Source organism: Ferrimonas senticii DSM 18821, from assembly GCF_000422665.1.
Taxonomy (GTDB): Bacteria; Pseudomonadota; Gammaproteobacteria; order Enterobacterales; family Shewanellaceae; genus Ferrimonas; species Ferrimonas senticii.
Map to the genome: position 1 here is coordinate 385,589 of NZ_KE383898.1, position 49,370 is coordinate 434,958.

The window sequence follows — 49,370 nt, forward strand, 5'->3', positions numbered from 1 at the left end:
CGATTGGTCACCTGAACTACAAGGTGATGGAGATTTTGGACGCCGGTGAAACCAGTGAGTTTGGCCACCCAGTTCCGGTAAAAGTGAACATGAAGCCGGTCGCCGGTAAGGCGATTTTGGTATCCGGTCACGACTTGATCGATCTGCAGCTGATTCTGGAACAGACCAAAGATAAGGGCATCAACGTCTACACCCACGGTGAGATGCTGCCAGCCCACGCTTACCCAGAACTGGGTCACAAGTACCCACATCTGGTGGGTAACTACGGCAGCGCGTGGCAGAACCAGCAGAAAGAGTTTGCTAACTTCCCTGGCGCCATCGTGATGACCTCCAACTGCCTGATCAACCCAGAAGTGAAAGGCTACGCCGATCGCATCTACACCCGCTCTATCGTCGGCTGGCCGGGAGTGAAGCACATCATCGGTGACGATTTCGCTGAAGTGATTGCCAAAGCGTTGGAGTGTGACGGCTTTAAGTACGATGAGATCCCGCACTACACCACCACCGGTTTTGCTCGTAACGCCCTGATGGCAGCGGCTCCGGCGGTAATCGAGCAGGTGAAAGCGGGTAACATCAGCCACTTCCTGCTGGTTGGCGGCTGTGATGGTGATAAGAAAGAGCGTTCCTACTTCACCGATATCGTTGCTCAAGCGCCAAAAGATACTCTGATCCTGACGCTGGCCTGCGGCAAGTTTAAGTTCAACGATCTGGACTTAGGCGAGATCAACGGCATCCCGCGCTTCTTGGATGTTGGCCAGTGTAACGACACTTACTCGGCGATTCAGTTGGCATTGGCACTGGCGAAAGAGTTCGACTGTGGCGTTAACGATCTGCCGCTGTCACTAGTGCTGTCGTGGTTCGAGCAAAAAGCGATTGCGGTGCTGCTGACCCTGCTGGCTCTGGGGATTAAAGATATCCGTGTTGGCCCAACCGCACCGGCATTCTTAACCGACAACCTGCTGACTGCCCTGAACGAGATGACTGGCCTGCGCTTGATCACCACCGTCGAGCAAGATTTGGCTGACATTCTGGGTAAATAAACCCCAGCTAATTGAATTAACGGTCAGCCTTTGCTGGCCGTTGTTATTTCGAGACGATTTCGAGATTTCCCCATGCATTTAACCTGTACCGCTGTGATTGATGAAACCAGCAGCATCCGCAGTTTCCGTTTTCGCGCCGAACAACCGCTGGAATTTATCGCTGGCCAGTTCGCTACCGTCTTGGTGCCATTGGGCGATCGCACCAGTGCCCGCGCTTACAGCTTTAGCTCCAAGCCGAGCGACAGCGAGTTGCAACTGACCATTAAGCGGGTTGACGGTGGCCGGGTGTCTAACCACTTGCTGGATAACTTTAACGTCGGTGATCAGCTTGAGGTACTGCCGCAAGCAGCGGGTGAGTTTCACCGCGACAGTGCCGGCACGGCGCCATGGCTATTGCTTGGTGCCGGCTGCGGCATTACCCCGCTGTACTCGATGCTGCGCGACCGTCTGAGCGATGAGCCCGAGGCGGATATCGTGATGATGGTGTCGGCCAAAACCGCCGATGAGGCGCTGTTTGCCGCGCCGCTAGCAGAATTAGCGGCCAAGCACCCGAATTTTCAACTGAAGTGGCTGCTGTCGGCTAGCGGCGAGCGCTTAAGCCAAGCGGCGATTGCCAAATTTGCCGCGAAGATGACCCAGCGCAGCGTGATGATCTGTGGCCCGCAAACCTATATGGATGCCGCCGAAGCCTACGCCCATGCTTTGAACGCCGCCAAAGTGCAGTGCGAGGCGTTTACTCAAGTGAAAAACCAGTTGGCGGATCTGCCCGCCGCTGGCAAACAGTCAATGCACCTTGCTATCGATGGTATTGAGCTGCCGATTTTGCCTAACCAATCGGTACTCGATAGCCTCGAAGCAGGGGGCATTCCAGTGTTGGCCGCTTGCCGTGCCGGTGTTTGCGGTACCTGTAAATGCAAAGGCGAGAAGGGCAAGTTTGAAACCACCTCAACCATCGGCTTAACCGAAGATGAGATTGAGGAGGGTTATTTCTTAGCTTGTGCCTCTACCGTAACGGCCAGCATGGAAGTCGAGATCGACGATTAAGTTGGCGTATGGCCAAGTTGAGGTTGTGATTTTAGCTTTAGCACAAGCGCTCACCGTGGTGGGCGCTTTTGCTTTTGTAGACCAACATAATGACTTAGGCTTTGGGCTAGTCTGTGGAGGTATCGATGCGGAGGCACAGCGATGCAGATTGTTCAGGTTGATGATCACAATATCGAGGTTTACCTAAACCTTGCCCAAGGCTACGAAGCGGAGTTCTCCAAAATTGTTCAGAAAAAGCCGCAGGCGGATGGCCGCTTTGCGCTTGATACTGAACTGGGTGGCAACGTCGCCGGCTATCTGCTGTATGTCGATGGCGTTCCAGCGGGGCATACCGCCATTGCCAGCCATGGCGATGGCCAATTTGAAGTGTGTGATTTTTACGTGGTGCCCTATTTTCGCCAGAACCGCTTAGGCCAGACTTTTGCCGCGGCAATTTTTGCGATGCACGGCGGCCGTTGGCAGATCAAACAAGTCGCAGGGGCAGACCGAGCCATCGCCTTTTGGCAGGCGACCATTGGCGATTATACTGGCGGCCATTTTAAGCAGGATATTTATCAAGATCCGCAGTGGGGTACAGTCACCCGCCAATGCTTTAACCATCTTGATTTCACTAGGGCGTATTGACGTTTGGTGTTCGGAATTTGGTCGAGGATAGCAGCTGTCAATCGAGGATTGCGATTGAAGGCATAGTGGCTCTACGTCGAAATCGTATGACGAAGAGTGACAGCTGCTAGTCCGGCCCTGCAAGGCGCCCTTCAGTGAGCACTGAACAGCAAAATTTACCAACCAAGATCAATTTGCTTTCAAAAGTAGCTGATAATGGGCGCAAAAATACATAGCAAAGGTCAACACGCCCTAACAAATGAACAACTATTTCGACAGCCCTTTTGCCGGTAAACCGCTGGCAGAGCAGGTAACCAACCCGAATATCATCGTTGGTAAACACAGCTATTACTCCGGTTACTACCATCAACACAGCTTTGACGATTGCGCCCGTTATCTGATGCCGGATCGCGATGATGTCGATAAGTTGATCATCGGCAGTTACTGTTCCATCGGCTCTGGGGCGGTATTTATGATGGCCGGTAACCAAGGTCATCAACACCAGTGGGCCAGTACTTTTCCGTTCTTCTATCAACAGCATCCGGCGTTTGCTGGCGCCCAAGATGGGTTTGTTCGTGCTGGTAATACCGTGATTGGCAACGACGTTTGGATCGGCTCTGAGGCGATGATCATGAGCGGCGTCACCGTCGGTGATGGTGCCATCATCGCCAGTCGGGCGGTGGTTACCAAAGATGTGCCGCCTTACGCAATTGTCGGCAGCAATCCGGCCAAGCTGATCCGCTATCGGTTTGCTGAGGAACAGATCGCCAAACTGTTGGAAATGCAGTGGTGGCATTGGTCGGATGCAGAGCTCTCGGCGGCGATGCCGTTGCTGTGCTCCGCCGATATTGATGGCCTCTATCACTTTTGGCTTAATCAACGCTAAGCGGTTGCGCAAACCCTAGCCGAATAGTTCAAAGTACTGGCTTATCGTCTGTTTTTTCGCTGGCCATCGGATATGCTGAGGTCAGCCTTTATTAAAATTAGGATTTAAGTTCATGACCATCGCCAAAATCGGCATTGTTACCGTTAGCGATCGCGCCAGTGCTGGCGTTTACGAAGATATCTCCGGCAAGGCGATCATCGAGACTCTGAATGAATACCTGACTTCCGAGTGGGAGCCAGTGTACCAGGTGATCCCAGATGAGCAGGACGTGATTGAAGCGACCCTGATCAAGATGGCCGATGAACTGAACTGCTCACTGATCGTTACCACCGGCGGTACCGGCCCGGCTAAGCGCGACGTCACCCCAGAAGCTACCGAAGCCGTATGCGACCGGATGATGCCGGGCTTTGGTGAACTGATGCGCGCTGAGTCGTTGAAGTTCGTGCCAACTGCGATTTTGTCCCGCCAAACTGCCGGTCTGCGCGGTGATAGCCTGATCGTCAACCTGCCGGGCAAGCCAAAGTCGATTCGTGAATGTCTGGATGCGGTGTTCCCTGCAATTCCTTACTGCATCGACTTGATGGAAGGGCCATTCCTAGAGTGCAACGAGGACGTCATCAAGCCGTTCCGCCCGAAAGCGAAATAAATCGTCGTAGTACCAACAAACGCCCACTGCAATCAGTGGGCGTTTTTGCAGCGGTCGTTTGCGCAACCGACAAATTACTGATCGTCGTCGCAGCGCTGCCGTCGATGGAGCTCTATGTTGTTAAGACAACACAACCAAGAAGGTACCTACCATGGAATCGATGCTGCTGCGCTGGCTTCAACAAGATCCTGATCCAGCCACTCGCGCCGAGCTGCAGGCGCTGATTGATAACGCCGACAGCGCTGAACTGCAGCGCCGTTTTAGCCAGCGATTGGCGTTTGGTACTGCCGGTTTACGAGGCGTCGTCGGCGCAGGCCCAAATCGGATGAATCGGCTGGTGATCCAACAAACCGCCAGTGGCTTAGGCCAATACCTATTAAGCCAATTTGCCGATGCCAAACGTCGCGGGGTGGTGATTGGCTATGATGGTCGGCCGGATTCAAAAACCTTTGCCGAGGACAGCGCTCGCGCCTTGATGGCACTGGGGATTAAGGTGCAATTAACCGATACCGTGGCGCCAACGCCGCTGGTGGCTTTTGGGGTGTTGCAGCTTAATGCGGTCGCTGGGATTGTGGTCACCGCCAGTCACAATCCGCCGGAATATAATGGTTTTAAGGTCTATTGGGAGAATGGCGCGCAGATCATCCCGCCCCACGATGCTGGCATCGCCGCCGCCATTGAGGTTGCCGCTGGCGCGGAACTGCCGCTGTTAGCGTTGGAGCAAGGCCAGCAGCAGGGGCTGCTGCATTATCTGGGCGGGTCGTTTTATCAAGAATATCAGCACCGTTTGTTGGCCAGTTCGCTGTTGGCGAGCGACGCCGAACCGCAGCCGCTGGTTATCGCTTACAGCGCCATGCATGGAGTCGGTGCTCGGAGCGTTGAAGCGGTGATGGCTCAAGCCGGTTTCCAGCAACTGCACAGCGTTGCCGCCCAGCGTGAGCCAGACGGCCAGTTCCCCACCGTTAAATTCCCCAACCCAGAAGAGCCGGGAGCGATGGATTTGGTGATCGCCGAGGCGCAGAAGGTCGGGGCACTGCTGGCCTGTGCCAATGATCCCGATGCCGACCGGTTTGCGGTGGCGGTGCGCACCGAGCAAGGCGACTATCGCATGCTCAGTGGCGATCAAGTCGGGGCGCTGCTAGGGGATTATCTGCTTGGGCGCAGTCAGGCTCAGTCGGCGTTGGTTGGTAACACCATCGTATCGTCGTCACTGCTGGGTAAAATTGCCGCTGGCTATGGGGCCAAGCATTATCAAACCCTGACTGGCTTTAAGTGGCTCAGTAACGTTGGTCAATCCCTTGAAAATGACCAGCAGCGTTTCCTGTTCGCCTACGAAGAGGCGTTGGGGTATACCGTTGGCTCCACGGTGTGGGACAAAGATGGCATTTCGGCGATGTTGGCGTTTTGCCAAATGACCGCTCAATTGCAGGCTCAAGGACTGACTCTGTGGGATAAATTGGCCAGCCTCTATCGCCAGCATGGTTTGCACCTTAATCAACAGCGCAGCTTCGCCTTGGATGCTAATGCCGCCCCAATTGGTGATAAGTTACGGCAACAGCCATTAACTGAAATCGCTGCGGCCAAGGTGGTGCGTCATGATGATCTTAAAGCGCAGCAAACCACCTTTGCTGATGGCCGAACCGAGGCGATAGCGCTGCCCGCCAGCGATGTGTTGATTTATCACCTAGATAATGGCGCTCGGGTCGTTGTTCGGCCATCCGGCACCGAACCGAAATTGAAGTGCTATCTGGAAGTGGTGGTTGAGTTGGCGCATGAGGAAACGCTGGCGCGAGCCGAGCAGCGCGGTGAAACCATCATGGCGGAGATCGCCGCGGCGATGGCCAAGCTTATTGCAGAGAGTTGATTGCCGCGGGCTGATAGCTTGTTGGGGGGATCGTATTGATTGACGGCAGCCATTGGCTGCCGTCTTTTTTAGGGATGTTACAGCCGTTGGCAGTAGACGTCCGGTTGATTAAAGCGCTGATATAAGGCTTCGCCCTTGGCGGTCCACAACAGCCAGTTTTGTCCTTGGTAACGGGCACCGGAGGCGCTGGGACGAATAAACCCCAATTTAGTGATGCCATTGGTTTTCAGTGCCACCAGCGGCAGAACGGTATCGTTGTAAAACTGCGCTATTAATTGCTCATTGGCGCATTGATAGGTTTGGACTAAATCGGCCTTGGCCGCGCCGGTGGCCACCTGCAATTCGCTGATCCGCGATTGATAGCTGTATTGCACGCAGCTGCTGATGTCGTCTGCTTTCCAGCAGTCATCACGACCTTTAAGCCAGCCCCGTTGATAAGGTTTGATGGTATCGCCTTGTTGGCGCAGCGCTTGTCGATACAGTTGGTTTAGCCGCACATCCAGTTGTTGCAGATCTGGCGTTTGACAGATCAGCTGCTCAACTTGACTGCTGGCTTTGGCGCAATCAAACGCCGGTGCCGCCAAAGCCGGTGTTACGGCCGTCATCAACAGCATTGAGAGAAACAAACGCATCAGCAAACCTCGATAAAAACCAACAAGTTTTTATTGTAAGTCAGGCAATTCGATTTGGGGAATGATCCCTGTGCTGATACGACCAACTGCCGCTAAGATAGGGGGCGAATACAACGACAACAACAAGCAAAGGAACCTATGAACCATTACTATTCAATCGGTCAGCCCGGTCAACCGTGGGGTGAGAGTGAGCGTCAAGCGTGGTTGGCACAATGCCAAATTAAACGTAGCTACCAGCAGTTAGTCGTGCCGCGCATTGAGGCATTGGCCGAGCGTTTTGAGCTAAGCCAATACGGTGCGCTCTCTTATGACCCACAACGCTACCCGTTGTACGCCATCAAGAGTCGAGATTGGCACAGCGATAAGCCAAAGGTACTGATCACCGGTGGTGTGCACGGCTATGAAACCAGTGGTGTGATGGGTGCGCTGAGCTTTTTAGAACAGCAAGGCGAACGTTACGCCGAGCAGTTTGATCTGCTGGTGCTGCCGTGCATTAGCCCATGGGGTTTTGAAACCATCAATCGTTGGAATCCCAACTGCGTTGATCCTAACCGCTCTTTCAAAGTGGACAGCGCCAGCGAAGAAGCGGCGGCGGTGGTTAAGTTGCTGGCCGAGCTGAACGTCAGTTTCTTAGCTCATTTTGATCTGCACGAAACCACCGACAGCGACAAAACTGAGTTCCGTCCAGCGCTGGCGGCGCGCGATGGCGGTGAGTTCCATATTGAACAGGAAGCGATCCCTGACGGTTTCTACAACGTCGATGATTCCGAGCGGGCGACGCCAGCGTTCCAAAAAGCGATCATTGATGCAGTACGGCAAGTGACCCACATCGCCCCTGCCGATGGCAACGGCCAGATCATCGGTGCTGATGTGGTTCAGGAAGGAGTGATTGAATACCCGAAGCGGTCGCTGTTTCTCTGTGGTGGCCTAACCGATGCGCCATTTGTTACCACCACCGAGGTGTACCCGGATAGCCCGAAAGCGACGCCAGAGCAGTGCAATGCCGCTCAAGTTGCGGCCGTATGCGGTGGTTTAGATTATCTGTTGCAACGCTAAGTCGTATTACTGGTCGCGATCGATAACACAGCGATTGCGACCTTGTTGCTTGGCTCGATAGAGCGCCAGATCGGCTCGATGTAGCTCATCTTCAAAGTCGTTAGTTGGCTGGCATTGGCGAATGCCGGCACTAAAGGTGATGATCAGCGTCGGTAGGCTTTCCAGTAACCGATGGTCGGCCAACTGGTGTAGCAATCGCTGCAAAATGTCGTGGGCTGCTTCAGCATCGACATTATCCATCAACAGCAGAAACTCCTCGCCGCCCCAACGCAGCAGCCGGTCTTGCTGACGTAGGCGTTGACTTAAAAAGTGAGCGAACTTCTGCAATACCTGATCGCCGATGGCATGGCCATGATGGTCGTTGATCGACTTAAAGTGGTCGATGTCGATCATTACCAGCGTGCCGCGATAGTGTGGCTGTTTTGCGAGCACGCAATCGGTTAGCCAGCGGCGATTATGCAATCCGGTAAGAAAGTCTTGATAGGCGCCATTTTTTAGTGCGGCAACATCGGCTGATGCTCTTTGTTGGCGGCGCTGTTTGCCAACAATTAACATCAGCCACACCGCCACGGCCAAAGTAAAACCAATGGCTCGTTGGCGGTTTAATGGCGTTTTCGGGGTAGCAAACACCACCGTCCATTTGCTGTCGAATACCGCCAGCGGTAGCGTGATGTTGCTGTCATCGACAACCCCTTGTTGATAGACCTGATACTGCTGCGCAATATCTGGGTGGTCGCCATAGATGGCAAAATTGCCGCGATAGCGACTAGCCAGTTGCGGCGCTACCTCATCGATAAAACTGTCGAGAGAAATAACGGCACTGGAAAGCCCCCAACAGTGGCCGTCAAGATCGAAGATTGGTCGGCGGATAATAAACGCTAGCTGGCCACTCTGAATCAGTTTGACTGGCCCAACAATAATAATTTTGCTGCGATTTAAAGCACGAGTGACGCCAATTTTGCGCTTATCATCGGCCAAGATGTCGTGACCAATAGCACCTTCGTTGCCAGCCAAAGGAGCGATAAATTGCACCACGCCGTTAGGCGCCAAAGCGATCGAGTCGATGGCTGGGTAGTTGCGCAGCAGTCGAGCGGCATAGCTGTCCATGCTTTGCCAATTAAAATCGTTCAGCTTTAGATAGTTACCAAAGGTCTCTGTGCCGAGCACCACGGTATTGAAGCGGTCATCAACGATGGTTTGAAAATCGTTGGTGATGCTGCGGTAGTGCTGTTGGTTGAGGCGCTGTTGAATGCTGTTGTGTTTAGTTATCACTAACTCAGCAACCAGCAATAGGCCGCCAAGCAGGCACAAGGCAATAATGTTAGAACGAAGCGTCAATGGCATTGGATTGCAGAGCAATGAAGATAAAACCAGCCGTAATCACTGCCGCAAGGTGATGACGAAGGCTGAGGATGTGGCTGGATTTACAATGGTGCGATAGTTAAGCCTAATGATATCACGAAATGGATACTGCAAATTGCAGTAGTCTGTCGCGACTTAAGCTTATCGGCGGTAGGGTTTCGGGTTGTAAGGTGCTGATCTTCAACCGGCAAAGATCAGCACGCTTGCATGGCTGCGGGTATTAGCCATGGTTTTGTTGAGCTTAGTGGTAATCCGGCCACAGCTCTTTTTGGGTACCGCTAATGAGTTCACCTAGGTGCTCTGGGGCTGGGGTGCCGCCAAGCAGTGCATCGGTGGCCAGCATCTGGATCAGGATAATCAGGCCACTGATCAGCAGCGCTTTCCAGTAAGGGCAATCCACCATCAAACTGATGGCAAAGGCACCGGCAAACACACTGGCAAGCCAAGCCAGTTGGGTCTCTTCGATAAACCGAAAGGCCATATCCTGCAGCGCCAGCACCGCCGCCAGCGCAATGACCGCACCGATGACACTGGGGTTGCCGGTGCGCAGTACCCGAGCACCGACATAGATTGGAGCCAAGCCGATAATCAATGAGGCGGCCAAAAAAATCATCAGTTGCAGCAACATCGCTAAGTCCCTAAAGCTGAAGTTGAAGTGGCCTATTTACCCACAAATTTTCCTTTTTTGCCAGCGGCTTAGCGTAACCAGACCGGCACCTTAGCCCGTTGCCAATACCACACCCGAGTTAGCCCTAGCAGACTGCGTTGGCGCAGGCGGCTTAGGATCAGATAAAGGTAAGGTACCAGCAGTAAACTGGTGATGGTTGAAAAGCCAAGGCCACCGATGATCGCCACTGCCATTGGCGTGTAGCTGGGGCCACCACCGGCGATGCGAGTATCCCCCAGTGCCAATGGCAGCAACCCTAAGATGGTGGTGGTGACGGTCATTAGTACCGGCCGTAAGCGGCTGCTGGCGGCATCGACGATCGCTTGCGGCAGCTCGACCAGTGGCGGTTGCCGTTGATTGATTTGATCGACCAAGACAATGCCGTTATTGACCACCACTCCCATCAACACCAGGATGCCGATCATCGCCATCACGCTGATGCTGTGGCCGGTAAACAGGAAGGTCCAAAAGACTCCGGTGACCGCAAACAAGATGGAGCTGATCACCGCCGTTGGTAGCAGCAGCGATTCAAACAATGCTGCCATCACGATGTAGATCATCACCACCGCCAACAGCATGTTGGTGACCATCAACGCTTGGCTTTGATCTTGATAATCAAAGCCACCGGCAAAGCTGTAGCTGTAACCCGGGGGCCAGTTAATGGCATCGAAGGCTTGGGTAATGTCGTTGCGCAGTTCATTAAAATCTCGGTCATCGACGTTGCCACCAATGGCCACCGAGGTTTGGCGATTAAAATGACGGATCTCCTCCAGCCTTGGCTGCTGATGGATGCTGGCCACTTGCGCGAGGGTGATCACCTTGCCATCGACCTTAGCCAGCGGCAGTTGGCTTAAACGCTGTAGCGATTGTTGCCACGATTTGGGCCACTGCAAGCGAATCGCCATCTCGCCACTGGCATCGTGACGAAAGGAGCGCAGCCGCTCGCCCCGCAACGCGGTAGCGACCGTGGCGGCAGATTGCTGCAACGACAATCCCAGCTGTGCCAACCGTTGCCGATTAAAGCGCACGATCAGCTCTTGCTGGCCGCCGGCCAGTTCGCTGCGAACGTCACTTAAGCCCTCAATCTGTTCCAGCAATGGCATCACTTGTTGAGCCAAGGCCAACAGCTGTTCGGTGGAGCGACCGCGCAGATGCAAGCGCATGCCTTTATCGTCACCGCCATTCCAGCCAAATTGCGGCGTGGCGAAGGCGTATTTGGGGAAACCATCGGCAATCAACTGCTTTAGTTCCGGCAATGGCATTGGCAACTCATCCTTCATCAGTAGGGTGGTTTGCAGATCGTCGTTGGCGTAGTAGCTGTAGATGCTGTTAAAGCCAAACTGCTGCTGGTTGTCATACAGGTATTGCTCCATCTGCTCCAGCATCGCCTTGGTGTATTCCAATGAATGACGGCCATCGAGTTGATAGTTGATGAACAGTCGCTCCTGACTGCCTTGATCGTCGTCGCCGCCGGTTACCTGCGATAGTGGGATGGCGGTCGAGGCGAGGATCAGCAAGGCAAACAGGCCACTGAGTTTCGGGTGCGCCAAGATCCAGCTCAGCAGGCGGCGGTAACGGGGGCTTTCAAACCGCTGAGCCTGTTGACCTAAGTGACCAAAGCGGTATAGCAGCAGCGGCAGTAGGGTACGGGAGATAACCAAACTGGCCAGCAGTGAGATGCAGATGGCGATAGCGACATGTTCAAGGAATACCGTCAGTTCGACCTTAACCCCAAAAATATTGGGCATAAACACGATGGCGGTGGTTAAGGTGCCGGCCAGCACCGCCAAACCGACGCCATCAACGCCCTGGATCACTGCTTGTTGGCGCGGTTCTGGTGGCTGTTGCAGGACACTTTCGCTGACCACTACGGCGTTATCAATCAGCATCCCAACCGCCAGCAGTAGCCCCATCATCGATAGGATATTGAGGCTGTAGCCAAGCAGGTACATCAGTCCCAAGGTGATGGCGATCGACAGCGGTACCGACACCACGATGATGGCGGTAGTCAGGGGATTGCGGATAAACAGCAGCAGCACCGCAAATGACAACAGCGCACCGATGCCCCCGGCTTGGGCTAGCTCATTGAGCGAGTTGCGCACGCTTTGGGCTTGGTCGTCCATCACAAACAGTTCGATGCCATCAAACTGGGCGCTGGCACGGACTTTATCGATGACCGGCAGCACCCGATCGGCAACTTCAACCAGATTAGCGCCGGACTCTTTAAACAGATCCAAGCCGACCGCGTAGCTGCGATCCAGATGGCGACCTTCCAGCTGTTCGGGCTGGGCGTAGCGTACCGTGGCGATATCCCCAAGCCGCAGATTGGGGGCCAACACCAGCTGTTGGATCTGCGCTAAGTCGCGGTATTCATTTTGCTGCGACACCTGCCATAGGGCGTTATCGGTGCGCAGATCTCCGGCACTGCGGCTGAAGTTTTGCCGCTGCAGCAGATTAGTAAGCCAGCCTTGGTCGATGCCGCGGGCGCTGAGCTGCTGCGGATCCAGTTCAATTTGGATCTGCATCGGTTCGACCCCATAAAGGGTAACCCGCGAGATCCCCTCTAACCGTTCCAATGGCCGTTTTAGCTGTTTATCGAGCAAGTCAAAGGCGGCGGAGAGATCTCGAGCCGACGACAGTCGCAGGGTCATGATCGGCATATCCGAGCTGGAAAACTGCCAGATCAGCACCCGTTCAACGTCCGCCGGTAACAGATGCCGCACTGAATCAACCCGCTCTCGCACTTCGACCACTTTATTGCCGATCGCTTCCTCCCACGCAAAGTCCATGCGGATCCACGATTCCTCTTGATTAGAACCGGAACGCATGGTTTTGACCCCACTTAAGGTCGCCAGCGCTTCTTCCAATACCGAGGTGATCTCCCGTTCGACCTCCCGTGGTGAACCACCTTGATAGGGCACCTGCACGGTGATCTGCGGGATCTCGAAACCGGGGAACATCTCCAGCGGCAGCAACCGAACCGCCGCGCCGCCAAGCAACAGCAGCGCGATAAAGCACATGGTGATGGTTACCGGGCGCCGTAGCGCCCACGCGGTTAAGCCATTGGCCTTGCGGTGGCGAGTTGGCTTAGTCATGGGCCACCTCCGCCGACGGTTTGGAGGTCGAGTTGCTCCCGACACTGGCCAGCAGCACCGGCAGCACCACTAAGGTCAGCAGGGTGGCGATCCCAAGCCCGGCAATTACGGTAACGGCTAATGGTGCGCGCAGTTCGGCGCCGCCACCGAAGCCCACCAGCATCGGTAATAACCCAAGGATGGTGGTGATGGTGGTCATCAGAATTGGCCGTAGTCGGGTTCGACCCGCTTCAACGATTGCGCGGTGCCGATCCATGCCGCTGTGGCGATGTTGATTGACTCTATCCACCAGCACAATGGCGTTATTGACGACGATGCCGCAGAGCATGATCAGGCCAATCAACGCCAATACTGACAGTGGATTGCCGGACAGATACAGCCCCAATACGCTGCCGGCCAGGGCCATAGGGATTGAGATCAAAATCAGCAGCGGTTGCACAAAGGATTCAAACTGGCTGGCCATCACGATGTAGACCAGAAATACCGCCAACAGCAGGGCAATGGTTAGTGACTGATTGGATTGTTCCATCTCTTGATTTTGGCCAGCAAATTCAACGGTGATCCCCGCTGGTAGTGGCAGCGGTGCCAATAATCGGCGCGCTTCGGCAACGGCGTCGCTAAGGCTACCGTTGGCGACGCCACTGCTGATCACCGCCACCCGTTGCTGATCAATGCGGGTAATGGCCGCCGGGCCCACCGCTTGCTCGATATCGGCGACCGCCGATAAGGCAATGGGGCGGGCGCTGCCGGGATTGATGATCAAGGCGCCGATATCGGCCAAATCATCCCGTTGCTGGGCTTGGGCGCGAACTCGAATGTCGATTTTTCGGTCGGCTAAGGTGTAGCGCGAGGCGAGACTGCCGCCAACTAAGGTGGCGATCTGCTCGGCCACTTGCGGTGCATCCATTCCCAGGGCCGCTAACCGAGCGTGATCAAAGCGGATGGTCAATTCCGGTTGACCCGCTCGCAGGCTGTTGCTGACATCGGAAAAGGCGGAGGCGTTGGCTAGGGTTTGCGCCACCAGTTCACTGGCTTGTTTCAACAGGGTGAGATCGTAGCCGTACAGTTCAATCGCCAGCGGCTGCTTAAAGCTCAGCAGTTGCGGCTGTTTCAGCTCGGCTTGCAGATCTGGAATGCGGGCGGCTTGTTGACGCAGTGCCGCCATCACTGCGGTTTGCGCTTGCGGATCATCCAGTACCACTTGCAACCGCCCCCAGTTTTCACCGCTGCGGCTGCTGGCGGAGGCCATTTGACTGGCGCTGCCAGCTTGGGAGTAGGCGTGGGCTACGCCATCCAGTGGCAGTACCGCTTGCGCTAACTGGTCGAGCACCGCGTCGGTTTGGCCGACGTGGCTGCCCGGCGGCAGTTGCACCTCAAGATAGAACTCACCTTGATTGAGACTAGGCACCAACTCCATACCGATTTTCGGTAACAAACTGAAACTCCCAGCGGTAAAGACCAACGCCAGCAGCAAGGTTAGGCTGCGTTGCTGCAGCGCCGCCATCAGCAGTGTCGGATAGTAGGCGCTGAGCCATTTCATCAGCCGTTGAAAGCCCCAATCGATTGGGGTGAACAGCCACTGGGCCAGTTTGCGCAGGAAGCTGACGAGCCACAGTAGCGCGGCGAACAACAGTGACGGCAACCAGTTAAACAAAAGCACAAATGGGAAACTGGCGACGGTGCCGGCGTAGTGTTTGACCTTAGCCGCTTTGCCAATCGGCACCGTTTTCACCGGTTTTGTCGGTAGGGTTGGCCATTGCCATTTGGGCCGAGCGGCAAGCATTGGGATCGCCGTCAGCGCGGTCAGCAGTGATGCCAATAGGGCAAAGGTCACGGTTAACGCTTGATCGCCGAACAACGCGCCAGCAACGCCATCGACAAACAACAGCGGTACAAATACCGCTAAGGTGGTGAGGGTAGAGGCGGTGATGGCGCTGGCGACTTCGACGGTACCGCGCTGTGCCGCTTGGGCGGGATCGTGGCTGTGTTGGCGATCGATGTTTTCCAGTACCACGATGGCGTTATCCACCAACAATCCGACTGCTAAGGCGATGCCGCCAAGGGACATTAAATTCAGTGACAGGCCAGCAAAATACATCAGGTTAAAGGTGGCAATCACCGACACCGGAATGGTTAAACAGATAATCAGCGTGGGCCGCAGTTTGCGTAAAAACAGCAGGATCACCGCCATCGCCAACAGCGCGCCAATCAGTGCCGCGTTAGTGACTTCAGCGACGGCGGTGGCGATAAAGCCGGATTGGTCGTAGAGCACGGTGATCTCGGGGTTACCGGGACGCTCCGCCAGTTTATCGAGTTTGGCGCGAACCGCATTGGCGACAGTGACGGCGTTGGCGTCGCCCTCTTTGTAGATGGCTATCTCCACCGCCGCTTGGCCATCGACCCGCGAGATATCGGTTTGTTCGGCGTAGCCGTCGATAACCTCGGCCACCTCTTTTAACCGCAGTTGGCGGTTGGCATCGCGAAAGATAATGATGTTGGCCAACTGCTCGAGACTTTCGAACTGATTTAAGGTTCGTACCAGCAACTGTTGATTGCCTTGTTCGAGCTTGCCGGCAGACAGATTGATGTTCTCGGCACCGATGCGGTTGACGATATCCGCCGGAGTTAACGACAGCTGCGCTAACTTGTGTTGGTCGAGCAAAATTTGCAGTTCACGGACCAAGCCGCCGGCTGGGCGCACCGACGCCACCCCTTCAACCACTTCCAATTGCCGTTTGAGCTCGTCATCGGCCCAACTGCGCAGGCTGATCAGTTGTTGGTTGTCGCTGCCGGGGCTGATGAGCCCGAGGCGCATAATCGGATCGAGATTGGGGTTAAAGCGCAGGATCAGCGGTTTTTCGACATCCAGCGGCAGTTCAATGGCGTCGAGCTTCTCCCGTACATCCAGTGCCGCCAGATCCATATCGGTGCCCCAAGCAAACTCCAACTGCAGATCCGCAAGGCCAGCGCGGGAGGTAGAGGTCATGGTGCGTAGCCCCTTGACGGTTCCGACCGATTCTTCAATCGGTTTGGCCACCAGTTGCTCCACTTCTGCTGGTGCCGCCCCTGGGTAGAGGGTGCGCACGGTTAGGCTGGGGTAGTTCATCTCTGGCAGCAAGGTGATTGGCAAGCGACCGAAGCCGACCATACCGAATAACACCACGGTTAAAATCGCCATCCAAACGGTAACCGGACGCTTGATGGCGGTTTTGGTTAGCGACATGGGTTACTCCTTGGCGGTGAGATTGATGTTGAGCGCGCCCACGACCTCAACCCGAGCGTTGTCCTTTAACTGATGTTGGCCGCGGATAACGACTTGTTCGCCAACGTTAATGCCATCCAGGATCTGTACCTGTTCGCCATCGCGGTAGCCCAGTTGCACTGGCCGAATTTGGGCATTGTCGCCATCGATCACAAACACGCTGTGGCCGCTGTCTTGGCGCAGTAGCGCGGCGGCATTAATCAGGGTGACGTTATCGCGGTGATCAAATTGCAACTTGGCGCGGCTTAACATGCCACTGCGCAGTTGTTGCTGTTGATTGTCGACCTGCAAGGTGATTTTGATGGTGCCGCTGTCGGCATCAACGGTGGGAGCGATCCGCAGTACTTCAGCACGATAAGCGTGTGGTAAGCCATCGACACTAAGCTCAGCAACTTGGCCTACAGAGACTTGTGGCAGTTGCTGCTCCGGCAGATGAACGATGGCGTGCAACTGTTGCTGCTGGACCACCTCAAACAGGGCGGTCGCCATCTCGGTGGCCATGTTGCCTTGGTCGATGTAACGCTTGGCGATTACCCCATCAATGGGACTGGCCACTTGGCTGTATTGCAATCGCAGTTTGGCCAGATCGCGATCCGCCAGGGCCGCTTGGCGTTGATAACTGAGCCGCGCCAGTTGCTCTTCGCTGATCAGTTGCTCATTGGCGATGGCGTGCATTCGATCCAGTTCTTGGTCGATCACATCCAGTTCGGCTTGGCTTTTATTCAGTGCCAATTGGTAATGCTTAGGATCAATCTGTGCCAGTGATTGGCCAGCTTTTACGCGGTCACCTTCCTCTACTAGCAGTTGTTCAACCATGCCGCTGATCCGAGCAATTACTTGTGCCTGTTGTGGTGCTTCTAGCACCGCGGTGGTTTGGTAGAAGTGGCTGATATCGCCGCTGGCGGCCATTTGAGTCTCAACCGGAATGGCGACGACTTGCGGTTGTTTGCTGTCTGATTCAGCCGACTCATCGGCATTGGAGTTGCCGCAGGCGGTAAGAGTGAGTAGCACAAGCGTAAGTACGCCAATTTCCCATTGCATCATGACCGATCCCAGTTAGTTGTTATGTAAGGTTACAAACAAACTCTATGCCAAAATTTAAATTACTTTTAAAACAACATCTTGGGTCTGTAAGAGTTGATGATTAAGTCAGTATAATACTCACTTGTTAGTGAATTGTGATCATCAGCGGCGGGATCCGCTACTCAATGCGTTGCGGTTGGTTAGGTTTTTTGAGCGCGATAAATCGATAGTGCTAATCGAATAGCTAGGGCGTGTTGACGTTTGGTGTTCAGAATTTGGTCGAGGATAGCGGCTGTCAATCGAGGATTACGATTGAAGGCATAGTGGCTCTACGTCGAAATTGTATGACGAAGAGTGACAGCTGCTAGTCCGACCCTGCAAGGCGCCCTTTAGCGACCATTGAACAGCAAAATTAACCAACAAGCTCAATGTGCTGTCAAAAGTTGCCAATAATGGGCGCAAAAATATACGGCAAAGGTCAACGCGCCCGAGAGTAAAAATTCGAATATTGGCCTTGGCTGAACGGTTACTCGAGTACAAAAAAACCAGCCTTGCGGCTGGTTTTGTCATGATTACTTGCCAGTTTAGCGTTGGTTGGCGGGCAGATAATCCCGTTGTTTTTCGCCGGTGTACAACTGACGAGGGCGACCAATCTTGTGGCCAGGCTGGCTTAGCATCTCTTGCCAGTGGGAGACCCAGCCAACGGTGCGCGACAACGCAAAAATCACCGTAAACATCGAGGTTGGAATGCCGATGGCTTTCATGATGATACCGGAATAGAAGTCGACGTTCGGGTACAACTTCTTCTGGATAAAGTAGTCATCAGACAGGGCGATGCGCTCCAGTTCCATCGCTACATCCAGCAGCGGATCTTGGATGTTGAGTTCCGCCAACACCTCATGACAGGTTTCCCGCATAACGGTGGCGCGAGGGTCGAAGTTTTTGTAGACCCGGTGGCCAAAGCCCATCAGTCGGAATGGGTCTTCTTTGTCCTTAGCGCGTGCGACAAATTCGGGGATGCGATCGACACTGCCGATCTCCTCTAGCATGTTCAAACACGCTTCGTTGGCACCACCGTGGGCCGGTCCCCACAGCGATGCAACACCTGCAGAGATACAGGCAAAGGGGTTAGCCCCAGAGGAACCCGCCAATCGCACGGTGGAAGTAGAGGCGTTTTGCTCGTGGTCAGCGTGCAGGATAAAGATCCGATCCATCGCTCGCTCGACCACAGGATTAACCTGATAGTCCTCGCATGGCACAGAGAACATCATCTGCAGGAAGTTACCGGCAAATGACAGGTCGTTGCGAGGGTAAACAAACGGCTGACCTAGATTGTACTTGTAGGCCATGGCCGCCAAGGTGGGCATTTTGGAGATTAAGCGGATGGCGGCAACGTGACGATGATGCTCGTCATTGACGTCCAGAGAATCGTGATAGAACGCCGACAGTGCCCCAACCACCCCACACAGAATCGCCATCGGGTGGGCGTCGCGGCGGAAGCCCTTGAAGAAGGTGGCAATCTGTTCATGCACCATGGTGTGGCTGTTGATCAGCGCTTCAAACTCTTGCAGTTGCTGTGCCGAAGGCAGCTCGCCTTTGAGCAGCAGGTAGCAGACTTCGAGGTAACTGGATTGGGTCGCGAGCTGGTCAATGGGGTAGCCTCGATGCAGCAGAATGCCCTTGGCGCCATCGATAAAGGTGATCTCAGATTCGCACGATGCGGTGGCCATGAAGCCCGGGTCATAGGTGAAATGGCCGTGGGTTCCAAGCGTGCTGATGTTAATCACATCTTGCCCCTCAGAGCCGGATTTAATCGGCAGTTCGACTGGTTCTTGTCCGGGGATCTTTAGAGTCGCAATGTTCTCATTCTCAGCCATGGCTGAATCTCCTTAACTTCTTATTAGAATTCCATAATCGGGCCCTTATACGAGCCTCTTTAGTGCACGGTCAGAATACCAACAGTGCTGCGCAACTTAGCGCCGTCTGTGCGCGCCAACAATTAGCGCAAAGTCTGGCCTTCGTGATTCAGTTCGCCGCCGAGTAACGTTGCCAAGGATGGCTCAACTGAATTCTTAGCAAGAGATTAGAATCTCTTAACCGGAGGCACATGTTAAGTGACTTGAATCACACAATTCAACCAAGGTTAATTAAACCATCTTTATGACCTCAGAACATCTATTGCTCCGAAGTCGATTAATAATCGCTCAAGAGTGCAGTATAACTTCGCAAAATAATCGCAAAGTGTGACGTTTGTAATTGTTCAACCTCATTTGTATACTGGCCGCGACTTTCCACCGCATCCCTTTGTGGGGCACTTCTCAGGGCGAGATTTGGGCGGTTAAAAATGCAGCAAATCAATAAGTTTTTTGCATCGGAAGGGCGCTTGGCAAGCTGGTAGTTTTAGTGTCCGATAGACAGAGGCTAACTCTTACTCAGCCGAGCAAAATACCAACCGGTTAGCTGGTTTAATGTTCAGTTGAACAACCTGTAGGCTCGCGCGGTATAAAACGATAACTATTGCTCAATGGAGCTGAGTGAGCAGAACGTGAATAAGCAAAGACCAGTCAACTTGGATCTCTCACAGATCCAATTTCCGGCAACGGCGATTGCCTCGATCTTGCACCGGGTATCCGGCGTGATCACCTTTGTTGCCCTAGCCATTCTTCTGTGGCTTCTTGCCACTTCATTACAATCCGCTTCTGGATTCGATCAAGTCAGCCAACTGCTCAGCAGTTTCCCAGTCAAATTGATCCTGTGGGCTATTTTGACGGCATTGGCGTATCACCTCTGTGCCGGCGTTCGTCACCTGTTGATGGACATGGGGCATTTTGAAGGGTCAATGGCGGCGGGTAACAACTCGGCCAAAGCGGCCTTCGGTGCCGCGGCGTTGCTGTCAGTGATTGCGGGGATCTGGTTATGGTAAAGATGGCTTCTAGTTTGGGACGCAGTGGCGTTCATGATTTTGTGCTGCTGCGTGCCAGCGCGCTGGTACTGGCCAGCTACCTGATATTTATGGTTGCTTACCTGGCGATGGGCAGCGTCGATTACGCCAGTTGGCAGCAGCTGTTCGCTAGCGTATCGATGAAAGTCTTCACTTTGATGGCGCTGGTAGCGGTATTGGTTCATGGCTGGATTGGCTTGTGGCAGGTGCTGACCGATTACGTCAAGCCGGCCGGGCTGCGGGCCGCAGCGCAATATGCGGTGATCCTGGTGTTGTTGGCGTACCTGTTCGCTGGCGTTGCGATCCTGTGGGGTGTTTAAGTGAGTATTCCAGTAAAAGAATTTGACGCCATTGTCATTGGCGCTGGTGGCGCAGGGATGCGTGCGGCACTGCAGATCTCCAAAGAGGGCAAAAGCTGCGCGCTGCTCTCCAAAGTGTTCCCAACCCGCTCGCACACGGTATCCGCTCAAGGCGGCATTACCGTGGCACTGGGCAACGCCCACGAGGATAACTGGGAATGGCACATGTACGACACCGTCAAAGGCTCCGATTACATCGGTGACCAAGACGCGATTGAGTACATGTGTAAAACCGGCCCTGAAGCGATCATCGAGATGGAGAACATGGGGCTACCGTTCTCTCGCTTTGAGGATGGCCGGGTTTACCAGCGCCCGTTTGGCGGCCAATCAAAAGAATTTGGCGGCGAACAAGCGGCGCGAACTGCGGCGGCAGCAGACCGCACAGGTCACGCCTTGTTGCACTGTCTGTACCAGCAAAACGTCAAGAACAAAACCGAGGTGTATTCCGAATGGTACGCCTTGGATCTGGTTAAGAACGACGACGGTGCCATCGTTGGTGCCACTGCCATCGAGATTGAAACCGGCGAAGTGGTCTATTTCAAGGCCAAAGCCACGGTGTTAGCTACCGGCGGTGCCGGTCGCATCTATGCCTCCACCACTAACGCTCACATCAACACCGGCGACGGCGTCGGTATGGCACTGCGCGCTGGCGTGCCGGTGCAGGACATGGAGATGTGGCAGTTCCACCCAACCGGCATTGCTGGCGCTGGAGTACTGGTGACCGAAGGCTGTCGTGGTGAAGGCGGTTACCTGCTGAACAAAGATGGCGAACGCTTTATGGAGCGTTACGCGCCGAACGCCAAAGACTTGGCTGGCCGGGACGTGGTGGCTCGCGCCATTATGACCGAAATCCGCGAAGGTCGTGGCTGCGATGGGCCTTGGGGGCCACACGCTAAGCTGAAATTGGACCACTTAGGTTCAGAGGTGCTGGAATCCCGTCTGCCGGGCATTTGCGAACTGTCGCGTACCTTTGCTCACGTTGATCCGGTGCAAGAACCGATCCCGGTGATCCCAACCTGCCACTACATGATGGGCGGCATTCCAACCCGCGTCACCGGTCAGTGTATCGATGCCGATGAAAACGACATTAAGGGGCTGCTGGCGGTTGGTGAGATTGCTTGTGTATCAGTTCACGGAGCTAACCGCCTTGGCGGCAACTCGTTGCTGGACTTGGTAGTGTTTGGTCGTGCCGCGGGGATGCACCTAGGCGAAACCTTAGATGCCCAAGGCACCCCGAAAGAGGCCACCGAAGCTAACATCAATGCCGCACTGACTCGCATCAATCGCTGGAACGAGTCGGTTAATGGCGATGGTGAAGATCCGGTGCAAATTCGCAAAGATCTGCAGCAGTGCATGCAGTTGAACTTCTCGGTATTCCGTCAGGGCGAAGCGATGGCCGAAGGCTTAGAAGAGCTGAAGAAGATCCGTGCCCGTTTGCACAACGCCAAGCTCAGCGACGTATCCAAAGCCTTTAACACTCAACGCATTGAGTGTCTGGAACTGGATAACCTGATGGAAACCGCGATTGCCACTGCGATGGCAGCCAACTTCCGCACCGAGAGCCGCGGCGCGCACTCCCGTGAAGATTTCCCCGACCGTGATGACGCCAACTGGCTGTGTCACTCAATTTTCGATCCTCGCACCGAGGAGATGGGGCGTCGCCAAGTCAATATGGCGCCGAAGCTGCGGGAAGCGTTCCCGCCGAAAGAGCGTAAGTACTAAGGAGGACGGCAGATGTCATTGCAAGTATCGATCTACCGTTACAACCCAGAGACTGATCTCAAGCCAAGCATGCAGGATTACACCTTGGATCTGCCGGAAGGCTCCGATGTGATGGTGCTGGATGTGCTGCTGATGCTGAAAGAGCAAGATCCAACCCTGTCGTTTCGTCGTTCCTGCCGCGAGGGGGTGTGTGGCTCCGACGGCATCAATATGAACGGCAAAAACGGTTTGGCTTGTATCACCCCAATCTCCGCGTTTGCCGGCAAAAAGCTGACCATTCGGCCACTGCCGGGGATGCCGGTAGTGCGGGATCTGGTGGTCGATCTTAGCCAGTTCTACAAGCAGTACGAGAAGGTTAAACCGTACCTTATCAACGATGGCAAAACCCCAGCGCGGGAGCATCTGCAATCGCCGGAGGAGCGGGAAAAACTGGACGGTTTATACGAGTGTATTCTCTGCGCTTGCTGTTCGACCGCGTGTCCGTCGTTCTGGTGGAATCCCGATAAGTTTGTCGGTCCTAGTGGCTTGCTGCACGCCTACCGCTTCTTGGTCGACAGCCGTGATACCGCTACCGATGAGCGTCTGGGGGAACTGGATGACGCTTTCAGCGTATTCCGCTGCCACGGCATCATGAACTGCGTTAACGTTTGCCCGAAAGGACTGAACCCGACCAAAGCCATCGGCCACATTAAGTCGATGCTGCTACAACGCGCGGTCTGACCTAGCTGCCGCTAACTTGATGCGGCAACAAAGACATAAGGCCACGCTATCGTTATGATGGTGCTGGCCTTTTTTTCGCTTTGCAGTCCAAGTAACAGGAGCTTGCTTGGAAGAGGAACAAGGAAAGAGAATGCGACAGGACTCCCTCAAGGCATGGCAAGACTCAACCCACTTTGCCGGTGCCAACGCAGCCTACATTGAAGAGCTGTACGAGGCTTACCTGAGCGATCCGACCTCCATCAGCGAGCAGTGGCAGGCGATTTTCGCCGAGCTGCCAGAGACTGGTGTTGGCGCTGAGGTAGCTCACACCCCGATCCGCGATTACTTCCGCGCCGCCGCGCTGGACAGCAATCGCTCCAAAAAAACCACCGTCGATCCTGAGCTATCCGAAAAACAAGTTCGGGTATTGCAGCTGATCAACGCCCACCGTTTCCGTGGCCACCAGGGCGCGAACCTTGATCCCCTCGGCTTATGGCAGCGACCTGCGGTGCCAGAGCTTGATCCTAAGTTTCACGGCTTGACCGAGGAAGACATGGGCCGCCAGTTTAATACCGGCTCCTATGCCATTGGTGGCGACAGCATGAAGTTGGGTGAGCTGATCGACTCGCTTAAACGCACCTACTGCGGCCATCTCGGCGCCGAATATATGCACATCACCTCGACCGAAGAGAAACGTTGGATCCAGCAGCGGCTCGAAGGGGTGGTTGGCGTCGATAAGCTTACGGCGGAAAAGAAAGTTCAGATCTTAGCGGGCTTGAATGCCGCCGAAGGCTTGGAAAAATACCTTGGGGCGAAATTCCCCGGCGCTAAGCGCTTCTCGTTGGAAGGCGGCGACGCGATGATCCCGATGATGCGCGAGCTTATCTATCGCGCCGGCGATCATGGCGCCAAAGAGATGGTGATCGGCATGGCCCACCGTGGCCGCCTAAATATGCTGGTCAATATCTTGGGCAAAAAGCCAGGGGATCTGTTTGACGAGTTCGCCGGCAAACACGATGAAAATCTGGGCTCCGGTGACGTTAAGTATCACCAGGGTTTCTCCTCTGATTTCGCCACTCCTGGCGGCAACGTCCATTTGGCATTGGCGTTTAACCCCTCCCACCTTGAGATCGTCTCGCCGGTGGTAATTGGTTCGGTGCGGGCGCGGATGGATCGCCGCGGCTGCAGCAATGGTGCCAAGGTAGTGCCGGTGACCATTCACGGCGATTCAGCGATTGCCGGTCAAGGGGTGGTGCAAGAAACCTTGAATATGTCGCAAACCCGCGGCTTCTCGGTCGGTGGCGCGATCCGGATTGTGATCAACAACCAGGTTGGTTTTACCACCTCTAATCCGGCCGATACCCGCTCCACCGAATACTGCACCGATATTGCTAAGATGGTGCAAGCGCCAGTGTTCCATGTGAACGCCGACGATCCGGAAGCGGTGGCTTTTGTGGCGCAGTTGGCGGTGGATTATCGCTATGAGTTTGGTCGCGATGTGTTTATCGACTTGATCTGTTATCGCCGCCACGGCCATAACGAAGCGGATGAGCCGAACGCGACTCAGCCGCTGATGTATCAAAAGATCAAGAAGCACCCGACGCCACGCAAGCTGTACGCCGACCAATTGGTTGCCGCCGGTACTATGGCGGCAGAGCAGGTGACAGAGCAGATTAATACTTACCGTGAGCAACTGGATGCCGGTGATTGCGTGGTGCCAGAGTGGCGCACCATGGAGGGGCACTCCTCCAACTGGTCGCCTTACATCGGTCACGCCTGGGATTGCGATTGGAAGAGCCAACTGCCGCTAGAGCGCTTGACCGCATTGGCACAAGGCTTGGCGGAAGTGCCGGCCAGCCACAAGCTGCAATCGCGAGTGGCCAAGATCTATAAAGACCGCGAGGCGATGGCCGCTGGTGAAAAACCACTGGATTGGGGCATGGCGGAAACGCTGGCTTACGCCTCGCTGCTGGAACAGGGCTATCGGGTGCGTTTGACCGGTCAAGACTCCGGTCGTGGCACCTTCTTCCACCGTCATGCGGTGCTACACAATCAAGACAACGCCACCACCTACATGCCGCTGCGTCACGTCAGCGACAAGCAGGGACCGATTGAGATCCACGATTCGGTGTTGTCAGAAGCGGCGGCGATGGCGTTTGAATACGGCTACGCCACCGCTGAACCATCCGGCCTGACCATCTGGGAAGCGCAGTTTGGTGATTTTGCCAACGGTGCCCAAGTGGTGATTGACCAGTTCCTCTCCTCTGGCGAGCAAAAGTGGGGGCGGATGTGCGGTTTGACGCTGCTGCTGCCACACGGTTATGAGGGCCAAGGTCCTGAGCACAGCTCGGCCCGTCTCGAACGGTTCTTGCAGTTGTGCGCCAACCAAAACATGCAGGTGTGTGTGCCTTCGACTCCAGCGCAGGTTTATCACATGCTGCGGCGTCAGACGATTCGACCGATGCGCCGGCCACTGGTGGTGATGAGCCCGAAATCGCTGCTGCGTCATCCAATGGCGGTCTCTAGCTTGGAAGAGCTGGCCGACGGCAGTTTCCAGCCAGTGATTGCGGAAATTGATAGCCAAGATCCGGCCAAGGTTGATCGGGTGGTGTTCTGCTCTGGCAAAGTTTACTTCGAACTGCTAGAACGCCGTCGCAAGGAACAGTTAGACAACGTGGCGATCATTCGTATCGAACAGCTGTACCCATTCCCAGCGGAACATTTAGCCCAAGTACTGGAAGCGTATCAGCACGTCACCGACTTTGTTTGGTGCCAAGAAGAGCCGCAAAACCAAGGGGCGTGGTACTGTTCGCAGCACCATTTCTGGGCCGCAATCCCGAAACGTGGCCAGTTGACTTACGCCGGTCGCAGCGCCTCAGCCGCTCCAGCGGTCGGTTACGTGTCGCTGCACAACAGCCAACAACAAGCGCTGATTGAAAGCGCGCTTAACATCACCAGCTAATTAGTAATTACACACACGACAAGATCGGTAAACAAGGATTGAATACACGATGAGCATCGAAATTAAAGTTCCCGTGCTGCCAGAATCGGTAGCCGATGCCACCATCGCCACCTGGCACGTACAGCCTGGCGAAGCGGTCAGCCGCGACCAAAATCTGGTTGATATTGAAACCGACAAAGTGGTGCTAGAAGTGGTTGCCCCAGAAGACGGTTCCCTAAGTGAGATTCTGCAACCCGAAGGCGAAACCGTTTTGGCCGAGCAGGTGATTGCCAACTTCGTTGCCGGCGCCAAAGCCGGTCAAGAGGTGGGTAAAGCAGAAGCCGCAGCAGCGCCAAGCGCCGAAGATGTTGCTGACAGCGAAGAGAGCAATGACAGCCTAAGCCCATCGGTACGCCGTTTGGTGGCTGAGCATGGCATCGACGTCAGCGCCGTTAAAGGCACTGGGGTTGGTGGTCGCATCACCAAAGAGGACGTTGAAGCGGTGATCAAAGCCAAAGGAGCAGCCCCTGCAGTAGAAGCCAAGGTTGAAGCGCCGGCAGCGCAGCTCTCTGGTCGCAGCGAGAAGCGGGTACCAATGACCCGCCTGCGTAAGCGCATCGCCGAACGTCTGCTGGAAGCCAAGAACTCGACCGCGATGTTGACCACCTTTAACGAGGTCAACATGGCGCCGATCATGAACCTGCGCAAACAGTACAAAGATGTGTTTGAGCAGCGCCACGGGATCCGCTTGGGCTTTATGTCGTTCTATGTGAAAGCGGTGGTGGAAGCGCTAAAACGCTACCCCGAGGTGAACGCCTCCATCGACGGCGACGAGATCGTTTACCACAACTACTTCGATATCAGCATCGCAGTTTCTACCCCTCGCGGTCTGGTGACCCCAGTGCTGCGCGATGCCGACAAACTGTCGGTAGCGGAGATCGAGCAAGGCATCAAAGAGCTGGCGGTCAAAGGCCAACAAGGCAAGTTGTCGGTGGAAGAGCTGACCGGCGGTAACTTCACCATCACCAATGGCGGGGTGTTTGGCTCGCTGATGTCGACCCCAATCATCAACCCGCCACAAAGCGCGATCTTGGGCATGCACGCCATCAAAGACCGACCGATGGCGGTCGATGGCCAAGTGGTGGTGCAACCGATGATGTACTTGGCGCTGTCGTACGATCACCGCATCGTCGATGGCCGCGAATCGGTTGGCTTCTTGGTCACCATCAAAGAGTTATTAGAGGATCCAACTCGTCTGCTGTTGGACATCTGATGCGGTTGGGGTAGATTGCTGCCCCAGCTTTAGCCTCCGGGCGAAGGAAGATAGATATCGGTTTTAGTTGGCTTTTTAGTGCTTATCAAGGCACGACAATTGCTCCCCAGCTGAACCGATATTCAATATAAAAACGGACTAAATACTATGAATTTGCACGAGTATCAGGCGAAACATATCTTTGCGGAATACGGTCTGCCGGTTTCCGAAGGTTACGCATGTGACACCCCACAACAAGCCTATGAAGCGGCCGGTAAAATCGGTGGCAACAAGTGGGTAGTGAAGTGCCAAGTGCACGCGGGTGGCCGTGGTAAGGCTGGCGGCGTAAAGCTGGCGACCACCAAAGACGAAATCAAAGAGTTTGCCCAGCACTGGCTCGGTAAAAACTTGGTGACCTACCAAACTGACGCCAACGGTCAGCCAGTATCGAAAATTCTGGTTGAGTCCTGCACCGATATCGCCAAAGAGCTGTATCTGGGCGCGGTAGTGGATCGTGGCAGCCAGCGCGTGGTGTTTATGGCCTCCACCGAAGGCGGTGTTGAAATTGAAAAGGTTGCTGAGGAAACCCCAGAGCTGATCCACAAAGCGGCACTGGATCCACTGGTGGGGCCACAACCTTACCAAGGTCGTGAACTGGCGTTCAAGCTGGGTCTCAAAGGCGATCAAATCAAACAGTTTGTGAAGATCTTTATGGGTCTGGCGCAGATGTTCCTCGATAAAGATTTCGCCCTACTGGAGATCAACCCACTGGTGATCACCGAGCAAGGCGATCTGCACTGCTTGGATGGCAAGATCAACATCGATTCCAACGCCCTGTACCGTCAGGCCAAAGTACGTGAGATGCACGACCCATCCCAAGAAGATGAGCGTGAAGCGCACGCAGCGCAGTGGGAACTGAACTACGTCGCGCTGGATGGCAACATCGGCTGTATGGTTAACGGCGCCGGTTTGGCGATGGGCACCATGGACATCGTAAACCTGCACGGCGGCAGCCCAGCCAACTTCTTGGATGTGGGCGGCGGTGCCACCAAAGAGCGGGTAACCGAAGCGTTTAAGATCATCCTCTCCGACAGCAATGTTAAAGCGGTACTGGTTAACATCTTCGGCGGCATCGTTCGTTGTGATCTGATCGCCGAAGGGGTGATTGGTGCGGTTGCCGAAGTCGGCGTGACCGTTCCTGTAGTGGTTCGTCTGGAAGGCAACAACGCCGAGCTGGGTACCAAGGTACTGGCGGAGTCCGGTTTGAACATCATCGCTGCCACCAGCTTGACCGATGCGGCGCAGCAAGTAGTAGCGGCAGCGGAGGCCAAGTAAATGAGCGTTTTGATCAATAAAGACACCAAAGTTATCTGCCAAGGTTTTACCGGCGGTCAAGGTACCTTCCACTCCGAGCAAGCGATCGCTTACGGCACCCAGATGGTTGGCGGCGTGTCCCCAGGCAAAGGCGGCACTGAGCACTTAGGTCTGCCGGTGTTTAACACCGTTCGTGAAGCGGTTGAAGTCACTGGCGCCACTGCCTCGGTTATCTACGTGCCAGCGCCGTTCTGCAAAGACGCGATTTTGGAAGCGATTGATGCGGGCATTGAACTGATTGTGACCATTACCGAAGGGATTCCAACTCTGGATATGCTGGAAGTGAAAGTGAAACTGGATCAAGCCGGCGTGCGGATGATCGGTCCAAACTGCCCAGGGGTTATCACTCCGGGCGAGTGCAAAATTGGCATTATGCCGGGCCATATCCACCAGCCAGGTAAAATCGGCATTGTGTCGCGCTCTGGCACCTTGACCTACGAAGCGGTTAAACAAACCACCGACGAAGGCTTTGGCCAGTCAACCTGTGTCGGTATTGGTGGTGATCCAATTCCAGGCTCAAACTTCATCGACATTCTGGAGATGTTCCAGAACGATCCGCAAACCGAAGCGATCGTGATGATCGGTGAGATTGGCGGTACCGCCGAAGAGGAAGCGGCCGCTTATATCAAGGCCAACGTCACCAAGCCGGTGGTCTCTTACATCGCTGGTGTGACTGCGCCTCCGGGTAAGCGGATGGGCCACGCTGGCGCCATCATCGCCGGTGGTAAAGGCACCGCCGCTGATAAGTTTGCTGCACTGGAAGATGCGGGTGTACGCACCGTGCGTTCGCTAGCAGATATTGGCAAAGCCCTGCGTGAACTGATCGGCTAAGCGCTGACAGTTGAAAAATTAACGCCGAGGTGCGCTGTTGAAGTGTGCCTCGGCGTTTTTAATTGGAGCCAACCATGATTCAGTTAGTGGATGTAACTAAAGACAATTACCTTGATTGCCTTAAACTCGAGTTAGCTGAAGATCAGCAGGAAAATGTTGCGTCTAATGCAGCGACTATTGCTCAGTCGAAGTTTGAGTCTCACTACCGGTTACGTGCAATTACCTGTGATCTGAAAGTCGTTGGAATGTTGGCGTTTTGCTTTGAAGAGCAACAATACTGGCTATTTCGACTGATGATTGATAAATCGTGGCAAGGGCAAGGAATTGCTGCAAAAGCAATCGGGTTACTACTGGTTGAACTTGGTAAAGAAGGAGCACCAGCTTTGCAGACTATGCATAAGCCTAGCAATGTGGCAGCAGCCAAACTTTACCAGCGTTTAGGGTTTGTCGCTGTTGGCGTCATGGATGACGGCGATATTCAACTCGAGCTCAGACTGAACGGTTTACAAGCCACCTAAATGCCGAAGCACCTAGGTGTTTTTGTTTAACCTGTCGGTTGTAACGCGGTATCGGCTGGCAGTTGTTGCTTTAGCTGATAGAGGCTGTGCAGCAACATCGGCACTACTACGCTGCATAGGGCAACGTTCGACAGCGGTACCGATAGCCAGATCCCATCAATGCCCCAAATTTGTGGCAAAAACCACAGGAACGGCACCTGGATAAGCAGGTTGCCAAGTGACACAAACATCGCCTTGCCAGCCATCCCAATCGAGACAAAGTAGATTGAAGCGACAAACAGCAGGCCATCTAAGCACAGCGCCAACAGGTGCTGGCGGATCCCCGCTTCAGCCAATTGCCCCAGCAGCGGATCAGAGCCATTAAACAGCGCCACCACCGCAGACGGATTTAGATTCAGCACTCCAGTAACCACAATCCCAAGGCCAACGGCGATGGTCAGCGCCAATCCCAGTGTGTGGGCAATGTGGCGATAGCGTTTGGCGCCATAGTAGTAACTGGCCAGCGGTTGCATGCCATTAGCAACCCCTTCGGTGACGAAGTAGTAGAGGCTGGCGATGTAACCGACAATGGCGAATGCGGCGATGTGGGTGGCGCTACCGTAGTCGGCAAACAACTTGTTGTGCAGCGCCATGATAAAGGCGAAGTAGCCGAACATCACCATGGTCGAGCTGCCCAAACTGGCACTATTAAGCGCCAATTGACTATGCCAACGACCTTTACTGAGCTGGACCTCTGAATGGCGACTGGCGAAGTACCACAGCGACAGCGTCACCGTAACCGCTTGCGCCATTAGGGTGGCAATGGCCGCGCCTTTTAGACCCATATTCAGCGGCCCTAAAAACAGGTAGTCCAAACCGATATTGGCGACGGCACCAGCGGCGATAAAACCGGTGGCAAAGTTAGGGCTGTCATCATTACGGACCAAAATCGGCAGTGCCCCAGAGGCAACGGTGAGCACGCTGCCAAACATCAACACCAGCAGGTATTCGTGCGCCAACTGCAGTGGTTGTCCTTGGGCGCCTTGCAGTGCCAGCATCGGTTCGGCAATCAGTGTCAGTAGGCCCGCATTGGCGATCCCCAGCACCACAATCAGGATCATCGCCGTGCGGATCACATCGCGGCTGCGGTGGCTATCGCCCTCACCGCGAGCTTGGGAATAGAGGGTACCGGCGCCGATGCCGATCAACAGGCCAGAGCCGATCATTACGCACAGAATTGGGATCACCATATTGATCCCCGCCAGTCCGGCGGCGCCGACGTAATGGCCGACGAAAATGCCGTCAATTACCTGATACAGGCCGCTGGCCAGCATCGCCACAATCGATGGGATGGCATAGCGCCAGAAAGCACGGTTAATGCTGTCGTGTTGTAAAGAGTCGCTCATTGCTTCTCACCTAAAAAATCAGCGGGCAATCTTATCGATAAAAGTTGATAGATAAAGTTAATATCTATCCGATATTCGGATACTTTGTTTGGCTTAGCTTAATTTCAGAGAGAACTAATGAACTGGACCTTGGATCAGCTGGAAGCCTTTGTCTGTGCTGCTCGCACCGGCTCGTTTTCGGCGGCGGCGCGGCAGCTGGGTAAAGCGCAATCGCGAGTCAGTACCGCGGTGGCCAACTTAGAGGCCGATTTTGGGGTTGAGCTGTTTGATCGCAGCAAGCGCTCGCCAAGGTTGACGGTGGTGGGGGAGCAGCTACTGAATGATGCCGAAGTGGTGTTGCTGCATTGTCGCCAGCTTAATAATAAAGCGCTGCAAGCGGCCCAGGGCGAACCGTTGGCACTGCGGTTAGCGGTCGATGAAGCGGTGTCGCTTGACGGTTTTCATTCGGTCATCAACCAGATTGGCGTGCAATTTCCGCAGCTGCGGCTAACCCTCACCAGCGGTTCTCGGGACGATGTTGGCCGGGCCATTGCCGCCGGCCAAGCCGAACTTGGGGTGATGTTCCGTCAGCCGCAACTGCCTGCTAACGTCGACTTTGAACTGATTGGTCACATCGAGCGGGTGTTGATCGTCGGCTGTGATCATCCGCTGGCGGGGCGCGAGCGGGTCAGTCTGGTGGAGCTGCGGCAGGATAAACAGTTGCTGATCTGCGACCGCGACGGCGTTGGTGGCGACCAACCGTTTGGTAGCAACTATTGGTTCATGGACAGTTACTACGTCATTGGCGATCTGGTATCACGCAATCAGGGGTGGGCGATCATGCCCGAGCACATCGTTAATGGTGGTTGGTTCATCGATGAGGTGAAAGTACTTCGCTGTGATGAATTGCATGAACAGTTACAGATGGGAATTGTGCGCCGCCACGATAGTGTTAGCAGCGTTACCGTGGATTGGCTGACCGATCAGCTTAAACAACAACTTGGGGTGAAACGTTAACTGGCTCAAGCTGCGGTTGTTGATTTTTGCGTCAGTGACAGCAACTGGATAACCTTAGTGCAAGTTTGTCACAAGGATTTGACCACCATGACGCTGATTACCGTGGACTACCAAGGGGCGGATGCCGCCGCGCAGTTTGTTGAGTCATTACATCAGACCGGCTTTGCGGTGCTGCGCAACCATCCGATCTCTGAAGCGTTGGTTGAGCGCATCTATCAACAGTGGGGGCGTTTTTTTGTCGGAGAAGAGAAACATCAGTTTCGCTTTGATCCGCGCCATCAAGATGGCTTTTTCTCAACCGAGTTAGCGGAAAGCGCCAAAGGCCAGACGCTGCGGGATCTGAAAGAGTATTTTCACTTCTATCCGTGGGGCCAATGCCCGCAATCGCTGCGCAACGATCTACTTAGCTACCACGCCCAAGCCAACGCCTTAGCTAGCGAACTGCTGACCTGGGTACAGCGCTTTGGCCCAGCGGCGTTGACCGAGGGTTACAGCGAGCCGTTGCCGTGCATGATCCGTGGCTCGCAGCAAACTTTGCTGCGGGTTTTGCACTATCCGCCGCTGCGTGGTGATGAACCTGTTGGTGCCATTCGTGCCGCCGCCCATGAAGACATAAACCTGCTGACGATTTTACCTGCGGCCAATGCCCGCGGGCTGGAGATCGAAACCGCCGAAGGCTGGCAAGCGGTACCGGCGGATTTTGGCCACTTGGTGGTTAACGTCGGTGATATGTTGCAAGAAGCCTCTGGCGGTTATTTCCCATCGACCACCCATCGAGTGGTTAACCCCGATGACAACAGCAATGGCTCGCGGATCTCGCTGCCGCTGTTTTTACACCCACGCCCCGAGGTGGTGCTGTCGCCGCGTTATACCGCCGGCAGTTACTTGAGTGAGCGCTTGCAGCAATTGGGTGTGCTGTAACCGAACATCAAATTCCATAGTGTTGAGTTAACGGATTGGTAACGGCCACCTATGCGGTGGCCGTTTTGTTGTGCGCAATATTGATGATCCCGCAACCGCGTCGTAGCCGACTAAAATTGTCATGGTTCACACGGAGGTGATAATGCGAACTCGTCGGCTGACCATAAAGTTGTTTGCGGCCATTACGGTGGTCTTTTCGGTGTTGGTGGCGCTGCTACTGTATTGGAACATTCAGGATCAACTGGTGCATCAACAGATCCTAGCCAAGCAGTTGTTGGCGGATCGCGCCGCCGGGCTTATCGTCCAAGCGGACGAACCGGCACTGAATGATGACGCCATCAAGCAATTGCTTAGCCAACATCCGAATGTCACTTATGGGGTGTTCACCCTCGGCGGGTTTAAAAACGCCTACCGCTATCAAGCCGACGCCAGCGCCAGCGGCTGTACACCGCCCTATCCGCAAATGCCTTACGATCCGCTCAATGGCTGCTTGATAAGCGACGGCTCGGTGACCGTTGGCAAGGCGCAGCTGTATTACTCGCTCAGTTACGACGTCAGTGCGACTCAGCAGGCGGTGTTAATGCGTTTAGCGGTCATTGTTGGCTTGCTGTTTTGCGGATTTATCGGCATCTACTTCTATGCTGGCAGTCTGTTTATTCGGCCACTGTCGCTGATTTTAAGCCGCTTGGATGAGATCGGCACCGGCGAGGCCAAATTCGCCCAACCGCTGACCTTAAACAGCGAACTGCGGGAGTTGGCTGAGGCGTTGCAACAGACCGATCAGAAACTGAAACAAAACCATGAACAGGATGAGCAACTCAATGCCCGCTTGCGCAAAGCGCTATTGGCTCGCAGTGAGTTTATGGCCAACGCCAGTCATGAGATCCGCACCCCAATCAATGCCATTATCGGCTTTGTCGATGTCATGACCGGCGAGGATGAAGACTATCCCGACGAGGTCAAAGTGAATCTGAATCAGATTGCTGAGGCCTCATATGCGTTGCTGAAGATCGTCGATGAGGTGCTGGATTTCTCTAAGCTTGATTCCAGCAATATGAAACTGGAACAGCGTGACTTTGCGCTGCAGGAGAGCTTCAGTAAACGAGTTGCCGGTTTCTCTGGGCAAGCGCAGGCCAATGGTGTTCAGTTAAGCACTGAAATTGACGAGCGGCTGCCGCAATACGTCAAAGGCGATGAAGGGCGCATCGGCCAAATCATCAATAACCTGCTAAGCAATGCCATCAAGTTCAGTGCCAACGGCAAAGTTACCGCACGACTTATCCTGACCGATCAGCATCGTGATGGCTCGACGGTACGGCTAGAGGTGGAAGACACCGGCATCGGTATTGCCACCAATGCGTTAGGTTCGATTTTCGATGCCTATTCGCAGGCGGACACCTCGGTTACCCGGCAATATGGTGGTACCGGTTTGGGGTTGGCGATCTGCAAAAAACTGGCGGATTTGATGGAAGCCAAACTGTCGGTGACGTCGCGGTTGGGGCAAGGTAGCTGCTTCAGTTTAGAGCTGCCATTAGGGGTTGGTGCACCACCTAAACCCAAAGCGCCACCAGCACGAGTGCAGCAAGCGCCGAAGCTGCGCAAAATTCACATCACGGCGGCGGCACAGAACACGCCGGTACAGCCGGCCAGCACCATGCCGACCCCAGAGCAACAGTTGGCGGCGATCATCGCCGGTGAGTCGGCACCGCCCACGGCAGCGCAGCAACCGGCCACACCACCAGCTACTGCGCCTGCGGCCAATTTACCGCTGTCGAACATGGCGGTGATGTTAGTGGAGGACAACAAAAGCAATATTGCGGTGATGAAGGTGTTCCTCAACAAACTGGGCGCTGGTGACGCCACCATTTGTGAAAATGGCAAAGAGGCGGTTGATGCCTGTGAAGAGAAGATCTACGAGCTGATCTTAATGGATTGCCAGATGCCGGTGATGGACGGGTTTACCGCCACCAAGATGATCCGCGAAGGCCCCAGCAAGAGCGCAGCGATCATCGCCGTCACTGCCAATGTCACCGCCCAAGATGAACAGATGTGCCGCGACGCCGGTATGGATGAGTTTCTTACCAAACCGCTGACATTGGGGGCACTGAAGCAGGGGATAGCGGCGGTCGCCACCGAGCCTGCCTAATGGCGCTAGCCACAACGGACTGATGGGATTTTGTCGGTTGCTACGTCAGCGAATCATCGCGGCTGGCAGCGGCCGCTTGGCCTATGCCACTGCTTTTACGTCAGTTTACTGACTATCACCAATATTGCCGATAACTACGGCGACCAACCTTCGCCAATTTACAACTACCCTTTGCCTTACCACTGGGGTGACAAGGAGTGTCACGAATGTCCCAAGGTGCCTTTGGACGTACCTTAATGCTGGGGCGGCGTTATCTGTTGATGGCGGTGGCCATCAGCTTTTTTACCAGCTTGCTGCTGTTAACGCTGCCGATCTACACCTTGCAGCTGTTTAATCGAGTGATGATCAGTCACAGCGTTGCTTCATTGGTGGCGCTGATGGCCATCGCCCTGTTTTTACTGGCGGTGCAAAGCCTACTGGATTTTTCCCGCAGTCAGTTGCTGCAGCAAACCGGCCACAAGCTTGATCTAGAGCTGACACCACCGTTATTGCTCAGCGCCGTCGATGACAGTGCCCGTCAAGGCAAGGTATCGCGTAAGGGGCTGGCGGATCTGGCCGAGCTAAAGACCTTCTTTTTAAGCCCAGCCTCGGCGGCGGCACTAGAGCTGCCGTGGACGCCGCTGTTTCTGCTGGTGTTGTATCTGTTGCACCCCAGCTTTGCGATGGTGGCGGCACTGGGGGCGACTATCTTGCTGTTGCTTACTGCGCTCACCTATCGCATCTCTCGCACCCTGCTCAATGACGTGGCCAGCAGCGCCAACGAAAGCCAAGAACGACTGACGGATTATTTAAAGCGCAGCCACATCATCAAATCGATGGGGATGGGGCCGAGTCTGAGTCTGCTGTGGCGCGATCGTAATGGCCAACAGGTGGCCGACAACTGGCAACTTTCGAGCCGGATGAGCGTCCTTGCGGGGATCAGCCGTGCTATCCGCCAAAGCATTCAGATCCTGCTGTTGGCGCTTGGGGTGTATTTGGTGATGCAGCAACAGGTGGGACCGGGGGCGGTGATCGCCGCCTCAATGCTCAGCGGGCGGTTCTTTGCCCCAATCGAACCGGCGCTGACTCAATGGCGCCATTGGCAGGGGGTCTATCAAGCCTATCGTCGCTTGGCCGAATATGGCGCGGCGGTGGATGCGCAAGAGGGTAAGTTGCCGTTGCAGCGGCCAAGCGGCGAGTTGTTGGTCAATAACGTTTCCTACATCCCCGCTGGGCAAAAGCTACCACTACTGAAACAGATCGGTTTTCGTCTAAGCAGTGGCAAATCGCTGGCGATATTGGGCGGCAGCGGCGAGGGCAAATCAACCCTGCTGCATCTGCTGCTGGGGATGGACAAGCCCAGCGCGGGCGAGATACGCATCGATGGCGCCTCGCTAAATCAATGGGAAAGCGAAACGCTGGGGCAATACATCGGTTATCTGCCGCAAGAGATCGAACTTATCAACGGCACCGTGGCGCAAAACATCGGCCGTTTCGGCGAAGCCAATGATGAGTTGATCCTGTTGGCGGCGCAATTGGCCGGTGTCCATGAACTGGTGACGCAGCTGCCGCAAGGTTATGAGACTCGCATTGGCGATGCCGGCATGCAGCTCTCGGCCGGGCAGCGGCAACGGATTGCGTTGGCGCGGGCGCTGTACGGTTCGCCGCAGTTGCTGGTGCTGGATGAGCCGGCCGCCAATCTGGATCCCGCCGGGGAACGCGCCCTGATCGACGCCTTAAGCCACTGTCGCCGGGTTGGCATTACCGTGGTGATGGTTACCCATGCGCCGCAACTGTTGGCGCAGGTGGATTGGGTACTGGCCTTAAAAAACGGTGCCATTGCCCAGGCCGGGCCTAAAGAACAGGTGCTGGCGGCCAAGCCAGCTGCGGCGACAGCAACTGCGGTCAGCGCCACCAGCAGCAACGTTCAGGGAGAACTGTTATGAACGACGCGTTCGCGATCTCACCCTCACGCTGGGTCAAACGGGCGTGGGCGGTGGTGTTGATTGGGGTGGTTGGCTTTGGTCTTTGGGCGGCGTTGATGCCGCTGCAAGCCGGCACTGTGGTTGGCGCCACCTTGGTGGTTGGCAAAGACGCCCAAGTGATCGCCCATCGTGACGGCGGCTGGATTGAAGCGATCCACGTTGAGGATGGCCAGCAAGTGCAAAAGGGCCAGTTGCTGATGGAGATCAGCGACGGTCGCAGCGCTGCCGAATTGCAAAAGTGGCAAGAGCGAGTGTGGCAATTTGCGGCAGAGCGGGCCCGTTTGCAGCAGGCACTTGATCAAAATAAACAAAACCTAATCAGCCAATTACAAGTGCCAGAAGCGATTCGCAGGCAGCACCGGCAGTTGCTGGCACAGCAGTTGCTCCATCAGCAACTGTCGCAGCAAGAGTTGCAGCTAAAACTGGCCAGTCGGCGCAATGAGCAGCAAGCACTGCAAATTAAGCATGACAGCTTGCTGGCTCGCAAAAAACTTGCGGATGAGGAGCTCAAGATCGCCCGCACGCTACAACAGCAAGCCTACCTGGCCAAGATGCAACTGTTGCAGATAGAGCGAGCCAATGCCGAACTGACCGGCGCGATAGGCTCGGCCAAAGCCCAAGTGGCGGCGGTGAATGCTGATATCAGCGCGCTGCAGCGGCAGTTAGAGATGGGCCAAAGCCAATTCGAGGCGCGATTGCTGGCGCGCTTAAACGAGGTGGAGTTGGCGCTGGTGGAAGCCAAGTTATCGCTGAAAAACAGCCAGCATCGCCATAGCGTCGGGATGATCTATGCCATGAACGATGGCGTGATTGCCGGTCTGCGAGCGCAGTCGGTGGCGACCGATCAGATCTGGCCTGGCGAGATTTTGATGCGCTTGGTGCCCGACAAGCCGCAATTGGTGGTGGAGGGGGTGCTACCGCTGACCGAGATCGACAACGTCTGGGCAGGGCTGACCACCAAGGTGCATCTGCGGGCATTGGATGGTGGCCATATTGCGCCAGTCAACGGCGAGGTGGTGCATGTCGATGCCGATCCAACGCAGTTCGGCGATGAGCAGGGTTATCGCTTTAGGGTCGAGATCCCGCCATCACAACTTAGCGGCCTAGCGCAGCAGCGCTTGGCACCGGGGATGCCAGTGGACGTGTTTATCCAACTGCGCACCTCAACCTTATTGCGGTATTTACTGGATCCGGTGCTGATTCACGCTAACCGGGCCCTACGAGAAAGTTAACCATTGGGGAGTAGACAACATGGCTAATTCAGAGCAAAACAACGGCAACGTAGGGACCGACGAAGCGACGGTACAAGATGACGTACTGGTTGGTACCAGTGACGTTGACGCGATTGATGGTTATGACGGCGACGACGTGATCAGTGGCGCTGGCGGTGATGATTACCTAGTTGGTAACGACGGCAGCGATGCCATCGGCGGTGGCAGCGGCGATGACGTGATTTTGGGTGATGGCGGCAAAGATCCCGATGCCGAGCCAGAGCAACCAGAGGATCCCAGTGATGGCTGGTCTGCCAATGACAATTTGGCGGATTTTAGTGGCGAGCAAGCTCCGGGACGTTACGAGGTTGGTCAGCAGTTTGCCACGCGGATCGAGATCCCAGATGGTGGCAATGCCTTCAGCATGAAGCTGGATATCGATGCCGACGACCAGTCCGAAATTCAGATCACCGTTCGTGATGTTCAAGGCAACGTGGTTTATTCCGGCCCAGCGCTGGTGGTTGGCGAGGATACCGGCATCATCAAGGTCGAGATCGATCCTGAACTGATGCCCGCCGATGGCATCATCAAAGTGGAATTGGATGTGGTCTCAGGCCCGGGTGTCGATATCGATTCGCTCAGCATTGATGGCGCCGGGATCTGGGATGACACCATTACCGCCGGCGAGGGTAATGACACCGTTTTTGGGATGCAGGGCGATGACAACATCTACGGCGGCCAAGGCGATGATTTTCTTGATGGCGGCGGTAACGACGACCTGCTTAAAGGTGGCGACGGCGACGACAAACTGTTTGGCGGTCAAGGCGACGACGTGCTGCGCGGTAACAGTGGCAGCGATGAACTGTTAGGTGGTGATGGTGCCGACCAACTGCATGGCGGTCAGGGCGATGATCTGCTGATGGGTGAGCTTGGCGACGACAAACTGTATGGCGGCCAAGGCAGCGATACCTTGCTTGGCGATGATGGCGACGATCGCTTACAAGGTGGTGCTGGCGATGATCTACTGGTCGGCGGCAAAGGCCAAGACCAACTGTTTGGCGGCGACGACAACGATGTGCTGTTGGGCGATGAGGGTGACGACAGCTTAAGCGGCGGCAGCGGTGACGACGTGCTGATCGCCGGTGACGGTGCCGATAGCCTTAGTGGCGCAGATGGCAGCGATATCCTGCTTGGCGGTGACGGTAACGATAGCCTCAGCGGCGGTACCGGTGATGATCAATTGTTTGGCGAGGTCGGTGACGACCGCATGGTTGGTGGCGACGGCACTGACTTTATGGTGGGCGGCCTTGGCGATGATTCGATGCAGGGTGATGACGGCAATGACACCCTGCTTGGCAGCGAAGGCGACGACCAGCTCGATGGTGGTGCTGGCGACGATCTGTTGGTGGGGGAAGTGGGACACGACACCATCAGCGGCGGCCTGGGTGCCGATGGCCTCTACGGTGGTGAGGGCAACGACAGCCTTGATGGTGGTGAGGGCGATGACATCCTCACTGGCGATGAGGGCGATGACATTCTGGTTGGCGGCGCGGGCTCGGATCAACTGTTTGGTGGCGTTGGCGATGACGTACTTAGCGGCGGTGAAGGTGACAATCAACTGCACGCCAACGAAGGCAACGACACCATCAGCGCCGGCAGTGGTAACGATCAGGTCTTTGCTGGCAGCGGCGATGACCGCATCGATGTCAGTGACGGAGATAACTTGGTGTACGCCGGTGAGGGCCACGACAGCGTGCTGACCGGCAGCGGCGCCGACATCATCTTTGCCGAAAGCGGCGACGATCTGATCGACTCTGGTGCCGGTAACGATGAGATCTTCGCCGGTGAAGGCGACGATGTGGTTAACGCCGGTGACGGGGATAACGTCATCTTCGGTAACCAAGGCAACGACACCATCAGCGCCGGCGAGGGCAACGACGCCATCTTTGGCGGCGAGGGCGACGATGCGATCAGCAGTGGGGCTGGCAACGATTACATTGAGACCAACGATGGCATCGATAACATCGACGCTGGCGCCGGTGATGACACTGTGTTTGCCGGCGAGGGTGACGACATCATCGTTGCTGGCGCCGGTAATGACACGGTGTTTGCCGAAGCGGGGGATGATCTTATTACCCTTGGCGAGGGCAACGATTTTGCCGATGGTGGCGACGGCAATGACACCCTCAGTGGCGGCGTTGGTGATGATGTGTTGCTGGGTGGTGCTGGCGACGATCAACTCGATGGCGGCGAGGGCGAGGACACGCTGGTTGGTGGTGCCGGCAATGACACCTTGATTGGCGGCGACGAGCGCAGCAACCTTCATGGCGGCGATGGCGATGACACCATCATCGGTGGTGGCAGTGACGATCTGATCTCTGGCGGCGCTGGTGCTGACACCATTGAAGCGGGCGAGGGTGACAATGAGATCTACGCCGGTGGCGGCGATGATCAGGTAACTACTGGCAGTGGCGCCGATCTCATCTACGCCGCCGGCGGCAGCAATCAGATCGATTCTGGTGCCGGTGATGACACCATCTTCGGCGGCCAAGACGACGATAACATCAGCGCTGGCAGTGGCGACGATGTGGTTGCCGCAGGCATGGGCGACGATGTGATTGATGCCGGCAGCGGCAACGACAGTGTTGATGCTGGCGCTGGCGATGACCAGTTGTTTGGTCGCGAAGGCGACGATCTGCTGATGGGCGGTGGTGGTGACGATCACCTTGAAGGGGGCGTAGGTGACGACATTTTAGTCGGTGGCAGTGGCGATGATTTGCTGTTGGGCGGTGAAGGCATCGATGTTCTCGATGGCGGTGCCGGTGCCGATACCTTGTATGGCGGCGAAGAGGGCGGCGAACTGCATGGCGGCAGTGGCGACGATTTGATCACCGGTGGTGCCGGGGTCGACATTATCTCCGGTGGTGACGGCGCCGACACCATTGATGCTGGTGCCAGCAACGATGAGATTGACGCCGGTGACGGCGATGACCAAGTGCTCGGCGGTTTGGGCGATGATCTGATCTTTGCCTCTGGCGGCAGCAACCAGCTAAGCGGCGGCGAGGGCGATGACATCATCTCTGGCGGCAGTGGCAAAGACATCATCAGCGGCGGCAGCGGCAACGATGCCTTAAGCGGCAATGCCGGTAACGACCACCTCAGTGCAGGCAGCGGCGATGATCTGCTCGAAGGCGGCGGCAACGATGATGTGCTCAAAGGCGAAGCGGGTAACGACAGCTTGTTTGGCGATGGCGGCGACGACATCCTCGAAGGTGGTTTAGGCGACGATTATCTGGCTGGCGGTGCCGGCAATGACCAACTGCTCGGCGGTGAGGGCGTCGACGTGCTTGATGGCGGCAGTGGTGATGACGTGCTCTACGGTGGCGTTGAATCCAGTACCCTAATCGGCGGCGAAGGCGACGATCACCTGATTGGTGCTGATAATGGCGATCTGTTGCTTGGCGGCGGTGGTGCCGATCGCATTGAAGCGGGCAGCGGTGCCGATGAAATTCACACCGGCAGCGGTGATGACATCGTTACGGCTGGAGCCGGTGACGATATCATCTTGGCTGAAGATGGCAGCAACCTGATTGACGCTGGCGCCGGCGACGATTATGTCCAGGGCGGGATCGGCGACGACACCATCATCGGTGGTGCTGGCACCGACCAACTGTTTGGTGGCGCCGGTGACGACACCATCACCGATACCGAAGAGCAAGCCGAGATCCACGGCGATGGCGGCGATGACACCATCACCTCGGGCGAGTTTGACGACACCATCTTTGGCGGCGAAGGCAGTGACACCATCAGCACCGCCGGCGGTGATGACACCATCTACGCCGGTGCCGGTAACGACCAAGTGGACGCCGGTAGTGGTGATGACACCATCTACGGCGAAGCGGGCAGTAATGTCTTTAGTGGTGGCGCCGGTAACGACACCCTGTATGGCGGCATCAACAACGATGCCATCGACGGCGGCGTTGGTGACGATAGCCTCTATGGCGGTGACGGTAATGACACTGTTGCTGGGGGGGAGGGCAACGATCAGCTTATCGGTGGTGCCGGTAACGACGGTTTGGACGGTGGCGCTGGTGATGATGTGCTGTTTGGCGAACTCGGCAGCGACACCCTCAGTGGTGGTGCAGGGGCAGATTTCCTTGCTGGCGGTGAGGGCGATGACACCCTTGATGGCGGCGCTGATGACGACCATCTGATCGCCGGTGCCGGTAACGATACGCTGTTGGGTGGCAGTGGCACCGATCTGCTGGAAGGCGGCGACGGCAACGACAGCATCGATGGCGGCGATGGCGATGACAGCATCTTGGCTGGCAGCGGTAATAACGTCATTAGCGGTGGCCTTGGCAGCGACACCATTGAGTCCGGTGCCGGGGACGATGCCATCGATGGTGGTGAAGGCGACGACAGCATTGTCGCTGGCGCAGGCCACAATCTGATCACCGGTGGTGCTGGCGCGGATATTATCGAAGCGGGCGGTGGGGATGATCAAATTGACGCTGGTGCAGACAACGATACGGTAGTCGTCAGCGGCGGCAATAACGTCATCTTGGGCGGCGCCGGTGATGACAGCATCAACACTGGCAGTGGTCACGACGTTATCGACGGCGGCGACGGTAACGACACCATCGTTGCCAGCGGCGGTAATAATCAGATCGACGGCGGTGTTGGCGACGACCAGATCAGCACTGGTGCCGGTAACGACGTTATCGAAGGTGGTGATGGCAACGACAGCATCAGTGCAGGTGGTGGCAGCGATAAGATTTTTGGTGGCCTTGGTAAAGACAGCATCGACGGCGGTGCCGGCAGTGATGAGCTGTACGGCGGCGATGGCGATGACAGCTTGCGTGGTGGCGATGATAACGACTTACTGCAAGGTGGCAGCGGCAACGACAGCCTCTACGGCGACGATGGTGACGATCTGCTGCAAGGCGGTGAGGGCAATGACAAGCTCTACGGCGGCAGCGGTAACGACCAACTGCAGGGTGAAGCTGGCAACGACACCCTCGATGGTGGCAGCGGCAACGACATCCTGCTTGGTGGTGACGGTAATGACACCCTTAAGGGCGGCAACAACGACGATCAGTTAGTTGGCGGCGACGGCGACGACAAACTGTATGGCCAAAGCGGTGCCGATCATCTTGCTGGTGAGGCCGGTGCCGATAAGCTCTACGGCGGCAGCGGTGACGATCTGTTGCAGGGCGGCGAAGGCGATGATCTGCTCGACGGTGGCAACAATGACGATACCTTGCTGGGTGAGCTTGGCGATGACAACCTTAAAGGCGGCAGTGGCAATGACCAACTGTTCGGTGGCGTTGGCGATGACAGCCTAGATGGCGGCAGTGGTGTCGATCAGCTGTACGGTGGTGAGGGCAGTGACCGCATCGTATTTGATAGCAATGACAGCTTCATCAGCGGTGGCAGCGGTTTTGATGTGTTAACCGCCGGCCCACAAGGGGATGGCATCATTGATATGACCGGCGGTGCCACCAGCGGCATTGAGGCGTTGATCATTGACGATGGCGTTGACGCCACCACAGTGAAGATCTCGCTGGAGCAGATCCTCAATGAAAGTGATGGTGATGGTTTGTTGCTCAATGGCAACGACAGCGATGCCATGGAAGATGTGTTCCTGCTGTTGGGCGCGGAAGAGGTGAACCTTGAGGGCGGTGGTTGGAACTATGCCAATGAACTGGATGCCAGCAGCATTGATGCCGACTTGGCGGCACGTTATCAGGCCGAAGGGGTTGATGTTGATGCCTTGCAGGGCTACCAGTTTGTTAATGGTGCCGGCGAAACTGTGACTATCTGGACCGACTCAGAGTTAACTGACGTCAATCTTAATCAAGTTGCGTTAGTGCCAGAGGAGGATCAAAGTGGCGGCCTGTAAACGCGATTAAACCCTGATCGTTAGTGGTCTAAGTACCAGCGGCGTCGCAGCAATGCGGCGCCGCTTTATTTGTTGCTGCCGCAGTTGCCATCACGGGCGGCGATGCAGCGATTGCGCCCGGCAAATTTGGCTTGGTAGAGGGCGCTGTCGGCGCAGGTGATCAAGCTGTCGATATCTTGCTGATGGCGGATCTGGGCGTAACCGCCACTGATGGTCAGTTGTGTAAGCCCACTGATCTGCATCGTGGCGACATCTTGCCGTAGTCGCTCAAGTACGATTTCAGCCTCCTGCAAACTGGTGTGCGGCATCAGCAATAAAAACTCTTCACCGCCGTAACGGGCGCACAGATCATTTTGGCGCAGATGACGCAGGAATAGTTCGGCCAAGGCAGTAAGTACCTGATCGCCCTGGCTGTGGCCAAATTGATCATTGATGTTTTTGAAGTTATCGACATCCACCAGGGCGATGCAAAATGGTTGTTGATGGCGCTGGTAGCGGGCCAACTCTTGGGTTAACTGATGGCGAATATAACGCCGGTTATACAGCCCGGTTAAGGCATCATGATGGGCACTGTGTTCTAACTTCTTTGACAGTTTGTTGCTGCGATTTAGCAGCCACAGCAGCAGTATCACACACAACAGCAGGCTGACGACGATGGTGATGCCGCTGGTCAATTGCCAATTGCGCTTTTGCAACTGTGCTTGTTGCGCTTGATAGCGATAATCCAGCAGCTGCTTTTCGATGGCGTCTTGATTGACTTGGAACTTGGCTTGCATAGCGGCAATTTGATTGTTCAGATCGGTATCAAATGCCTGTTGATTAAGGGCGATCTGCAATTGGGTTAGGGCAATTACTCGGTTTAATTCGCCTTGATTAAGGTAGATCTCCGCCAATACTTTCGCGGTTTTGGCTTGGCCGGTTAGGCTACCGGACTGCAGATACAATCGTTGTGCTGCCTCCGCTTGGGCCAGTGCGGCTTGATAATCTTGCAGCTGGTTGTACCAACTGGCGGCTTTTAAGCGCAGTGCCGCAGCGCCATCGATCTCATTAAACCGATCAAAGATAACCGTGGTGTGCTCGGCCAATTGCAACGCCTGTTGGTAGTGGCCCGCGGCGGCATCGGCGCTGGCGATCAGCACATTGGCGTACGCCACCCCGATCTGGTCATCGACTTGCTGCGCCAACTGTTTTGAACGTTGTGCCCACAGCTTGCTTTGGTCGTACTCTGATTGTGCCTCATGCATGCTGGCGATGTTGTACAGCACTACGGCGGTACTTAGGTGATCGTCGGTTTGTTCAAGCCAGGCTAGTATCTGCAAGTAGCTCTGCTCAGCTTTGTCGTACAACCCCATATATTTGTAGTTATTGGCCATGCTGTTACGCAATTGCATCATCTGTTGCGGCGCATCACGGCCACTTTGATGCAGCAGTTTGATGGCGTGGTTCAAGGCGGTAACTGACGCTTGATATTCGCCCCGATAGCCGTGCAAGTTGGCTTTGGCGCTCAGCAATAATGAGTATTGGTAGGGATAGCGGCTCGGATCAAACTGCGCTTGCAGTTGCTCAAACAGCATCATCGCCGTCTGGGTGCGCCCTTCGCGATCCAAAGCGCTGCCGTAACACGCCCCCAATGCTAGCCAAAAACCGTTGTATGCCAAGCTGTCCAGCATCGGCAGACTGTCCTGATACAGTTGTTCAACATCGGCGTATCGACTTTGATCCAGCAAGGCATTACAGCGAATATCAAGCAGCGTTAGTCGCTGCTCAACGCTAAGCGATGATTGCTCTAGGTAGTGTGCTGTTTGGATCAGGGTTTGGGGTCGATCTTGGTGGCGAAGCTGTTCGAGTTGGTGCAGTTGTTCGGTGGTGATGGCATGCACCGCTGTGGTGGATAATAGCCACAGACTGAGCGCCGCTGGTAGCAGCGCCGCAACACGATGGCTACAGGATGATAAGCGCCAGTACGGAACCGACAGTCGGTTAAGATCCGTTGCTGTAGCCATTGTCATTCCTTTTACAAAGCGTCCTGCATCATGTTAACAAATTGATTTGTAAATCAAAACTGCCCCAGATCATGCCGTTGTTCTAGGGCGTGTTGATGTTTGCTGTTCAGAGTTTGGCCGAGGATAGCGGCTATCAATCGAGGATTGCGATTGAAGGCCCTCTCTTCAGAAATCAAAATCAGGGCTCTACGTCGAAATCGTATGACGAAGAGTGACGGCCGCTAGTCCGGCCCTGCAAGGCGCCTTTCGGTGATTAATGAACGGTCAAATTGACTGAGCAAGTCAAACTTGCCATTAAAAGTGGCAGATGACGGGCGCAAAAATATACGAAAAACGTCAACACGCTCTAATTTTTCAGCGAAAGCGCAGGTTTTCTGCTGGGACAGTCGATAATGCCAGTTCAACAATCTATGTCGCTGTTATCTTTGAAAAGATCAAAACTGGCTGCAAATTCCAGATTGATAATTCGCAAAATCATGCTGATTAAATGTGCTCTGCTGTGATCTTGGTCACAAGGGGGAGCCCGGTAGTTGCGGGCAACTGCGTTACAATTCGCGCCGTCGATTTACCCCAAGGTGACAGCATAATAATGAAATCCGATCTAACCCTATCTCGCGAAGCCACATTGGCTCCCATCAGTGCCATTGCCGCTAAGGCGGGGATCTTAGCCACCGAGCTGGCGCCATTTGGCGACACCAAGGCGAAGGTTAAGTTGTCTGCACTCAAGCGAGTTGCAACCAACCAACAAGGTAAATTGGTGGTGGTGACCGCCATCACTCCGACGCCGCTGGGTGAAGGTAAAACCGTAACCACCATCGGCTTGGCGCAGGGGTTAAATCGGATTGGCGTCAAGGTGATGGCCAACATTCGCCAGCCATCGATGGGGCCGGTATTTGGGATCAAAGGCGGTGCGGCCGGCGGTGGTTACAGCCAAGTGGTGCCGATGGAAGAGTTAAACTTGCACCTAACCGGTGATATTCACGCGGTAGCGGCGGCGCATAACTTGGCGGCCGCGGCGCTGGATGCACGCTTGTTCCATGAAGCCAACTTGGGTGATGGCTTTGAAGCGAAAACCGGTATGGCGCGACTGAACATCGACGCTAACCGCATTAGCTGGCGTCGCAGTGTGGATATGAACGATCGCACTTTGCGGCAGATCACCATCGGCATCAACAACCCCGGTTCTAATGCCAACGGCATTGAGCGTCAGTGTGGGTTCGATATTACCGCCGCCTCGGAACTGATGGCGGTGCTGGCATTGGCCTCGGATTTGGCGGATCTGCGCAAGCGCCTTGGCCAAGTGGTGATGGCGTACAGTGTGGATGGTCAACCGATCACTGCAGAGGACCTTAAAGTCGCCGGTTCCATGGCGGCGATTTTACGTGAAGCGGCGCAGCCAACCTTGATGCAAACCATCGAGGGAGTACCAACCTTGGTGCACGCCGGTCCTTTTGCCAACATCGCTCATGGCAACTCATCAATCATCGCCGATCGTATCGCTTTGGGTCTGGCGGATGTGGTGGTGACCGAAGGTGGCTTTGGCTCCGATATGGGCTTTGAGAAAGCCTGTAACATCAAAGCCCGCGCCGCTGGCAAAACCCCAGATGCGGCGGTGGTGGTTGCTACCCTGCGGGGCCTAAAAGCCAACTCCGGCCTATACGATCTGCGCCCGGGGCAACCTCTGCCGCAGGCGATCTTTGCAGCCGATGCCGCGGCGCTGGAAGCCGGTTTTGCCAACCTTAAATGGCACATCGACAACGTTAAACGCTACGGTATTCCAGCGGTAGTGGCGATCAACCGCTTCCCACAGGATACTGTTGAAGAGCTCAACTGGTTGAAGCAACAAGTGCAAGCGCTTGGTGTTGAAGTGGCGCTGTCGGAAGCCTTTGCCAAAGGCGGTGATGGCGCCACTGAGTTGGCTCGTAAGGTGCAGCAGGCGCTGACTCAACCGAGCCAGTTCCAGTACCTGTATGATGTTGATCAGCCAATCGAACACAAACTGTTGAGCATCGTCGAAGCCGGTTACGGCGGTAAGGGCATCGAGTTAACCGAGCAAGCTCAAGCCGAGCTGCAGCAACTGACCGAACTGGGTTTTGGCCACTTGCCGCTGTGTATGGCTAAATCGCCACTGTCCATCAGTCACGATCCGGCTTTGAAGGGCGCGCCAACCGATTTTGTGGTGCCAATTCGTGAACTGAAACTGTGTGCGGGTGCGGGCTTTATTTACGCTTTGACCGGCAACGTGATGACCATGCCGGGCCTTTCGGAAAAGCCAGCCTTTATGAACATCGATATTGATGCCGACGGCAATATCACCGGCTTGGATGAGTAACCGCTAAAAGCGGGTAAAATTGATATCAAATAAGAGGGTACCTAAAAGGTACTCTCTTTGTTTTATAAGCCGCAGCAACCAACGAGACAACGCGACGATGAATCAAATGTACCAACAATACGCGGCGCAGTACGCTGAAGCGGTAAAAGACAACGATTACAACGCCGAATTTGAACGGCCGACCACCTTAGCGATGCTCGATAACGCCATTGCCGATCTGCATGGCAACAAGGTATTGGATATCGGCTGTGGCTCTGGTGAGTATATTGCCGAGTTACGTGCTCGCGGTGCGACAGTGACGGCGATGGACATATCGGAGCAAATGGTGGACTTAGTGCAACAGCGTTTTGCCGGTGATGCCAAGGTTAGCTGCTATCAAAACGATGCCGCCCAAGGTTTAGCTCAGGAGCAGAGCGGGCAGTACGACCTGATCCTAAGCTCGTTGATGGTTCACTACATTGAGGATCAGCATGCACTGTTTGCCGAATGTGCGCGCGTATTGAAGCCAAACGGCATGCTGTTGATGTCGACCCATAACCCGGTTGCCGACGCCGAACTGTCACCTTCAGGCAATTACTTTAGTCGTGAACTGCTAACTGTTGGGTCCCTGATGAATGGCTTGGTTGCTCCGCATCGAGATTCCTATATTCTCGTGACTGGATAGCCAAGTTCATTCAGCAGCTAAGGACA

33 protein-coding genes (1 of these 33 cut by a window edge) are annotated in these 49,370 nt (G+C 55.3%); 24 read left to right on the top strand and 9 right to left on the bottom strand.

Going from position 1 to position 49,370, the window contains the following annotated elements; translation table 11 throughout:
• The 6 genes from hcp to G506_RS0114910 form a co-directional block, all read left to right on the top strand.
• A protein-coding gene (gene hcp, locus G506_RS0114885) for a hydroxylamine reductase (protein WP_028117558.1) crosses the window boundary here: on the top strand, positions 1-1,040 show its 3' portion. 625 nt of this gene lie to the left of the window's left edge; 1,040 of the gene's 1,665 nt are visible here — the last part of the coding sequence; its start codon lies off the left edge, out of view; it ends in the stop codon at positions 1,038-1,040.
• Positions 1,041-1,112: 72 nt separating this feature from the next.
• The gene (locus G506_RS0114890) at positions 1,113-2,084 is read left to right on the top strand and encodes a flavin reductase family protein (RefSeq protein WP_028117559.1); all 972 of its coding nucleotides are present in this window, start codon (positions 1,113-1,115) and stop codon (positions 2,082-2,084) included.
• Between the two features lie 141 nt (positions 2,085-2,225).
• A complete protein-coding gene (locus G506_RS0114895; protein ID WP_028117560.1) occupies positions 2,226-2,708 on the top strand; it encodes a GNAT family N-acetyltransferase in 483 nt (160 codons plus the stop codon).
• Between the two features lie 238 nt (positions 2,709-2,946).
• On the top strand, positions 2,947-3,573 hold the full coding sequence (gene catB, locus G506_RS0114900) for a type B chloramphenicol O-acetyltransferase (RefSeq protein ID WP_028117561.1): 627 nt from the start codon (positions 2,947-2,949) through the stop codon (positions 3,571-3,573).
• Positions 3,574-3,685: 112 nt separating this feature from the next.
• Positions 3,686-4,219 carry a molybdopterin adenylyltransferase gene (gene mog, locus G506_RS0114905; RefSeq protein ID WP_028117562.1) on the top strand — a complete coding sequence of 178 codons (534 nt, stop codon included), beginning with the start codon at positions 3,686-3,688 and terminating at the stop codon, positions 4,217-4,219.
• Positions 4,220-4,370: 151 nt separating this feature from the next.
• The gene (locus G506_RS0114910) at positions 4,371-6,083 is read left to right on the top strand and encodes a phospho-sugar mutase (protein WP_028117563.1); all 1,713 of its coding nucleotides are present in this window, start codon (positions 4,371-4,373) and stop codon (positions 6,081-6,083) included.
• Positions 6,084-6,160: 77 nt separating this feature from the next.
• Here the strand turns inward: G506_RS0114910 and G506_RS0114915 are convergent, their stop codons facing one another.
• Positions 6,161-6,715, bottom strand: coding sequence for an MliC family protein (locus G506_RS0114915; protein WP_084631464.1), 555 nt, complete (start codon positions 6,713-6,715; stop codon positions 6,161-6,163).
• Positions 6,716-6,853: 138 nt separating this feature from the next.
• Between G506_RS0114915 and G506_RS0114925 the strand changes: the two genes are divergently transcribed.
• Entirely contained in the window at positions 6,854-7,771 is a 918-nt protein-coding gene (locus G506_RS0114925) for a M14 family metallopeptidase (protein WP_028117565.1), read from the top strand.
• Positions 7,772-7,777: 6 nt separating this feature from the next.
• On the opposite strand, the gene G506_RS0114930 is transcribed toward G506_RS0114925, so the two are convergent.
• From G506_RS0114930 to G506_RS0114955, 6 genes are all read right to left on the bottom strand, one after another.
• Positions 7,778-9,115: a GGDEF domain-containing protein gene (locus G506_RS0114930; RefSeq protein WP_028117566.1), complete on the bottom strand. Its 1,338-nt coding sequence runs from the start codon at positions 9,113-9,115 to the stop codon at positions 7,778-7,780.
• 259 nt (positions 9,116-9,374) lie between these two features.
• Entirely contained in the window at positions 9,375-9,761 is a 387-nt protein-coding gene (locus G506_RS0114935; protein ID WP_028117567.1) for a hypothetical protein, read from the bottom strand.
• A gap of 68 nt (positions 9,762-9,829) precedes the next feature.
• On the bottom strand, positions 9,830-12,895 hold the full coding sequence (locus G506_RS0114940) for an efflux RND transporter permease subunit (RefSeq protein WP_028117568.1): 3,066 nt from the start codon (positions 12,893-12,895) through the stop codon (positions 9,830-9,832).
• Positions 12,888-16,118 (bottom strand): efflux RND transporter permease subunit, encoded by a 3,231-nt coding sequence (locus G506_RS19890; protein ID WP_035387387.1) that lies wholly within the window; start codon positions 16,116-16,118, stop codon positions 12,888-12,890. Before G506_RS19890 ends, G506_RS0114940 begins: the two co-directional genes overlap by 8 nt.
• A 3-nt stretch (positions 16,119-16,121) precedes the next feature.
• Positions 16,122-17,201 (bottom strand): efflux RND transporter periplasmic adaptor subunit, encoded by a 1,080-nt coding sequence (locus G506_RS0114950; protein WP_028117569.1) that lies wholly within the window; start codon positions 17,199-17,201, stop codon positions 16,122-16,124.
• A 563-nt stretch (positions 17,202-17,764) separates the two neighbouring features.
• Complete coding sequence (locus G506_RS0114955; protein ID WP_028117570.1) at positions 17,765-19,057, bottom strand: citrate synthase; 1,293 nt, start codon at positions 19,055-19,057, stop codon at positions 17,765-17,767.
• Between the two features lie 647 nt (positions 19,058-19,704).
• Here G506_RS0114955 and sdhC point away from each other — a divergent pair.
• The 9 genes from sdhC to G506_RS0115005 all read left to right on the top strand — a co-directional run bounded on the left by sdhC (position 19,705) and on the right by G506_RS0115005 (position 29,817).
• Complete coding sequence (gene sdhC / locus G506_RS0114965; protein ID WP_035387388.1) at positions 19,705-20,103, top strand: succinate dehydrogenase cytochrome b556 subunit; 399 nt, start codon at positions 19,705-19,707, stop codon at positions 20,101-20,103.
• Entirely contained in the window at positions 20,097-20,441 is a 345-nt protein-coding gene (sdhD, locus tag G506_RS0114970; protein WP_028117572.1) for a succinate dehydrogenase, hydrophobic membrane anchor protein, read from the top strand. The genes sdhC and sdhD overlap by 7 nt, the downstream gene beginning before the upstream one ends.
• Positions 20,442-22,202 carry a succinate dehydrogenase flavoprotein subunit gene (sdhA, locus tag G506_RS0114975; protein WP_028117573.1) on the top strand — a complete coding sequence of 587 codons (1,761 nt, stop codon included), beginning with the start codon at positions 20,442-20,444 and terminating at the stop codon, positions 22,200-22,202.
• A gap of 12 nt (positions 22,203-22,214) precedes the next feature.
• A complete protein-coding gene (locus G506_RS0114980; protein WP_028117574.1) occupies positions 22,215-22,922 on the top strand; it encodes a succinate dehydrogenase iron-sulfur subunit in 708 nt (235 codons plus the stop codon).
• A 130-nt stretch (positions 22,923-23,052) separates the two neighbouring features.
• Positions 23,053-25,863: a 2-oxoglutarate dehydrogenase E1 component gene (sucA, locus tag G506_RS0114985; protein WP_028117575.1), complete on the top strand. Its 2,811-nt coding sequence runs from the start codon at positions 23,053-23,055 to the stop codon at positions 25,861-25,863.
• Positions 25,864-25,912: 49 nt separating this feature from the next.
• On the top strand, positions 25,913-27,115 hold the full coding sequence (gene odhB, locus G506_RS0114990; RefSeq protein WP_028117576.1) for a 2-oxoglutarate dehydrogenase complex dihydrolipoyllysine-residue succinyltransferase: 1,203 nt from the start codon (positions 25,913-25,915) through the stop codon (positions 27,113-27,115).
• 147 nt (positions 27,116-27,262) lie between these two features.
• A complete protein-coding gene (sucC, locus tag G506_RS0114995) occupies positions 27,263-28,429 on the top strand; it encodes an ADP-forming succinate--CoA ligase subunit beta (protein ID WP_028117577.1) in 1,167 nt (388 codons plus the stop codon).
• Positions 28,430-29,299 carry a succinate--CoA ligase subunit alpha gene (sucD, locus tag G506_RS0115000; protein WP_028117578.1) on the top strand — a complete coding sequence of 290 codons (870 nt, stop codon included), beginning with the start codon at positions 28,430-28,432 and terminating at the stop codon, positions 29,297-29,299.
• A gap of 74 nt (positions 29,300-29,373) precedes the next feature.
• Positions 29,374-29,817: a GNAT family N-acetyltransferase gene (locus G506_RS0115005; RefSeq protein ID WP_028117579.1), complete on the top strand. Its 444-nt coding sequence runs from the start codon at positions 29,374-29,376 to the stop codon at positions 29,815-29,817.
• A 26-nt stretch (positions 29,818-29,843) separates the two neighbouring features.
• Here G506_RS0115005 and G506_RS0115010 read toward each other — a convergent pair whose 3' ends face one another.
• Positions 29,844-31,202: an MATE family efflux transporter gene (locus G506_RS0115010; RefSeq protein WP_028117580.1), complete on the bottom strand. Its 1,359-nt coding sequence runs from the start codon at positions 31,200-31,202 to the stop codon at positions 29,844-29,846.
• Between the two features lie 117 nt (positions 31,203-31,319).
• Between G506_RS0115010 and G506_RS0115015 the strand changes: the two genes are divergently transcribed.
• From G506_RS0115015 to G506_RS19900, 6 genes are all read left to right on the top strand, one after another.
• Positions 31,320-32,198, top strand: coding sequence for a LysR family transcriptional regulator (locus tag G506_RS0115015; RefSeq protein WP_028117581.1), 879 nt, complete (start codon positions 31,320-31,322; stop codon positions 32,196-32,198).
• A gap of 87 nt (positions 32,199-32,285) precedes the next feature.
• Positions 32,286-33,119: a 2OG-Fe(II) oxygenase family protein gene (locus tag G506_RS0115020; protein WP_028117582.1), complete on the top strand. Its 834-nt coding sequence runs from the start codon at positions 32,286-32,288 to the stop codon at positions 33,117-33,119.
• 142 nt (positions 33,120-33,261) lie between these two features.
• Positions 33,262-35,265, top strand: coding sequence for an ATP-binding protein (locus G506_RS0115025; protein WP_028117583.1), 2,004 nt, complete (start codon positions 33,262-33,264; stop codon positions 35,263-35,265).
• A 206-nt stretch (positions 35,266-35,471) separates the two neighbouring features.
• On the top strand, positions 35,472-37,190 hold the full coding sequence (locus G506_RS19895) for a type I secretion system permease/ATPase (RefSeq protein WP_084631475.1): 1,719 nt from the start codon (positions 35,472-35,474) through the stop codon (positions 37,188-37,190).
• Positions 37,187-38,461 carry an HlyD family type I secretion periplasmic adaptor subunit gene (locus G506_RS0115035; RefSeq protein ID WP_028117584.1) on the top strand — a complete coding sequence of 425 codons (1,275 nt, stop codon included), beginning with the start codon at positions 37,187-37,189 and terminating at the stop codon, positions 38,459-38,461. The genes G506_RS19895 and G506_RS0115035 overlap by 4 nt, the downstream gene beginning before the upstream one ends.
• Before the next feature lie 19 nt (positions 38,462-38,480).
• Positions 38,481-44,345: a calcium-binding protein gene (locus G506_RS19900; protein ID WP_051202175.1), complete on the top strand. Its 5,865-nt coding sequence runs from the start codon at positions 38,481-38,483 to the stop codon at positions 44,343-44,345.
• A gap of 65 nt (positions 44,346-44,410) precedes the next feature.
• Here G506_RS19900 and G506_RS0115045 read toward each other — a convergent pair whose 3' ends face one another.
• Complete coding sequence (locus G506_RS0115045; RefSeq protein ID WP_028117585.1) at positions 44,411-46,348, bottom strand: tetratricopeptide repeat-containing diguanylate cyclase; 1,938 nt, start codon at positions 46,346-46,348, stop codon at positions 44,411-44,413.
• A 589-nt stretch (positions 46,349-46,937) separates the two neighbouring features.
• On the opposite strand from G506_RS0115045, the gene G506_RS0115060 reads away from it, so the two are divergent.
• On the top strand, positions 46,938-48,680 hold the full coding sequence (locus G506_RS0115060; RefSeq protein ID WP_028117587.1) for a formate--tetrahydrofolate ligase: 1,743 nt from the start codon (positions 46,938-46,940) through the stop codon (positions 48,678-48,680).
• A 97-nt stretch (positions 48,681-48,777) separates the two neighbouring features.
• Entirely contained in the window at positions 48,778-49,344 is a 567-nt protein-coding gene (locus tag G506_RS19905; protein WP_084631481.1) for a class I SAM-dependent methyltransferase, read from the top strand.
• Positions 49,345-49,370 lie beyond the last annotated feature (26 nt).

Excerpts from the sequence above, each read along its gene's own strand:
- odhB (WP_028117576.1), top strand. The coding sequence starts at position 25,913 with ATGAGCATCGAAATTAAAGTTCCCGTGCTGCCAGAATCGGTAGCCGAT.
- G506_RS19900 (WP_051202175.1), top strand. The coding sequence starts at position 38,481 with ATGGCTAATTCAGAGCAAAACAACGGCAACGTAGGGACCGACGAAGCG.
- G506_RS0115035 (WP_028117584.1), top strand. The coding sequence starts at position 37,187 with ATGAACGACGCGTTCGCGATCTCACCCTCACGCTGGGTCAAACGGGCG.
- G506_RS0115015 (WP_028117581.1), top strand. The coding sequence starts at position 31,320 with ATGAACTGGACCTTGGATCAGCTGGAAGCCTTTGTCTGTGCTGCTCGC.
- sdhC (WP_035387388.1), top strand. The coding sequence starts at position 19,705 with ATGGAGCTGAGTGAGCAGAACGTGAATAAGCAAAGACCAGTCAACTTG.
- G506_RS0114895 (WP_028117560.1), top strand. The coding sequence starts at position 2,226 with ATGCAGATTGTTCAGGTTGATGATCACAATATCGAGGTTTACCTAAAC.
- G506_RS0114980 (WP_028117574.1), top strand. The coding sequence starts at position 22,215 with ATGTCATTGCAAGTATCGATCTACCGTTACAACCCAGAGACTGATCTC.
- catB (WP_028117561.1), top strand. The coding sequence starts at position 2,947 with ATGAACAACTATTTCGACAGCCCTTTTGCCGGTAAACCGCTGGCAGAG.
- G506_RS19895 (WP_084631475.1), top strand. The coding sequence starts at position 35,472 with ATGTCCCAAGGTGCCTTTGGACGTACCTTAATGCTGGGGCGGCGTTAT.
- G506_RS0115005 (WP_028117579.1), top strand. The coding sequence starts at position 29,374 with ATGATTCAGTTAGTGGATGTAACTAAAGACAATTACCTTGATTGCCTT.
- G506_RS0115060 (WP_028117587.1), top strand. The coding sequence starts at position 46,938 with ATGAAATCCGATCTAACCCTATCTCGCGAAGCCACATTGGCTCCCATC.
- G506_RS0115010 (WP_028117580.1), bottom strand. The coding sequence starts at position 31,202 with ATGAGCGACTCTTTACAACACGACAGCATTAACCGTGCTTTCTGGCGC.
- G506_RS0114890 (WP_028117559.1), top strand. The coding sequence starts at position 1,113 with ATGCATTTAACCTGTACCGCTGTGATTGATGAAACCAGCAGCATCCGC.
- G506_RS0114940 (WP_028117568.1), bottom strand. The coding sequence starts at position 12,895 with ATGACTAAGCCAACTCGCCACCGCAAGGCCAATGGCTTAACCGCGTGG.
- G506_RS19890 (WP_035387387.1), bottom strand. The coding sequence starts at position 16,118 with ATGTCGCTAACCAAAACCGCCATCAAGCGTCCGGTTACCGTTTGGATG.
- G506_RS0114930 (WP_028117566.1), bottom strand. The coding sequence starts at position 9,115 with ATGCCATTGACGCTTCGTTCTAACATTATTGCCTTGTGCCTGCTTGGC.
- G506_RS0115045 (WP_028117585.1), bottom strand. The coding sequence starts at position 46,348 with ATGGCTACAGCAACGGATCTTAACCGACTGTCGGTTCCGTACTGGCGC.
- sucA (WP_028117575.1), top strand. The coding sequence starts at position 23,053 with ATGCGACAGGACTCCCTCAAGGCATGGCAAGACTCAACCCACTTTGCC.
- G506_RS0114915 (WP_084631464.1), bottom strand. The coding sequence starts at position 6,715 with ATGCGTTTGTTTCTCTCAATGCTGTTGATGACGGCCGTAACACCGGCT.
- G506_RS0114925 (WP_028117565.1), top strand. The coding sequence starts at position 6,854 with ATGAACCATTACTATTCAATCGGTCAGCCCGGTCAACCGTGGGGTGAG.
- G506_RS0115020 (WP_028117582.1), top strand. The coding sequence starts at position 32,286 with ATGACGCTGATTACCGTGGACTACCAAGGGGCGGATGCCGCCGCGCAG.
- G506_RS0115025 (WP_028117583.1), top strand. The coding sequence starts at position 33,262 with ATGCGAACTCGTCGGCTGACCATAAAGTTGTTTGCGGCCATTACGGTG.
- sdhD (WP_028117572.1), top strand. The coding sequence starts at position 20,097 with ATGGTAAAGATGGCTTCTAGTTTGGGACGCAGTGGCGTTCATGATTTT.
- G506_RS0114955 (WP_028117570.1), bottom strand. The coding sequence starts at position 19,057 with ATGGCTGAGAATGAGAACATTGCGACTCTAAAGATCCCCGGACAAGAA.
- G506_RS19905 (WP_084631481.1), top strand. The coding sequence starts at position 48,778 with ATGAATCAAATGTACCAACAATACGCGGCGCAGTACGCTGAAGCGGTA.
- G506_RS0114910 (WP_028117563.1), top strand. The coding sequence starts at position 4,371 with ATGGAATCGATGCTGCTGCGCTGGCTTCAACAAGATCCTGATCCAGCC.
- mog (WP_028117562.1), top strand. The coding sequence starts at position 3,686 with ATGACCATCGCCAAAATCGGCATTGTTACCGTTAGCGATCGCGCCAGT.
- G506_RS0114935 (WP_028117567.1), bottom strand. The coding sequence starts at position 9,761 with ATGTTGCTGCAACTGATGATTTTTTTGGCCGCCTCATTGATTATCGGC.
- sucC (WP_028117577.1), top strand. The coding sequence starts at position 27,263 with ATGAATTTGCACGAGTATCAGGCGAAACATATCTTTGCGGAATACGGT.
- sucD (WP_028117578.1), top strand. The coding sequence starts at position 28,430 with ATGAGCGTTTTGATCAATAAAGACACCAAAGTTATCTGCCAAGGTTTT.
- G506_RS0114950 (WP_028117569.1), bottom strand. The coding sequence starts at position 17,201 with ATGATGCAATGGGAAATTGGCGTACTTACGCTTGTGCTACTCACTCTT.